The 56963-nt window shown below is 67.6% G+C and carries 58 protein-coding genes, 3 tRNA genes and 2 pseudogenes (1 of these 63 running past the window's edge); 38 read left to right on the forward strand and 25 right to left on the reverse strand.

Annotation, left to right across the window (positions count from 1 at the left end; all coding sequences use genetic code 11):
• Positions 1-86: 86 nt before the first annotated feature.
• Positions 87-578, forward strand: a pseudogene (locus LQD00_RS07885) (radical SAM family heme chaperone HemW); the annotation flags it as partial.
• An 8-nt stretch (positions 579-586) separates the two neighbouring features.
• On the opposite strand, the gene LQD00_RS07890 reads toward LQD00_RS07885, so the two are convergent.
• Complete coding sequence (locus tag LQD00_RS07890; RefSeq protein WP_232716623.1) at positions 587-1090, reverse strand: type II toxin-antitoxin system VapB family antitoxin; 504 nt, start codon at positions 1088-1090, stop codon at positions 587-589.
• A gap of 106 nt (positions 1091-1196) precedes the next feature.
• On the opposite strand from LQD00_RS07890, the gene hrcA reads away from it, so the two are divergent.
• The 15 genes from hrcA (at position 1197) to LQD00_RS07965 (ending at position 16012) form a co-directional block, all read left to right on the forward strand.
• On the forward strand, positions 1197-2231 hold the full coding sequence (hrcA, locus tag LQD00_RS07895; RefSeq protein ID WP_119033802.1) for a heat-inducible transcriptional repressor HrcA: 1035 nt from the start codon (positions 1197-1199) through the stop codon (positions 2229-2231).
• 170 nt (positions 2232-2401) lie between these two features.
• Positions 2402-3568: a molecular chaperone DnaJ gene (gene dnaJ, locus LQD00_RS07900; RefSeq protein WP_119032750.1), complete on the forward strand. Its 1167-nt coding sequence runs from the start codon at positions 2402-2404 to the stop codon at positions 3566-3568.
• A complete protein-coding gene (locus LQD00_RS07905) occupies positions 3565-4314 on the forward strand; it encodes a 16S rRNA (uracil(1498)-N(3))-methyltransferase (RefSeq protein WP_232716624.1) in 750 nt (249 codons plus the stop codon). The genes dnaJ and LQD00_RS07905 overlap by 4 nt, the downstream gene beginning before the upstream one ends.
• Positions 4311-5105, forward strand: a complete 795-nt coding sequence (locus tag LQD00_RS07910) for an alpha/beta hydrolase family protein (RefSeq protein WP_232716626.1) — start codon at positions 4311-4313, stop codon at positions 5103-5105. Before LQD00_RS07905 ends, LQD00_RS07910 begins: the two co-directional genes overlap by 4 nt.
• 458 nt (positions 5106-5563) lie before the next feature.
• On the forward strand, positions 5564-6031 hold the full coding sequence (locus LQD00_RS07915; RefSeq protein ID WP_232716627.1) for a hypothetical protein: 468 nt from the start codon (positions 5564-5566) through the stop codon (positions 6029-6031).
• 144 nt (positions 6032-6175) lie between these two features.
• Positions 6176-7264, forward strand: coding sequence for a PhoH family protein (locus tag LQD00_RS07920; RefSeq protein ID WP_232716629.1), 1089 nt, complete (start codon positions 6176-6178; stop codon positions 7262-7264).
• Complete coding sequence (ybeY, locus tag LQD00_RS07925; RefSeq protein WP_006865780.1) at positions 7261-7842, forward strand: rRNA maturation RNase YbeY; 582 nt, start codon at positions 7261-7263, stop codon at positions 7840-7842. Before LQD00_RS07920 ends, ybeY begins: the two co-directional genes overlap by 4 nt.
• 2 nt (positions 7843-7844) lie before the next feature.
• Entirely contained in the window at positions 7845-9272 is a 1428-nt protein-coding gene (locus LQD00_RS07930) for a hemolysin family protein (protein WP_119032748.1), read from the forward strand.
• Positions 9269-9613 carry a cytidine/deoxycytidylate deaminase family protein gene (locus tag LQD00_RS07935; protein WP_006865782.1) on the forward strand — a complete coding sequence of 115 codons (345 nt, stop codon included), beginning with the start codon at positions 9269-9271 and terminating at the stop codon, positions 9611-9613. The genes LQD00_RS07930 and LQD00_RS07935 overlap by 4 nt, the downstream gene beginning before the upstream one ends.
• Positions 9606-10529: a GTPase Era gene (gene era / locus LQD00_RS07940; RefSeq protein ID WP_119032747.1), complete on the forward strand. Its 924-nt coding sequence runs from the start codon at positions 9606-9608 to the stop codon at positions 10527-10529. Before LQD00_RS07935 ends, era begins: the two co-directional genes overlap by 8 nt.
• Before the next feature lie 56 nt (positions 10530-10585).
• Positions 10586-11992: a YhgE/Pip domain-containing protein gene (locus LQD00_RS07945; protein WP_232716631.1), complete on the forward strand. Its 1407-nt coding sequence runs from the start codon at positions 10586-10588 to the stop codon at positions 11990-11992.
• Positions 11993-12043: 51 nt separating this feature from the next.
• The gene (locus tag LQD00_RS07950; RefSeq protein ID WP_232716633.1) at positions 12044-13900 is read left to right on the forward strand and encodes a pyruvate kinase; all 1857 of its coding nucleotides are present in this window, start codon (positions 12044-12046) and stop codon (positions 13898-13900) included.
• A 96-nt stretch (positions 13901-13996) separates the two neighbouring features.
• Positions 13997-14812 carry a DNA repair protein RecO gene (gene recO, locus LQD00_RS07955; protein ID WP_035751313.1) on the forward strand — a complete coding sequence of 272 codons (816 nt, stop codon included), beginning with the start codon at positions 13997-13999 and terminating at the stop codon, positions 14810-14812.
• Positions 14793-15614, forward strand: a complete 822-nt coding sequence (locus LQD00_RS07960) for an isoprenyl transferase (protein ID WP_119032743.1) — start codon at positions 14793-14795, stop codon at positions 15612-15614. Before recO ends, LQD00_RS07960 begins: the two co-directional genes overlap by 20 nt.
• A complete protein-coding gene (locus LQD00_RS07965; RefSeq protein ID WP_006865788.1) occupies positions 15611-16012 on the forward strand; it encodes a hypothetical protein in 402 nt (133 codons plus the stop codon). The genes LQD00_RS07960 and LQD00_RS07965 overlap by 4 nt, the downstream gene beginning before the upstream one ends.
• A gap of 130 nt (positions 16013-16142) precedes the next feature.
• Here the strand turns inward: LQD00_RS07965 and LQD00_RS07970 are convergent, their stop codons facing one another.
• The 3 genes from LQD00_RS07970 to LQD00_RS07980 all read right to left on the reverse strand — a co-directional run bounded on the left by LQD00_RS07970 (position 16143) and on the right by LQD00_RS07980 (position 18512).
• A complete protein-coding gene (locus tag LQD00_RS07970) occupies positions 16143-16574 on the reverse strand; it encodes a Fur family transcriptional regulator (RefSeq protein WP_006867916.1) in 432 nt (143 codons plus the stop codon).
• Positions 16571-16942 (reverse strand): ArsR/SmtB family transcription factor, encoded by a 372-nt coding sequence (locus LQD00_RS07975; protein WP_232716635.1) that lies wholly within the window; start codon positions 16940-16942, stop codon positions 16571-16573. The genes LQD00_RS07970 and LQD00_RS07975 overlap by 4 nt, the downstream gene beginning before the upstream one ends.
• Before the next feature lie 73 nt (positions 16943-17015).
• Complete coding sequence (locus tag LQD00_RS07980) at positions 17016-18512, reverse strand: M28 family peptidase (protein WP_232716636.1); 1497 nt, start codon at positions 18510-18512, stop codon at positions 17016-17018.
• Between the two features lie 201 nt (positions 18513-18713).
• On the opposite strand from LQD00_RS07980, the gene LQD00_RS07985 reads away from it, so the two are divergent.
• From LQD00_RS07985 to LQD00_RS08010, 6 genes are all read left to right on the forward strand, one after another.
• Positions 18714-20099, forward strand: coding sequence for a glycine--tRNA ligase (locus tag LQD00_RS07985; protein ID WP_119032741.1), 1386 nt, complete (start codon positions 18714-18716; stop codon positions 20097-20099).
• A gap of 148 nt (positions 20100-20247) precedes the next feature.
• Positions 20248-20742, forward strand: a complete 495-nt coding sequence (locus tag LQD00_RS07990) for a cold-shock protein (protein WP_232716637.1) — start codon at positions 20248-20250, stop codon at positions 20740-20742.
• Entirely contained in the window at positions 20735-22051 is a 1317-nt protein-coding gene (locus LQD00_RS07995) for a deoxyguanosinetriphosphate triphosphohydrolase (RefSeq protein WP_232716639.1), read from the forward strand. The genes LQD00_RS07990 and LQD00_RS07995 overlap by 8 nt, the downstream gene beginning before the upstream one ends.
• Before the next feature lie 208 nt (positions 22052-22259).
• Positions 22260-24185, forward strand: a complete 1926-nt coding sequence (dnaG, locus tag LQD00_RS08000) for a DNA primase (RefSeq protein ID WP_232716641.1) — start codon at positions 22260-22262, stop codon at positions 24183-24185.
• Positions 24186-24257: 72 nt separating this feature from the next.
• Positions 24258-24803, forward strand: coding sequence for a dihydrofolate reductase family protein (locus LQD00_RS08005; RefSeq protein ID WP_119032737.1), 546 nt, complete (start codon positions 24258-24260; stop codon positions 24801-24803).
• A gap of 38 nt (positions 24804-24841) precedes the next feature.
• Positions 24842-25642 carry an alpha/beta fold hydrolase gene (locus LQD00_RS08010; protein WP_232716642.1) on the forward strand — a complete coding sequence of 267 codons (801 nt, stop codon included), beginning with the start codon at positions 24842-24844 and terminating at the stop codon, positions 25640-25642.
• 29 nt (positions 25643-25671) lie between these two features.
• On the opposite strand, the gene LQD00_RS08015 is transcribed toward LQD00_RS08010, so the two are convergent.
• Positions 25672-25745, reverse strand: a tRNA-Ile gene (locus tag LQD00_RS08015).
• A 355-nt stretch (positions 25746-26100) separates the two neighbouring features.
• On the opposite strand from LQD00_RS08015, the gene LQD00_RS08020 reads away from it, so the two are divergent.
• Positions 26101-26173: transfer RNA gene (locus LQD00_RS08020), tRNA-Asn, on the forward strand.
• A gap of 134 nt (positions 26174-26307) precedes the next feature.
• Here the strand turns inward: LQD00_RS08020 and LQD00_RS08025 are convergent.
• On the reverse strand, positions 26308-26700 hold the full coding sequence (locus LQD00_RS08025; RefSeq protein ID WP_232716644.1) for a winged helix-turn-helix transcriptional regulator: 393 nt from the start codon (positions 26698-26700) through the stop codon (positions 26308-26310).
• A 113-nt stretch (positions 26701-26813) separates the two neighbouring features.
• On the opposite strand from LQD00_RS08025, the gene LQD00_RS08030 reads away from it, so the two are divergent.
• The 5 genes from LQD00_RS08030 (at position 26814) to LQD00_RS08050 (ending at position 30682) form a co-directional block, all read left to right on the forward strand.
• The gene (locus LQD00_RS08030; protein ID WP_232716646.1) at positions 26814-27674 is read left to right on the forward strand and encodes an SDR family oxidoreductase; all 861 of its coding nucleotides are present in this window, start codon (positions 26814-26816) and stop codon (positions 27672-27674) included.
• An 80-nt stretch (positions 27675-27754) separates the two neighbouring features.
• Positions 27755-28402: a dihydrofolate reductase family protein gene (locus LQD00_RS08035; RefSeq protein ID WP_232716647.1), complete on the forward strand. Its 648-nt coding sequence runs from the start codon at positions 27755-27757 to the stop codon at positions 28400-28402.
• Between the two features lie 52 nt (positions 28403-28454).
• A complete protein-coding gene (locus LQD00_RS08040; protein ID WP_232716649.1) occupies positions 28455-29207 on the forward strand; it encodes an isocitrate lyase/PEP mutase family protein in 753 nt (250 codons plus the stop codon).
• A gap of 132 nt (positions 29208-29339) precedes the next feature.
• A complete protein-coding gene (locus tag LQD00_RS08045) occupies positions 29340-29765 on the forward strand; it encodes a pyridoxamine 5'-phosphate oxidase family protein (RefSeq protein WP_232716651.1) in 426 nt (141 codons plus the stop codon).
• Positions 29766-29824: 59 nt separating this feature from the next.
• Entirely contained in the window at positions 29825-30682 is an 858-nt protein-coding gene (locus LQD00_RS08050; protein ID WP_232716653.1) for a hypothetical protein, read from the forward strand.
• Positions 30683-30795: 113 nt separating this feature from the next.
• Here the strand turns inward: LQD00_RS08050 and LQD00_RS08055 are convergent, their stop codons facing one another.
• Positions 30796-32007, reverse strand: a complete 1212-nt coding sequence (locus LQD00_RS08055; protein ID WP_232716654.1) for a TetR/AcrR family transcriptional regulator — start codon at positions 32005-32007, stop codon at positions 30796-30798.
• Between the two features lie 199 nt (positions 32008-32206).
• Between LQD00_RS08055 and LQD00_RS08060 the strand changes: the two genes are divergently transcribed.
• The 5 genes from LQD00_RS08060 to LQD00_RS08080 all read left to right on the forward strand — a co-directional run bounded on the left by LQD00_RS08060 (position 32207) and on the right by LQD00_RS08080 (position 37524).
• Positions 32207-33007 carry an enoyl-CoA hydratase-related protein gene (locus LQD00_RS08060; protein ID WP_119032728.1) on the forward strand — a complete coding sequence of 267 codons (801 nt, stop codon included), beginning with the start codon at positions 32207-32209 and terminating at the stop codon, positions 33005-33007.
• Between the two features lie 90 nt (positions 33008-33097).
• Positions 33098-34702, forward strand: coding sequence for a fatty-acid--CoA ligase FadD5 (gene fadD5, locus LQD00_RS08065; RefSeq protein WP_119032727.1), 1605 nt, complete (start codon positions 33098-33100; stop codon positions 34700-34702).
• A gap of 178 nt (positions 34703-34880) precedes the next feature.
• Entirely contained in the window at positions 34881-36011 is a 1131-nt protein-coding gene (locus LQD00_RS08070; RefSeq protein ID WP_232716655.1) for an NDMA-dependent alcohol dehydrogenase, read from the forward strand.
• Positions 36012-36059: 48 nt separating this feature from the next.
• On the forward strand, positions 36060-36878 hold the full coding sequence (locus LQD00_RS08075) for a serine hydrolase domain-containing protein (RefSeq protein ID WP_232716656.1): 819 nt from the start codon (positions 36060-36062) through the stop codon (positions 36876-36878).
• A 127-nt stretch (positions 36879-37005) separates the two neighbouring features.
• The gene (locus LQD00_RS08080; protein WP_005200180.1) at positions 37006-37524 is read left to right on the forward strand and encodes a DUF3145 domain-containing protein; all 519 of its coding nucleotides are present in this window, start codon (positions 37006-37008) and stop codon (positions 37522-37524) included.
• A gap of 229 nt (positions 37525-37753) precedes the next feature.
• On the opposite strand, the gene LQD00_RS08085 is transcribed toward LQD00_RS08080, so the two are convergent.
• The 6 genes from LQD00_RS08085 to aceE all read right to left on the reverse strand — a co-directional run bounded on the left by LQD00_RS08085 (position 37754) and on the right by aceE (position 46256).
• Positions 37754-39205 carry an acyl-CoA carboxylase subunit beta gene (locus LQD00_RS08085; protein ID WP_006867895.1) on the reverse strand — a complete coding sequence of 484 codons (1452 nt, stop codon included), beginning with the start codon at positions 39203-39205 and terminating at the stop codon, positions 37754-37756.
• 71 nt (positions 39206-39276) lie between these two features.
• Positions 39277-40545: a KasA/KasB family beta-ketoacyl-ACP synthase gene (locus tag LQD00_RS08090; RefSeq protein ID WP_119032718.1), complete on the reverse strand. Its 1269-nt coding sequence runs from the start codon at positions 40543-40545 to the stop codon at positions 39277-39279.
• The gene (acpM, locus tag LQD00_RS08095; protein ID WP_006434904.1) at positions 40545-40847 is read right to left on the reverse strand and encodes a meromycolate extension acyl carrier protein AcpM; all 303 of its coding nucleotides are present in this window, start codon (positions 40845-40847) and stop codon (positions 40545-40547) included. The genes LQD00_RS08090 and acpM overlap by 1 nt, the downstream gene beginning before the upstream one ends.
• A gap of 127 nt (positions 40848-40974) precedes the next feature.
• A complete protein-coding gene (locus LQD00_RS08100) occupies positions 40975-41883 on the reverse strand; it encodes an ACP S-malonyltransferase (RefSeq protein WP_119032717.1) in 909 nt (302 codons plus the stop codon).
• 195 nt (positions 41884-42078) lie between these two features.
• Positions 42079-43353: a PucR family transcriptional regulator gene (locus LQD00_RS08105; RefSeq protein WP_119032716.1), complete on the reverse strand. Its 1275-nt coding sequence runs from the start codon at positions 43351-43353 to the stop codon at positions 42079-42081.
• A 74-nt stretch (positions 43354-43427) separates the two neighbouring features.
• Complete coding sequence (aceE, locus tag LQD00_RS08110; RefSeq protein WP_406566984.1) at positions 43428-46256, reverse strand: pyruvate dehydrogenase (acetyl-transferring), homodimeric type; 2829 nt, start codon at positions 46254-46256, stop codon at positions 43428-43430.
• A 210-nt stretch (positions 46257-46466) separates the two neighbouring features.
• Between aceE and LQD00_RS08115 the strand changes: the two genes are divergently transcribed.
• The 3 genes from LQD00_RS08115 (at position 46467) to LQD00_RS08125 (ending at position 48169) form a co-directional block, all read left to right on the forward strand.
• Entirely contained in the window at positions 46467-47087 is a 621-nt protein-coding gene (locus LQD00_RS08115; protein WP_119032715.1) for a hypothetical protein, read from the forward strand.
• A gap of 174 nt (positions 47088-47261) precedes the next feature.
• On the forward strand, positions 47262-47690 hold the full coding sequence (locus tag LQD00_RS08120; protein WP_119032714.1) for a DUF3052 domain-containing protein: 429 nt from the start codon (positions 47262-47264) through the stop codon (positions 47688-47690).
• Complete coding sequence (locus tag LQD00_RS08125) at positions 47687-48169, forward strand: peroxiredoxin (RefSeq protein WP_232716657.1); 483 nt, start codon at positions 47687-47689, stop codon at positions 48167-48169. Before LQD00_RS08120 ends, LQD00_RS08125 begins: the two co-directional genes overlap by 4 nt.
• A 92-nt stretch (positions 48170-48261) precedes the next feature.
• On the opposite strand, the gene LQD00_RS08130 is transcribed toward LQD00_RS08125, so the two are convergent.
• From LQD00_RS08130 to LQD00_RS08160, 7 genes are all read right to left on the reverse strand, one after another.
• Positions 48262-48459 (reverse strand): CsbD family protein, encoded by a 198-nt coding sequence (locus LQD00_RS08130; RefSeq protein ID WP_232716658.1) that lies wholly within the window; start codon positions 48457-48459, stop codon positions 48262-48264.
• A 32-nt stretch (positions 48460-48491) separates the two neighbouring features.
• On the reverse strand, positions 48492-49040 hold the full coding sequence (locus LQD00_RS08135; protein ID WP_232716659.1) for a hypothetical protein: 549 nt from the start codon (positions 49038-49040) through the stop codon (positions 48492-48494).
• On the reverse strand, positions 49037-49621 hold the full coding sequence (locus LQD00_RS22835; protein WP_232716660.1) for an Asp23/Gls24 family envelope stress response protein: 585 nt from the start codon (positions 49619-49621) through the stop codon (positions 49037-49039). The genes LQD00_RS08135 and LQD00_RS22835 overlap by 4 nt, the downstream gene beginning before the upstream one ends.
• A complete protein-coding gene (locus tag LQD00_RS08145; RefSeq protein WP_232716661.1) occupies positions 49618-50067 on the reverse strand; it encodes an Asp23/Gls24 family envelope stress response protein in 450 nt (149 codons plus the stop codon). Before LQD00_RS08145 ends, LQD00_RS22835 begins: the two co-directional genes overlap by 4 nt.
• Entirely contained in the window at positions 50060-50239 is a 180-nt protein-coding gene (locus LQD00_RS08150; protein ID WP_232716662.1) for a DUF2273 domain-containing protein, read from the reverse strand. Before LQD00_RS08150 ends, LQD00_RS08145 begins: the two co-directional genes overlap by 8 nt.
• Positions 50236-50487 (reverse strand): Asp23/Gls24 family envelope stress response protein, encoded by a 252-nt coding sequence (locus tag LQD00_RS08155; RefSeq protein WP_232716701.1) that lies wholly within the window; start codon positions 50485-50487, stop codon positions 50236-50238. The genes LQD00_RS08150 and LQD00_RS08155 overlap by 4 nt, the downstream gene beginning before the upstream one ends.
• A 92-nt stretch (positions 50488-50579) precedes the next feature.
• Entirely contained in the window at positions 50580-51089 is a 510-nt protein-coding gene (locus LQD00_RS08160; RefSeq protein ID WP_232716663.1) for an Asp23/Gls24 family envelope stress response protein, read from the reverse strand.
• Positions 51090-51205: 116 nt separating this feature from the next.
• Between LQD00_RS08160 and LQD00_RS08165 the strand changes: the two are divergent.
• Positions 51206-51843 (forward strand): annotated as a pseudogene (locus tag LQD00_RS08165) (RNA polymerase sigma factor).
• On the forward strand, positions 51836-52288 hold the full coding sequence (locus LQD00_RS08170; protein WP_232716664.1) for a hypothetical protein: 453 nt from the start codon (positions 51836-51838) through the stop codon (positions 52286-52288). The pseudogene LQD00_RS08165 and the gene LQD00_RS08170 overlap by 8 nt, the downstream one beginning before the upstream one ends.
• Before the next feature lie 57 nt (positions 52289-52345).
• Here the strand turns inward: LQD00_RS08170 and LQD00_RS08175 are convergent.
• The 5 genes from LQD00_RS08175 to LQD00_RS08195 all read right to left on the reverse strand — a co-directional run.
• Positions 52346-52420: transfer RNA gene (locus tag LQD00_RS08175), tRNA-Val, on the reverse strand.
• Positions 52421-52706: 286 nt separating this feature from the next.
• On the reverse strand, positions 52707-53414 hold the full coding sequence (locus LQD00_RS08180) for a CPBP family intramembrane glutamic endopeptidase (protein ID WP_232716702.1): 708 nt from the start codon (positions 53412-53414) through the stop codon (positions 52707-52709).
• Positions 53415-53454: 40 nt separating this feature from the next.
• Positions 53455-54531, reverse strand: a complete 1077-nt coding sequence (locus LQD00_RS08185) for an NAD(P)H-binding protein (RefSeq protein WP_232716665.1) — start codon at positions 54529-54531, stop codon at positions 53455-53457.
• A gap of 54 nt (positions 54532-54585) precedes the next feature.
• Positions 54586-55569 carry a helix-turn-helix transcriptional regulator gene (locus LQD00_RS08190; protein ID WP_232716666.1) on the reverse strand — a complete coding sequence of 328 codons (984 nt, stop codon included), beginning with the start codon at positions 55567-55569 and terminating at the stop codon, positions 54586-54588.
• A gap of 81 nt (positions 55570-55650) precedes the next feature.
• A protein-coding gene (locus LQD00_RS08195) for a serine/threonine-protein kinase (RefSeq protein ID WP_232716667.1) crosses the window boundary here: on the reverse strand, positions 55651-56963 show its 3' portion. The gene runs 247 nt beyond the window's last position; only the last 1313 of its 1560 coding nucleotides appear in the window; its start codon lies off the right edge, out of view — the gene reads right to left on this strand; it ends in the stop codon at positions 55651-55653.

Here is a 56963-nt window from a genome sequence, read left to right on the forward strand (position 1 = left end):
GCTACGCCAACTGCACGTGGTGATCACCACCGCCACTCCCTGGGACCCGACCCTGGCGGGACCAACCCAGACTGCGGAGGTGAGCGCCGCCTGAACCCGACGACGTGCTCGCCGACCGCTACAAGATCCTCGATGATCGGTTGAGCGCCAACGGGTTCGGTTGGTACGAGGTGTCGAACTGGGCCCTCGACGACGCGGGCGCGTGTCGCCACAACCTCGCCTACTGGAACAGCTCGGACTGGTGGGGGATCGGCCCGGGCGCGCACTCCCACGTGAATGGCGTGCGCTGGTGGAACGTGAAGCATCCGGCGCGCTACGCGCAGACCCTCGGTGAGGGTGTGCTGCCCGCGGCGTCGTCGGAGCAGCTCACCGCCGAGGACCGCCACATGGAGGCGGTCATGCTCACCACGCGACTCCGGACCGGGCTCCCGACCGAACTCCTCGACGACGCCGAACGCGCGAACGCCGAAAATCTCTGTGCCGACGGCCTGCTCGCCGCGACGGGCGATGCCTACGTCCTCACCGACGCCGGCCGACTGCTCGCCGACGGCGTCATCCGCCGCGTGCTCTGGGATTAGGTCCGGGACTACCAGGGTCGTTCGGGGCGCGGCGGGCTCGTCCAGCCGGTGGACTGGCGTCCCCGACGATGCGCGCCACCGCCCCCGGGGGATTCGGGCGCACCCCGCGGCGGCCGGACCGGTTCGGGCGGGACGTCGACGACACGGGGGCGCGCCGGGATCTCGGCGGTGTCGTCGAGCTGCTCATCGAGAGGGCGTGCCCCCTCGGAGAGGTCGAGGGCGTCGAGGTCGAGGGTGCGTGCGTGGATGATGTTGCGGTTCCGCAGCGCAGAGCGCACCGCACGGTGGAGTCCGTCCTCGAGGTAGAGATCGCCCTCCCAGCGGACGACGTGTGCGAACAGGTCGCCGTAGAACGTCGAATCCTCGCTGAGCAGCTTGTCCAGGGCCAGCACCTTGGTGAGCGTGATCAGCTGATCGAGTCGCAGCTGTCGCGGCGGGATCTTGGCCCAGCCGCGCGTCGACAGCTTGTGGTCGGGATAGGGCCTGCCCTCCCGCACCCCCTTGAAGATCATGGAACCCCGCGCCGGTTTCGTAGTATGGAACGTACCCAGTATGGGACGTACCCCAACTCTATGGCCCAACCCCATGGACCGGGACTCGGATCAGGAGGTGTACCGCGTGTCCACAACGGATGACCGTCGATTCGAGATCCTCCGCGCGATCGTGACCGACTACGTCGAATCGCAGGAGCCCATCGGATCGAAGGCACTCGTCGAGCGGCATCAGCTCGGGGTGTCGAGCGCAACCGTCCGCAACGACATGGCGGTACTCGAGGCCGAGGGATACATCACCCAGCCGCACACCAGCTCGGGTCGTGTCCCCACGGACAAGGGCTACCGGATGTTCGTCGACCGCATCAGCGAGATCAAGCCGCTGTCCTCGGCGGAACGACGCGCCATCCTGTCGGTGCTCGACTCCGGCGTCGACCTCGACGACGTGCTGCGACGCTCGGTCAAGCTCCTCGCCCAGCTGACCCGCCAGGTGGCCGTCATCCAGTACCCGGTGCTGTCGGCGGCACGTGTCCGGCACCTCGAGGTCGTGTCGCTCTCGCCGTCGCGGCTGCTGCTCGTGGTGATCGTCGACAACGGTCGCGTCGAACAGCGCATGGTCGCGCTGAACGAGGACCACGACGAAGAGGACATCAGCCGTCTGCGTGACATGTTCTCCACGGCGCTGCACGGCAAACGCCTTGCCGAGGCGTCGGCGGCGGTGGCCGAACTCGCCAACTCCGCACCCGACGACATCCGGGGCGCGGTTCTGAACATCGCGACGGTTCTCGTCGAGACCCTCGTCGAACGCGGCGACGACCGCCTGGTGCTCGGCGGCACCTCGAACCTGGCACGGTCGGCCGCCGACTTCACGCCGGTCGTCGGCGGTATGGACACCGTCCTCGAAGCACTCGAGGAGCAGGTCGTCGTGCTCAAGATCCTCGCCACGACACAGGACATGGGCCAGGTCACAGTGCAGATCGGAGAGGAGACGCAGACCGAGAACCTGCGTGGGACCTCGGTGGTGTCCACAGGGTACGGTGCATCGGGAACCGTGTTCGGCGGCGTCGGTGTGCTCGGCCCCACACGGATGGACTATCCGGGAACCATCGCCTCGGTCGCAGCCGTTGCCAAATACATCGGTGAGGTGCTCGCCGAACGATGACCGCCGCCCCGGCGACGGACGTCAGGTGAGGGCCCCGAACCGGTCGGCGGCAGAATCGAGTGGTTCCACTGCGTACCGCGCGGACGTGCGTCCACACCGATGGCGCGCACCGCGTGGGCACCAACTGAGACCGCTTGGGTACCAATTGAGATTTAAGGATCACTACAACCGTGGCACGTGACTATTACGCAATCCTGGGTGTGGCGAAAGGTGCCAGCGACCAGGAGCTCAAGCGCGCCTACCGCAAGAAGGCACGCGAACTGCATCCCGACGTCAACCCCGGTCGGGAGGACGAGTTCAAAGAGGTCAGCACCGCCTACGAGGTGCTGACCGATCCGGAGAAGCGGCGCATCGTCGACGCCGGTGGCGACCCCCTCGCGGGTGCGGGCGCCGGAGGTTTCGGCGGATTCGGCGGTGGTGGCGGCGGCTTCGGCGACGTCTTCGAGGCCTTCTTCGGCAACGGCGGCGCCTTCGGCGGTGGCGGCGGTTTCGGGTCGGGGCGTGGACCCCGCTCGCGCGTCCAGCCGGGTGAGCCCGCACTCGTCAACCTCAAGCTCGATCTCGCCGAGTGCGCCAAGGGCGTCAACAAGGAGATCACCGTCGACACCGCGATCTTGTGCGATGTGTGCACCGGCTCGGGCACCAACGGCGACAGCAAGCCGATCGCCTGCGACACCTGCCACGGCGCCGGCGAGATCCAGTCGGTGCAGCGTTCGTTCCTCGGTCAGGTCATGACCGTCCGCGAGTGCCCGACCTGTCACGGCGTCGGCGAGGTCATCCCCGATCCCTGCCACAAGTGCGGTGGCGACGGTCGCGTGCGTTCGCGACGCACCATGACCGTCCGCATCCCGGCCGGCATCGAGAGCGGCATGCGCGTCCGGCTCAGCGGCCAGGGCGAGGTCGGCCCGGGCGGCGGTCCGGCCGGCGACCTCTATGTCGAGGTCACCGAACGTCCGCACGAGGTCTTCCTGCGCGACAAGGACGACCTGCACTGCACTTTGAAGGTCCCGATGGTCGACGCCGCGCTCGGCGCCGAGTTCGACGTCGAGACCATCCTCGGCGACCCGGTCACCGTCAAGATCGACCCGGGTACGCAGCCCGGCCAGGTGGTCAAGCTGCGCGGTCAGGGCATGCCGCACGTCAGCTCGGGTGTCCGCGGCACCCTGCACGTGCACCTCGACGTGGTCGTCCCGACCAAGCTCGACAACGCCCAGACCGACGCCCTCAAGAAGCTCAAGAAGGTGGCGCAGGACGAGATCGAGGTGGTCAACACCTCGGCGGCGGCCGCTCCGGGCGGGCTCTTCTCACGGCTGCGCAACGCGTTCGCAGGCAAGTGAGCCCACCGCTTTTCTGGGCGGACTCCGTCCCCGCCCCGGGTGCCGACCTGATCCTCAGCGGGCCGGAAGGCCGGCATGCGGTGACGGTTGCGCGCCTCGGGGTGGGGGAGCGCATCCTCGTCGGCGACGGCGCGGGATCGGTGGCCAGATGCGAGATCTGGGAGATCACCGGGAAAGACACGCTCGTCGCGTCGGTGCGTGAGCTCTCCTTCGAGGCGCGGCCCACCCCGCAGGTGACCCTCGTGCAGGCGTTGCCGAAGTCCGAACGATCCGAATTGGCCGTCGATCTCGCGACCGAGGCCGGTATCGACGTGATCGTGCCGTGGCAGGCGATGCGCTGTGTCGCACGGTGGACGGGCAAGGCGGAGAAGGGCGTTGCCAAGTGGCGGACCGCGGCGTCGGTTGCCGCGAAACAGAGCCGACGACCCTGGATTCCCGAGGTCACCGACCTCGCCACCACCATCGACGTCCGCGCGCGGTGCGCCGACGCGGTCGCGGCCGGCGGTGTGGTCGCGGTACTGCACGAGGAGGCCGCGCGGCCCCTCGCCGAACTTCCGCTCGCCGATGCGAGCGAGATCGTGCTCGTCGTCGGCCCCGAAGGCGGACTCGACGACGCCGAGGTCGCCGACCTGACCGCGCTCGGCGCCCATTCGGTGGTCCTCGGCCCGGAGGTGCTGCGTACCTCGACCGCGGCCGCGGTGGCACTGGGTGCGATCGGCGTGCTGACCGGACGGTGGTCGCGATGAGTGGTGTCCGACGCTGCGCCGTACGACGCACCAAGATCGAATACGGCACCGAGCCTTCACAATTCGGCCATCTCTACCTGCCTCGGGATGGTCTCGACCCCGCAACTCCGGCTCGGGTCGTCGTGCTCGTCCACGGCGGCTCGTGGGCGGTGGAGTACGGCTCGACGATCCAGACCGCGGTCGCGCGCACGATGGCCGAACGCGGTGCCGTTGTGTGGAACATCGAGTACCGCCGTGTCGGAGAGCCGGGCGGCGGGTGGCCGAACACCGGCCGCGACGTCGTCGACGCGATCCGCGCCCTCGACGGCCCGGTGCGGGATGCGCTGCAGGAGCAGGACATCGACCTCCGGGCGATCGACTTCTCGTCGGTCGGCGTCGTCGGACACTCGGCCGGTGGGCAGCTCGCGGTGTGGGCGGTCGGCAAACTCGGCGCGCGTACCGCATCGACCACCATCACCACCGTCGTCGCGCAGGCAGCGGTCCTCGACACCGTCTCCGCGGCGGACAAGGAGTCTCTGCGCGAACTGATGGGCCGGCCGTACAGCGAGTCGCCGCGCCGCTACGAAGAGGCGTCGCCCATGCTGGCGCCGGTCTTCGACGCGCACGTCGTCGCGATCACCGGTGACGAGGACGATCTCGTGCCCGACATCGTCAGCCGTCGCTACGTCGACGACGCCATCGCCCGCGGACAGTCGGCCGAACTGGTCGTCGTGCCGGGTGAGGGACATCAGGCGTTCGTCGACCCGCGCACGGGCTGTGCGCGGCAGACGATCCGGGTGCTGGGGATCTAGGATCTCGGCTCTCGTGGCTCGGCCCTTCGTGACTCGGCCTCTCGTGACCACAGGCAGGGTCGTCTGCCATGACTGACCGCTTCACACCGGTGCCCGAATGGGCGAGGCTCCGCGTCCGGACCCGCTGGACATATGTGGCCTTGGCCCTTTTCGGGGCTCTCGCACTCTTCTGGCTGTGGCAGCTGGGGCGAGCGCTGTCTGACGGCCGCTTCATGGATGCAGCCTTCTATGTGTGCGCGTCCGCGGCTTGCGTAGCGGTCGTCTGGGCGTCTGGGCTCGTGCTGAGGAACCGGGCGCGGTCCACCGCGGCTCCGGGGGCTGCCGAGGCGGTACCGGGCGGGATTCGGTTCGCGACATCACGTCGACTGCGGATGGCATATCGAGTGTCTCTGACGCTGATCGCGGTCTCCTCCGGTTTGTTCGCGATCGGGATGTGGTTGGGGCAGTTCGATTTTCCGATGAGTCCCGGACAGGCGACGGTCTTCCCCTGGATCGCAGCCGCGATCGCCGCATACTCCGCCATCGCCCTCGCCTGGTTCGCGACGGGACTCCTGCGATACCCGAGCATCGAGGTTTCGACTGACGGTGTGGACGTCACCGGGTTTCGGCTGAAGCAAACGGTCGAGTGGGACGACATCGCAGACATCGTTCCGCTCGCCGACGGCAAGAATCCGGAGATCGGCATCGTCCTGAGAGATCGGGCACGAGCCGACGTGGAGATCTTCTACCGGGGACCCTTCGCCCCGGGGTACATGCAGGCTCAGCGATCCGTCCGGATCACCGCCGATCTCTTCGCCGTCGGTGCCGCGCCACTTCTCGACTTCCTCGACTACTACGCATTCAGTCCGGAGGATCGCGTCGAGTTGGCGGATGGTCGAGCACTGCGCCGGTTGGCTGCGATGGGCCAACCGACACTCGACGGTTGACGGTCAGGAAATATTGCCTGCTGATCGGCCGTTGCATAGCGATACACTGGCCAGACAACTGTGCGTTTCCTTCAGTGAATCCTCACTGTGATTCAGCGGACGCGCGCAGGCCACAACCGCAGACCACCAGGAGTGATTTCATACGTGAGTGACGACAATCCCGACCCGAGCGGGCAATCCAGCCGAACGCAGCCGCGCCGGTCTGGGGTCACATCCACCGTCGAAGTCTCTCCCGGAGTGGTGTTCGGGCTGCTCGGTGCCAGTGACGTCAACCTTCGGACGCTCGAGCAGCTGCTTCCCGCCGACATCCATGTGCGCGGCAACCAGGTGACGCTGACCGGCGAGCCCGCCGATGTCGCCGCCTCCGAACGCGTCATCGCCGAACTCACCGACCTCGTCGGACGTGGCACCCCGCTGACCCCGGACCTCGTCCGGCACAGCGTGTCGATGCTCTCCGGCGGCGGCCAGGAGTCGCCCGCCGAGGTGCTGTCGCTGGACATCCTCTCGCGCCGCGGCAAGACGATCCGGCCCAAGACGCTGAACCAGAAGCACTATGTCGACGCCATCGACGACAACACCATCGTGTTCGGGCTGGGTCCGGCCGGTACCGGCAAGACCTATCTCGCGATGGCCAAGGCCGTGCAGGCGCTGCAGTCGAAGTCGGTCAACCGCATCATCCTCACCCGTCCGGCCGTCGAGGCCGGCGAACGCCTGGGCTTCCTGCCGGGCACGCTGAGCGAGAAGATCGACCCGTATCTGCGCCCGCTGTACGACGCCCTGCACGACATGATGGATCCCGAGGCGATTCCGAAGCTGATGGCCGCCGGGGTCATCGAGGTGGCCCCGCTGGCCTACATGCGCGGCCGCACCCTGAACGACGCCTTCATCATCCTCGACGAGGCGCAGAACACGACGAGCGAGCAGATGAAGATGTTCCTGACGCGCCTGGGCTTCGGCTCCAAGGTGGTCGTCACCGGTGACGTGACCCAGGTCGACCTGCCGGGCGGTGCGAAGAGCGGCCTGATGGCGGCGACCGCGATCCTCGAGGGCATCGACGACATCCACTTCTCCCGGCTCACCAGCCAGGACGTCGTGCGGCACCGCCTGGTCGCCGACATCGTCGACGCGTACGGTCGTGCGGAGGAATCCCAGCGCACCGGTGCACGGATCGACGCCGCGATCGGCGGCAACCGCGCGGCGCGTCGCGCGGCTTCTCATGGGCGTCGCTCATGAGCATCGAACTGGCCAACGAGTCGGGGGTCGAGGTCCCGGCCGAGCTGATCGTCGACGCCGCACGGTTCGCGGTGAATGCGATGGACGTGAACCCCGCCGCGCTGCTGTCGGTCCTGTGTGTCGACGAGGACACCATGGCCGACATGCACGTGCAGTGGATGGACCTGCCCGGACCCACCGACGTGATGAGCTTCCCGATGGACGAACTCGTCCCGGGCGGCCGTCCCGACGCCACCGATCTCGGTCCGGCGATCCTCGGCGACATCGTGCTGTGCCCCGAGTTCGCCCAGAAGCAGGCCCGCGAGGCGCGTCGCTCCTTCGAGCACGAGCTCGCGATGCTGACCATCCACGGTGTCCTCCACCTTCTCGGCTACGACCACGCCGAACCCGAGGAAGAGCGCGAGATGTTCGGGCTGCAGAACGAGATCCTCGACGCCTTCTACGCCGAACGGCACCGGCGCGCGCAGGAACAACGCCAGACCGACCGTGACTCGCGGTTGCTGTCGAACATCGGATTCACCGGGACCGAACAAGGGACCGGAGACGCGGGGACGACCGGACGGTCCGAGGAAGACTGAAAGTGTCCCACGACTATTGGTTCATAGTGGCCGCAGTCGTCCTGATCGCGCTCGGCGGACTGTTCGCCGCGGTCGACACCGCGGTGTCCACGGTCTCCAACGCGCGTGTCGACGACATGGTCCGCGAGGGCCGCGCCGGCGCCCGACGCCTCGCCATCATCCTTGACGCCCGCGCCACCTATGTGGGCCTGGTGGTCCTGCTTCGTGTGGTCTGCGAGACCGCGGCCGCCGCGCTCATCGCTCTGTCCGCGACCGAATGGCTCGGTGTCGGCTGGGGACTCGTCGTCGCCATCACCGCGATGACGGTCATCTCCTACGTCGCCATGGGCGTCGGGCCGCGCACCCTCGGCCGCCAGCACGCGTACACCATCGCGCTGTCGATGTCGTATCTGTTGTCGGCGCTGGGCATCCTGCTCAAGCCGGTGACCCGGCTCCTCATTCTCATCGGTAACGCGCTGACCCCGGGTCGCGGTTACCGAAACGGCCCGTTCGCCACCGAGATCGAGCTGCGCGAGGTCGTCGACCTCGCCGAGGCGCGGGGTGTGGTGGCCGCCGACGAACGCCGGATGATCCACTCGGTCTTCGATCTCGGCGACACCAGCGCCCGCGAGGTCATGGTGCCGCGGCCGGAGATGGTCTGGATCGAGGCCGACAAGAACGTTCTGCAGGCCACCAATCTCGCGACACGGTCGGGACATTCGCGTATCCCGGTCATCGGCGAGAACACCGACGACGTGCTCGGCATCGTCTACCTCAAGGACATGGTGCAGCGGACGGTCGCCAAACGCCTCGACCCGACCACGCTGCGCGTCTCCGACATCATGCGCGAGGCCGAGTTCATCCCGGACTCCAAGCCGCTCGACAAGGTCCTCGCCGATATGCAGCTCACGCGCAACCACATGGCGATCCTCGTCGACGAATACGGCGGCATCGCCGGGCTGGTGACGATCGAGGACGTCCTCGAGGAGATCGTCGGCGAGATCACCGACGAATACGACACCGACGAACTCGCGCCCGTCGAGGACCTCGGCGACGGCTCGTACCGGGTGTCGGCACGGCTTCCCGTCGAGGATCTCGGCGAGCTGTTCGACGTCGAGATCGAGGAGGAAGAGGTCGAGACGGTCGGTGGCCTCGTCGCCCTGGAACTCGGTCGCGTCCCGCTGCCCGGGGCCAGGGTCAAGTCCCACGGCCTGCAGCTCGTGGCCGAGGGCGGTCCCAACCGCAAGGGACGTCAACGCATCATCACGGTCCTCGTCACGCGCGTTCCCGGAACCGACGACGACGGCCGGGACTCGCACCGGCACGAATCGGCGAGCGGTCGAGGGCATTCCGGCCGGCAGGGTCGTCATGACCGCACCGCGGCCCGCGAACACGAGGACGAGGGCCATCGCAACAACCACGAGCAACCGACAGCAAGGATGAATCAGTGACCGAGACCCTCGCCGACGAGGATCAGAAGCTCGTGGTGCTCGCACGCGGAGCACTCGCACGCGCCGAGGCGCGTTCCGGAGCGGCCGTTCGTGACGGCGACGGCCGCACCTACGCGGGCGCCGAGGTCCGCACCAAGACCCTGACGCTCAGTGGCCTGCAGGTCGCCGTCGCCTCGGCGATCTCGAGTGGCGCCACCGCCTTCGAGGCCGCGGTGCTGGTCAACGGGGACGCCGACGATCCCGGTCTCGCGACCCTCCACGAACTGAGCCCACAGGCCTACGCCTACGTCACCGACGCCGCCGGCCGGCCGCAGCAACGACTCGGCGGCGCCGATGTCTGAGTCCGCCCCCGAATTCCGTTCCGGCTTCGTGTGTTTCGTCGGCCGCCCCAACACGGGCAAGTCGACGCTCACCAACGCGCTGGTGGGGGAGAAGATCGCGATCACCTCCAACCGGCCGCAGACCACGCGCCACACCATCCGCGGCATCGTCAACCGACCCGACGCGCAGCTGATCCTCGTCGACACCCCGGGACTGCACCGGCCGCGCACGCTGCTCGGCAAGCGGCTCAACGAACTGGTGCGCGACACCTACTCCGAGGTCGACGTGATCGGCGTCTGCATCCCGGCCGACGAGGCGATCGGCCCCGGCGACCGCTGGATCATCTCGCAGGTCCGCGAGATGGCGCCACGCACCACGCTTCTCGGTGTCGTCACCAAGATCGACCGGGTCGGCCCCGAACAGGTGGCCAAACAGCTCATGGCGCTGTCCGCACTCCTCGGCCCCGACGCCGAGGTTGTCCCCGTGTCGGCGAAGTCGGGCAAGCAGCTCGACGTCCTGAGCGACGTGCTCGTCAGCCTCATGGAAGAGGGCCCGGCGTTCTATCCCGACGGTGAGCTCACCGACGAACCCGAACAGGTCCTCATGGCCGAGTTCATCCGCGAGGCCGCCCTCGAAGGCGTCCACGACGAACTTCCGCATTCACTCGCCGTGGTGATCGAGGAGGTCATCGACCGCGAGGACCGGCGCCCGGACCAGCCGCCGATGGTCGACGTCCACGCGGTGCTCTTCGTCGAGCGGGACAGCCAGAAGGGCATCATCATCGGGCGCAAGGGAGCACGCCTGAAAGAGGTCGGTACAGTTGCGCGCGCACAGATCGAGCGGTTGCTGGGGACGAAGGTCTACCTGGATCTGCACGTGAAGGTCGCCAAGGACTGGCAGCGCGACCCCAAGCAGCTCCGCCGGCTGGGCTTCTAGACGAGAAGATTGACGGCACCGTCCTCGCGGACACGGGCCGCGGGGGAGGTACGTCGATGGGAACGCACGAGTCGCAGGAGGCCTCCGAGACAGGTCACGGAGCGCACGAGGCGCCGGAGATCGAGGAACCGACCGGGCGGACCATCGCCGGGGTGCTCGGATCGCCCCGGTTCTGGCTCGCTCCGCTGATCCTCGTCGCGGTGCTGTTCTCGCTCATGGCCGCGCTGTACATGTCGGCCGTCGTCGACCCGCAGCGCCACCTCCACGACTTCCCGATCGCCCTCGTCAACGAGGACTCCGGCGGCGAGGTGACCGGCGCCGACGGCAAGGCCACCAAGCAGAACATCGGCGACCAGGTCGCCGACGGCATCATCTCCTCGGCCGCCGACAACGGCATCGTCGTCCGGCGCACCGATCGGTCGACCGCCCTCGGCGAACTGAACAGCGGCAAGGTGTACGGCGTCGTCATCATCGGCTCGAACTTCACCAATCGCGCAGTCGCGCTGGGACGTTCGACGGTGCTCCCGGCGCAGCCGACGCGCCCCGCCATCGACATCTTCATCAACCGCGGGTCCGGCGCCTTCGCGTCGTCGATAACCTCGACCTTCGCCGAGCAGGTGACCACGCGGGTCAACGCCGAGGTCGGTCAGCAGCTGACCGCGCAGGTGCGCGATCAGCTCGACCGCAACGACGTCACGTTCACCGGTGCCGCCCAGCTCGCGCTCGCCAGTCCGGTGGCGGTCTCGGTGACGGAGCCGACGCCGCTGCCACAGGGCGCCGGAAACGGATTGTCAGCGTTCTACCTCACACTGCTGCTGGTGCTGGCCGGCTTCACCGGCGCGATGATGGTGAGCATCGTCGTCGACGGCATGCTGGGCCAGACGCCCATCGAGTACGGCCCGTTCTACCAACTCCGCGAACGCCTCGCGATCAGCCGCTGGGCGACGCTCGCCGCCAAGTGGACCATCATGTTCCTCGTCTCGGTGGTGCTCTCGACCCTGTTCATCGCGGTCGGCTCCTGGGTGGGTACGTCCCTGCCGAACGCCTTCGTGCTGTGGCTGATCTCGATCCTCGCGATCTTCGCGGTCGGGGTGAGCGCGAGCGCGATGATGGCCGTCTTCGGCAACGCCGGCCTGCTGTTCAACCTCGTGTTCTTCGTCGTGTTCGGCCTGCCGTCGTCGGGCGGCACCCTGCCGCTCGAGGCGAGTCCGCGGTTCTTCGAGTGGATCGCCGCGATCGAGCCGATGCACGTCATCTACCTCGGCGTGCGCTCGGTCCTGTACTTCGACGCCGACCTGTCCGCCGGGCTCGCGCGGTCGGTCATCCAGTGCTTCATCGGCCTTCTCCTCGGCGTGCTGCTGGGCATGCTCGGCACCAAGTACTACGACCGCAAGGGCTGGCACCGCTACCCGGGTGGCATGACGCTTCCGCCGAAGCTGGACAAGATCGTCAACGCGGGCTGAGCGGGTTTCGCGCTCCGCCCCCTTTCCGCGGAAACCTGGCACGGTGGATGCATGGGTACGTCGGTGGAGATGTCGATCGCGGAGATGTCGGCCGCTCTGCACGACCTGCGGGACGAGCTCGACCGTGCGGAGGAGCTCGCGGGGCCGCTGATCTCCGCGGTGGCCGAACAGCATCGGGAGAGTGCGCGCAACCTCGTGCACTACGTCACGGTGCGCCGCCGCGATCTGCGTCCGCTGCAGTCGTCGATGGCCGCCCACGGGTTGTCGAGTCTCGGCCGGATGGAATCGATCGTCTACTCCTGGATCGAGACGGTCATCGAGACCGTCGACGCCCTCGCCGAAGGCCGACGCAGACACCCGATCTGGGGCGACCTGTCCGGCGGCGTGCGCATTCTCGGCGCCAACCGAGACCAGTTGTTGGGCAGCGTGCACCCGGGTGGGGCCGACGACCTGACCGCCGACCGGCCGGGTGACGAGCACGGTGAACGAGCAAGTCGGGTGATGGTCACGATGCCCACCCAGGCCGCCGACGACCCGGATCTGGTGCGACGCATGGGCGAGGCCGGGATGGACGTGGCACGGGTGAACTGCGCCCACGACGGACCCGCCGAATGGGCGCGGATGATCGAGTCGGTGCGCGGACTTCCCGGGCGTGTGCGCGTCGCGATGGATCTGGCCGGACCCAAACTCCGCACCGGACCGCTCGAACCGGGACCGAAGGTCGTGAAGGTGAAACCCGTGCGAGCCGACGACGGGACCGTCGAACGCCGATCACGGGTGCGGATGACCACGACCCCGCCCGATCCCGATCAGGCCCTGCCCGACGGCATCGATGCGATCATCCCGGTCGACGACCTCGGCGCGGTGTCCGAGGGCGACCGACTCCGGCTTCGCGACGCACGCGGTCGCCGTCGCCGCCTGGACGTCGTCGAGGTGTCCGAAGCCGGGATCGACGCCGAATGCGACCGCACCGTCTACTACCGGACCGGGTCGTCGATCACGGCGAAACACGTCCGCGGTAAGGCTCTCGTGGTCGGGGACCTGCCGGAGAAGCGCCAGCATCTGCTGATCCGTACCGGCGACGAGATCCGACTCCAGCGTGACCTCGCGCCCACATCCGCGACCAGGGTCGGACCCCATCGCATCGGATGCGAACTCGGGGACGCCTTCGACGACGTCGAACCGGGGCACCGGGTGTTGTTCGACGACGGCAAGATCGCCGGACGCGTGCGCGAGAGACTCGACGACGAGATCGTCGTCGACGTCGAACGCGCGGGCCCGAAGGGTTCCAAGCTGCGAGCCGAGAAAGGCGTCAACCTCCCGGACACGACGCTGCACATCCCGGCGCTGACGCCCGACGATCGTGCGGCGCTCGAGTTCGTGGCGACTCACGCGGACATCGTCAACTACTCGTTCGTCCGGTCGCCGGGCGACGTCGCCGACCTCATCTCCGAACTCGAACGCCTCGACGCGCGCAACGTCGGGATCGTGCTCAAGGTCGAGACCCGCGCCGCCTTCGAATCGCTGCCGCAGATGCTGCTCGAGGCGATGCGATGGGATGCGGTCGGGGTGATGATCGCGCGGGGCGATCTCGCCGTGGAGGTCGGGTTCGGCCGGCTGGCCGAGGTGCAGGAGGAGATCCTGTGGCTCTGCGAGGCCGCGCACATTCCGGTCATCTGGGCCACTCAGGTTCTCGACGGCCTGGCGAAGAAGGGCGTTCCGTCGCGTGCCGAGGTCACCGACGCCGCGATGAGCCGCCGTGCCGAGGGGGTCATGCTGAACAAGGGCCCGTACATCGTCGAGGCCATCGAGGCGCTCACCTCGATCCTCGACCGGATGGGCGGCCACGTCGAGAAGAAGCGGTCGCTGCTGCGTCCCCTAACCTCGTTCGACATCGGCCCGCACTGACCCACTGCGCCTCGAGTGGCCCCGGGCTGGCGAAGGGGCGTGTCGAAAGGGCATGTCGGGGGCGGCGGTGTCGGTGGACGGTGGGACAATCGGCGGGTGAGGTTCTACCGGGATGAGGCCGTCGTGCTCCGCCAGCACAAGCTGGGCGAAGCCGACCGCATCATCACCCTGCTGACCGCGGAGCACGGGCTCGTGCGCGCGGTCGCCAAGGGGGTGCGCCGGACACGGTCGAAGTTCGGCGCCCGTCTCGAACCCTTCGCCCACATCGACGTGCACCTGTACCCGGGACGCAGCCTCGACGTCGTCACCCAGGTGCACAGCCTGCACGCTCTCACCGACGCGATCGTCGCCGACTACGGGCGCTACACGACGGCCTGCGCGGTCCTGGAGACCGCCGAGCGGCTGGCGGGTGAGGAACGCGCACCCACCCGCCAGCTGCACCGACTCACGGTGGGTGCGCTGCAGGCGCTGGCCGAGGACCGTCGGCCGCGGGAATTGATCCTCGACGCCTATCTGCTGCGCGCCATGTACAGCGCGGGCTGGATGCCCGCGCTGGAGGAATGCGCGCGCTGCGCCAACCCCGGTCCGCACCGGGCCTTCCACGTCGCCGCCGGCGGGGCGGTGTGCCTGCACTGCCGGCCACCCGGCTCGGCCACCCCGTCGCCCGGCGTGCTCGACCTCATGGACGCGCTGTTCCGGGGCCAGTGGGAACACGTGGAGGAGTCGTCGAACTCGCTGCGCCGCCAGGCCAGCGGCCTCACCGCCGCACATCTGCAATGGCATCTCGAACGTCAGCTCCGAACCCTGCCGCTCATCGAACGCACCGCGCCTCATAGGCTGATGGAAACGGGTGTCGAGCCAGTTGTGGATGACGGGGTGAGGAGAGTCGACGATGGCGTTGCGGCCGGGTAGTTCGTCGAAGGGGCGCAAGCCGACGAGCTCACGGACAGAGGTTCGTCCCCCGGATCCTCATCCCAGCGGAGCGCGACCCCCGGCCATTCCCGCCCAGTTCGTGCCCAAGCATGTGGCTCTGGTGATGGACGGCAACGGCCGCTGGGCCACCGATCGCGGACTGCCGCGCACCGAAGGGCACAAGCGGGGCGAGGCCGTCCTGATGGACACCGTCTGCGGCTGCATCGAATTGGGCGTCGGCTGGCTGTCGGCGTACGCCTTCTCGACCGAGAACTGGTCGCGCAGCCCCGAAGAGGTCCGCTTCCTGATGGGCTTCAACCGCGACGTCATCCGCCGACGCCGCGACGAGATGCACGAGATGGGTGTTCGTGTCCGCTGGGCGGGCCGCCGACCCCGCTTGTGGCGCAGCGTCATCCGTGAACTCGAGATCGCCGAGGAACTGACCAAGGACAACACCGTGATGACGCTGACGATGTGCGTCAACTACGGTGGCCGCGCCGAGATCGCCGACGCCGCCCGTGAGATCGCCCGTCGCGCCGCGCGTGGCGAGATCGATCCCGAGCGCATCACCGAGTCGACCTTCGCGCGCTACCTCGACGAGCCCGACATGCCCGACGTCGACCTCTTCCTGCGGCCGTCGGGGGAGCAGCGCATCTCGAACTTCCTGCTGTGGCAGTCGGCCTACGCTGAGATGGTCTACCAGGAGAAGCTGTTCCCCGACTTCGACCGCCGCGACCTGTGGGATGCCTGCCTGGAGTACGCCTCCCGCGACCGTCGCTTCGGTGGGGTGAAGCCGTCGTGACCGATGCCGCCGCATTGCTCGAACGTGCCGCCGTCATCGTGGCCGAGCTCGGACCCACCGACCGCCCCGACGCGGAATCCGTTGTGGTGCAGGTCGGTCCGACGCGCGCGTCGATCCGGGTGCTCACCCTTTCGGACGGCCTCGACGTTCTCGCCGTGACCCAGATGGTCGCCATGGACCTGCCCAACACCCCGACCCTGCGTGACGACGTCGAAGCCTTCGGCGCCCAGATGAGCTTCGGCAGCCTCCGCCGCTCGGATCCGGCCGGTGTCACCACGGATGTGTTGCAGTACTACACATTTCCCGCCGGACGACTCGACGACCTGCCGCTGCTGACGGTCCTGCACATCGTGCTCGCCGCCGGGGTCGACGCCGCCGAACGCCTGGTCGCGAAGTAGCTTTCCGGGCGCACGTCCCGAATCCGCCCCTGAGAAAGACCCTCCACAGGGCGCTCGTTGACATATCGTCGTCGGTTGCGCTGTAGAGGGCGGATTTCGGGGGCGGTTTTCGTCGCGTGGCGTCGCGACGTCAGTTGTGCTGGCAGCCCTGGCAATCCGCGCACAGGCCGAACACCTCGACCGTGTGGTTGATGTCGGTGAAGCCGTGTTCGGCAGCGATGGTCGCGGCCCACTTCTCGACCGGGTCGGCCTGCACCTCGACGGTGGTTCCGCAGTTGCGGCACACCAGGTGATGGTGGTGTCCCGACGAGCAGTGGCGGTACCGGGTCTCACCGGACCCGTCCCACAGGACGTCGATCTGGCCGGCCTGGCTCAGGGCCTGCAGGTTGCGGTACACGGTGGTCAGGCCGATGGACTCGCCTCGGCCCTTGAGGATCTCGTGGAGTTCCTGGGCCGAGCAGAAGTCGTCGGTGCCGGCCAGGGCATCGGCAATGGCCGCGCGCTGGCGCGTCGAACGGACTCCGGTGACCGGCTGCGGACCGGACGCCTCGACGCCGGTCATCCGGACGCCACCGACGGGCCGCGGTTGGTCTCGTTGGCATGGACCAGGGCGTCGACGACGATGTGGGCGACGTGGTCGTCGAGCAGTTCGTAGGTGATCTCGCGGCCGTTGCGGTGGCCGCGGACGACGCCGGCGTCCTTGAGGACGCGGAGATGCTGACTGACCAGGGGTTGGCTCAGGCCGAGGTGTCCGACGAGTTCGTGCACGCACTGCCCGCGTTCACGCAGCGAGAGCACGATCGCGACGCGGGTGGGGGAGGCGAGGGCGCGCAACAGGTCGGCCGCGGCCTCCCGTGCGGCGGCGTCGGAGTCGTCGGCCGGTCCGGATGCGCCGAACCGACCGGACCCCTCGATGGGTTCAGCCGACATGTCACTCCTCCCGGACCGCTCACAACACTGCCGCCATTCTAACGGAAATGGTTTTCAATCAGCGACGGCGGAGTCAGCCCTCCTCCCGCTGCCGCCGATCGATCGCCGGAACGCCGTCGGGACCGTTCGTCGCCAGCGCGTAGGTGGCCACCGCGTGGGCGACCGCGGCGGCGTTGACGCCCAGCAGTTCGGTGTCGACGTTGTCGATGGTGTCGCGCGGGCTGTGATAGTTCGGGTCGAAGGCTTCGCCGGCCTTGCCGCCCCACATCTCGGCCTCTTTCTCGGTCTTCCGCCGTTCGGCACCGGTCGCCACGCCGCCGGCGGGGATGCCGACCGCGATGAACGGGCCGTAGTCGGATCGGCCGTCGAAATCGACCGGACCCAGCGGGATTCCGCGGTCGGCGTAGAACTTCGCGAAGACGCGTTCGATGCCGTCGGAACCGGCGGGACCCGCCGGAGCGCCCTTGCGTTCGGAGTCGTCTCCGTCGTAGGTGAAGTACCCGCCGTTGGGTGAGGCGAGCATGTCGAAGTTCAGGTACAGCGCGAGGGCACGACGCCCGGCGGCATCGAGGCCGCCGACGTACTCGGTGGACCCGAGGAGGCCGTCCTCCTCGCCGCCCCAGAACGCGAAGCGCACCCGCTGGGGCACGCGGGGTGACGACCCGAGGCGCAACGCCGTCTCGAGGACCGCCGAACTGCCGCTCGCGTTGTCGTTCATGCCGGGGCCTTCGGTGACGCTGTCGAGGTGGGCGCCGGCCATCACGACGTCGTCGGGCGTCCCGGTGCGGGTCTCGGCGATGACGTTGCGGGTCGTGACCGGGGTGGTCTCCGCGTCGACGGACAGGCGCAGTTGCTCGGCCTCGCGCACCTGGGCGGCGTCGTCGCGGGCCACGCCGAGAACGGGTATGTCCGGCACGTCGTCGGTGTCGAGGGTCAACCCGAACGGCGGTCCGTCCTCGTTGTTCACGATGACGACCCCGACCGCACCCGCCGACTCTGCGTGGCGCGCCTTGTCGGTGAAGGTGCAGGTGCCGCGGGTGATCACTGCGAAGGACCCGCGCACCTCGGCCGGGAAGTCGGCGGGTGCGCATCCCGTCGCTGCCACTGTCACCGGCTTCGCGGTGACCGGCTCACGGGTTCCGACCGAGTACTCGAGCACGTGGCCTTTCACGTCGCGGCCGTCGGCGGAGAATTTCACCGGCCCGAGGTCGAAGCGCTTGTAGCCGAACTCCGGCGTGGTGACCTCGAACCCGGCCTCACGCAGCTGTCCCGCGACATAGTCGACCGAGGCGTCGTAACCGGGGGTCCCCGACGCGCGTGTCCCGTCGTGGTTGTCCGCGATCTGCTGAAAGGCCCGAACGTGCCCCATGACGCGGTCGAGGGTGACCGCGTCGGCCAGCCCGGCCGAGGTGACCTCGCCGACCGGCGGTTCGACGGCCGGCGTCGACACCGGCGCCGAGGTGGCGCTGCGCACCGGGCTCTCGGTGCGGTCGGCGGAACAGCCGGCGAGAAGGGTCACCGTCGCCGCGGTGGCGGCGACGACGGGCAGCAAGCGTGCTCGAGAAATCACCCTGCCACTGTGACAGTTCCGACGGGACGGCATCGTGGGTGGCGGTGGACGGCCGGCCGAACCGACTGGTTTCGTCGAACGGATGCCCCGCTCGGTAGTCTGTAGGGGTTGCCGTGCGCTCGCCCGACCCCACCCGGTCGCCCGCGCACGAGCAGGACAGTACGAAGCCGAACACCTTCAACCCGTGGAGAGCAGTTAACCGTGGCCGCCCAGTCCAAAGTGGAATCCGTCGTCAACCTCGCCAAGCGCCGGGGTCTGGTCTACCAGTGCGGTGAGATCTACGGCGGCACCAAATCTGCCTGGGACTACGGCCCGCTCGGCGTCGAGCTCAAGGACAACATCAAGCGGCAGTGGTGGCGGAACATGGTCATCAGCCGCGAGGACGTCGTCGGTCTCGACTCGTCGGTCATCCTGCCGCGCCAGGTCTGGGAGGCCTCGGGCCACGTCGAGGTGTTCTCCGACCCGCTCGTCGAGTCGCTGCACACCCACAAGCGCTACCGCGCCGATCACCTGATCGAGGCCTATGAGGCCAAGCACGGCCACCCGCCGGAGAACGGCCTCGCCGACATCAACGACCCGGAGACCGGCCAGCCCGGCAACTGGACCGAGCCCAAGGCCTTCAGCGGTCTGATGAAGACCTTCCTCGGCCCCGTCGACGACGAAGAGGGCCTGCACTACCTCCGCCCGGAGACCGCCCAGGGCATCTTCGTGAACTTCAAGAACGTGATGACCACCGCGCGCAAGAAGCCGCCGTTCGGCATCGCGCAGATCGGCAAGAGCTTCCGCAACGAGATCACGCCGGGCAACTTCATCTTCCGCACCCGCGAGTTCGAACAGATGGAGATGGAGTTCTTCGTCAAGCCGGGCGAGGACGAACAGTGGCACCAGTACTGGATCGACCAGCGCTTCGACTGGTACGTCAACCTGGGCATCGATCCGGAGAACCTGCGACTCTACGACCACCCCAAGGAGAAGCTGTCGCACTACTCCAAGCGGACCGTCGACGTCGAGTACAAGTTCGGTTTCGCCGGCAACCCCTGGGGTGAGCTCGAGGGCGTGGCCAACCGCACCGACTACGACCTCTCCACCCACAGCAAGCATTCCGGCGAGGACCTGTCGTTCTTCGACCAGGCCACCGGCGAGCGCTACACCCCGTACGTCATCGAGCCGGCAGCCGGTCTGACCCGTTCGCTGATGGCGTTCCTGTGCGACGCCTACACCGAGGAAGAGGTGCCGAACGCCAAGGGCGGCACCGACACCCGTACCGTGCTGCGCCTCGATCGTCGCCTCGCGCCGATCAAGGTCGCGGTGCTGCCGCTGTCGCGCAACGAGAAGCTGTCGCCGAAGGCGCGCGACCTCGCCGCCGAGCTGCGCAAGCACTGGAACGTCGAGTTCGACGACGCGCAGGGCATCGGCAAGCGCTACCGCCGCCAGGACGAGATCGGTACGCCGTTCTGCGTGACCGTCGACTTCGACACCCTCGACGACCAGGCTGTGACCGTGCGTGAGCGCGACACCATGAGCCAGGAGCGCGTCGCCCTCGACAAGGTCGCCGAATACCTCGGCGGCAAGCTGCTCGGCGCCTGATCGGACGCCGCCACACCCGGCATCCGGGTGTGGCGGAACGGTCACGATTCCGCCTGACCTGCGGATGTCTGTCACAATTGATGGCGAGTTGTCGCGCGGAGTAGGGCATGGGGTCCGTCGTGCGCGCGACGAGAGAGTGAGTGGAGTCGTGTCTGTCAGCGGGAAAGTCGTTCATTACGACGCAAATCGGGGATTCGGGTTCTTGGCGCCGGAGTCGGGCGGTGCCGATGTGTTCCTTCACATCAACGACATCGACATCGACGAGAACTCGCTGAAGCCCGGTGCGAAGGTGACGTTCGACGTCGAGGAGACCGATCGCGGTTCCAAGGCGATCAACGTCGCCGTGACCGAGGCGGCTCCGGCCGACGATGCGGCAGGTGCGCGTGCGCATCGTCGCGACGAGCACCACGGTCGGAACGACCGCGGGGACCGGGGCGACCGGGGCCACCGTCGTGACGACCGTGACGACCGCGGCAGCCGACGTCCGCGCGGCGGCAGCGGATCGCTCGACTCCGGTGCATTCACCGAGGAGCTGACCGAACTGCTCCTCGACGCCGACGACGACCTCACCGCACGCCAGATCGTGGCCATCCGCCAGCGGGTCACCGATTTCGCGGTCGGCCGGGGCTGGGTGCTTGACTAGCACCCAATCCGGTTCCGGCGCCGCCGGCCATGTCCTCCCGGCCGTGGCCGCCTACGGCGACGAGGCCGTCGAACGTTATGTCCCCGAAGGTGCCAAGGTCGCGAGTCTCCCCGGCACCCGAACGGATCATCGCAGTGATTTCGCGCGCGACCGTGCGCGCGTGCTGCACTCGGCCGCGTTGCGTCGGCTGGCCGACAAGACCCAGGTCGTCGGCCCACGCGAAGGCGACACCCCGCGTACCCGGCTGACCCATTCACTTGAGGTGGGTCAGATCGGGCGCGGTATCGCCATTGGTCTGGGTGCCGAGCCCGACCTCGTCGAGCTAGCCGGCCTCGCCCATGACATCGGGCATCCCCCGTACGGGCACAACGGGGAACGGGCGCTCGACGAGGTCGCCGTCGACTGTGGTGGCTTCGAGGGCAACGCGCAGAACCTCCGCATCCTGACGCGGCTGGAACCGAAGCTGCTCGACGCCGACGGCGTCAGTGCGGGCCTCAACCTGACGCGCGCGTCGCTCGACGCAACGCTGAAGTACCCGTGGACTCGTCGCAGTCCGGGCGGCAAGTTCGGCGCCTATGACGACGACGCCGCGACGCTCGACTGGGTTCGTCGAGGTGCTCCCGGGACCCGGAAGTGCATCGAGGCCCAGATCATGGACTGGTCCGACGACGTCGCCTACTCCGTGCACGACCTCGAGGACGGCGTCATCGGCGGTCGCATCGACCTCCGCAGCCTCGGCGACCCGCAGGATCGTCGGGAGATGGCCGAGATCGGCGCCAAGGAGTTCCCGGGTCTCGACCCGGAGGCGCTCGTCGACGCGGCTCAGCGACTCTACGAGATGGACATCGTGCGGGCGGTCGGCGTCTTCGACGGCACGCTCGACTCCTATGTCGCCCTCAAGAGACTGACCAGTGAGCTGATCGGTCGGTTCGCGTCGGCGGCCATCACCGGCACCCGTGCGGTGGTCGGGGACCGGCCGGTGTCGCGCTACGACGCCGACCTCGAGGTGCCCCCGCTCATCGCCGCAGAGGTCCCGATGCTCAAGACCATGGCGCTGCGGTTCATCTTCTCCAACGAACGCCACAAGTCGACCCAGCAGCGGCAGCGGGAACGTATCCACCGTGTCGCCAACTGGTTCGTCGAGGCCGCTCCCGGCGGACTCGACCCGATCTTCGTGCCGTGGTGGAACGCCGCGACCGACGACGCCGGCAGGATGCGGGTCATCGTCGACCAGATCGCGTCGATGACCGAGGGTCGGCTGGAGCGCACCGACAAACAGAACTCCGGGGCGCAAGCGCACCTGGGGTGAGGACGGTTTCGGCCCGGCGTCGAAAAGCGCCCCCGAGATACGCCCTCCACAGGGGCGCCGACGACATAGTGCGATCGGCGCGGCGCTGGAGGGCGGTTTTCGGGGGCGGATTTCAGTCCGACGACCCGATGCGGCGTCGTAGTGCCCGGACGCGGGTGCGTGTTGAGTGCCCGGGCGGCCCGGCTGCGGGTGTCACTACACTGGACACGTGGCAGGCCGAATTCCCGATCGTGACATCACGGCGATCCGTGAGCAGACGAGGATCGAGGACATCGTCGGCGACTACGTCGCACTGCGCCGCGCCGGTGCCGACAGCCTCAAGGGACTGTGCCCGTTCCACGACGAGAAGTCACCGTCATTCCACGTCCGCCCCAATCACGGCCACTTCCACTGCTTCGGCTGCGGTGAGGGAGGCGACGTCTACAGCTTCCTGCAGAAGCAGGAGCACATCAGCTTCGTCGAGGCGGTAGAGCAGCTCGCCGATCGCCTCGGCTACCAGATCAACTACGAGGGTGGCGGGACCGCGATCAAGCGGGACCGTGGCACGCGCGCCCGGCTGGTCGCCGCCAACGCCGCCGCCGCGAAGTTCTACCAGGAGAAGCTGCAGACCCCGGAGGCGCAGGCCGCGCGGGACTACCTGTCAGAGCGCGACTTCGACGCCGCGGCCGCGATCCAGTTCGGCTGCGGATACGCGCCCGCCGGGTGGGACACGATGACCAAGGCCTTGCTGTCGCAGGGATTCGAGTTCAGTGAGCTCGAGGCGGCCGGGTTGTCGAAGCAGGGCCGCAAGGGTCCCATCGACCGATTCCATCGCCGGCTGCTCTGGCCCATCCGCAATCTCGGCGGCGACATCATCGGCTTCGGTGCCCGCAAGCTCTACGACGACGACAACCTCGGCAAGTACATGAACACGCCGGAGACCATGCTGTACAAGAAGTCTCAGGTGTTGTTCGGTCTCGACCACGCGAAGAAGAGCATCGCCAAGGGGCATCAGGTGGTCGTGGTCGAGGGTTACACCGACGTCATGGCCATGCATCTCGCCGGCGTCACCACTGCCGTCGCCTCGTGTGGCACCGCCTTCGGTGAGGACCACCTCGCGCTGATCCGTCGTCTGATGATGGACGACTCGTACTTCCGCGGCGAGGTCATCTACACCTTCGACGGAGACGACGCCGGAAAGGCCGCCGCGCTCAAGGCTTTCGAGGGTGAGCAGTCCATCTCGGGCCAGACCTTCGTGGCGATCGCCCCCGAGGGCATGGACCCGTGCGAGCTCCGGCAGGCCCGGGGTGACGCCGCGGTCCGCGACCTCATCGCGCGCCGGGTTCCGATGTTCGAGTTCGCGATCAAGACGCTGCTGACCGAACACGACCTGGACACCGCCGAGGGGCGCGTGCACGCCCTGCGCGACACGGTCCCGGTGGTCGCTCGCATCAAGGACATCGCGCTGCGCGACGAGTACGCCCGACAGCTCGCAGGCTGGGTCGGCTGGGAGGAAGTGAGCCAGGTCCTCGGTCGGGTGCGCGAAGAGGGCGCGAGGATCCGGAAGGCGAAGGGCGGCGGGGATTCCGGGCGCGGTGGTCGGCGCGGTGCTCCCGCACGCAACCGGCCGGAGGCGGAGGCCGCACCGACGTCGGCACGCCCCCAGCCCAACGACCCGCGGCTGTGGCCCCAGCGCGAAGCACTCAAGGCTGCGCTGCAGTACCCGGCGATCGCCGGCACCGTCTTCGACTCGCTGCCCGTCGAATGCTTCGACGAACCGGCTTATGCCATTGTGCGCCAGGCGATGATCAGCATCGGTGGCACGTCGTCGGGCCTGGGTGGGGCCGCCTGGGTCGACTCCGTGCGCAACGCCGTCGACGACCCGGTCATCGATCCGCTGGTCACCGAACTCGCCGTCGAGTCGATGCCCGTCGACGAGGACAACATCGCCCGCTACATCACCAGCGTCCTCGCCCGCCTGCAGGAGGTGTGGGTCGGTTCCCAGATCGCCGACATCAAGTCGCGTCTCCGCCGGATGGCCCCGAGTGACGACCCCGACGGCTACAACGCCGTATTCGGCGATCTCGTGGCCCTGGAGGCCTACCGCCGCAGCCTCCTCGAGCAGGCTCTCGACCCGACGGTCGACGTCGGCTGAGCCACTCGTCGCGATGAGTTCTCGTCGTTCGCCCGGTCTGTACATCGACCGCATCTGAACGGAGAACACGACATGGCGACGACGATCTACTCGGCAGCGGCATCGCTCGACGGCTTCATCGCCGGTCCCGGCGGCGACATGTCCTGGCTGACCCGGTTCTTCGGCGAGGACGCCGCCGAGAGCGGCGACAGCACGGCCGCTCTGCGTCTGCGGGAGGGCACCGGCTCCCTGCTGGTAGGCAATCGGAGTTTCCGCGGCGACGACCCGAACAAGGGGACGGACCGCGAGGGCGCTTTCGAGGGTGAATTTTCGGGACCCACAGTGGTTCTGACGCACAACCCACCCGTGGAACCGGAGGCGGGCGTCACGTTCGTCTCCGACCTGCACCGCGCCGTCGAGGAGGCCAAGCGCCTGGCGGGCGATGGGTACGTCACGGTTATCGGCGCCGACGTCGCGCGTCAGATGATCGACGCCGGACTACTCGACGAGGTCCTGCTCTTCCACGTCCCGGTATTCCTGGGCGACGGGGTCCGGGTCTTCGACCGTCCCGGCGGCGGGGAGGTACGCCTGACGCGTATCCCGGGCGAGACCGAGTTCTGGTGCCGCGTCGAGAGGTGAGCGGGATCGGGTGTCGCGCGGTGTGAGAGCCTGGATTCATGACGACGGTGTCGATCGGCGATCTCACGGTGAACTACTCGGAACAGGGGAGCGGCGAAAGTTCCTCGACGCCAATTGTTCTGGTGCACGGACTGGGCGAGGACAGTCGTAGCTGGGCGCACACGCAGCGCGACCTCGCCGACCTGCACACCTACGCCTACGACCTCCGCGGCTTCGGCTCGACGACGGTCGGGGAGGCCGACGGAACCCTGGACCAGCTCGGACGAGATCTCGTCGGGTTTCTCGAGACGGTGACCGGTCCCGCGATCGTGGTCGGCTTCTCCGCCGGCGGGACTATCGTGCTGTGGGCCGCTGCCGAACGGCCTGACCTGGTGAGCCGCGCCGTCGTCCTCGGCACCTCGTCGGTGGTGGGACGGGCCGCGGCCGAGTTCTACACCCAGCGCGCCGATCAGGCCGCTGACACCGCCACCGACGAGTTTCGCGGCGCGATGCGCGACGACACCGTCGCCGGACTGGTCTCCGCTCACGATCGCGTCGACGAGGTCACGGCCAGGAGGCTCGAGGCAGTCGGGGAGGGCGCAGGCTATGCGAACGCAGCACGCGCGATGGCCGGGGTGCGCGAACAGCCCCTGACCCCACGGCTTTCCGATATCCGGCAGCACGTCGACGTCGTCGCTGCCGATCGTGACGCGCTGTGTCCGGAGAAGGCCGCGAAGATGATCGTCGACGGCCTGGCGGACGTGACCTACCGCGTGATCCCGGACGCCGGGCACCTGATGAACGTCGACAACCCGGCCGCCGTGACCGCCGCATTGCGCGAGGCGATCGTCGGCGCCTAGGCGTCGGCGAAAGATCTCGTCACCGTTTGTGGGGAGTGCGGGGCTCGAACCCGCGACCTACGGATTATGAGTCCGCGGCTCTAACCGACTGAGCTAACTCCCCATGCGGGCACCTGGCCCGCGGGAGGAGATTACCGCACGGTCTCCCGGCGGCTGCAGCCTGCTGCGGTGCGAAACCGCGCGCAGCCGATGGGCGTGGTTCGGGAGGGGTGGATCGACGCGGAGCGGCGGTCCTGCGTGGAGAGAGGGGCGCCGCCCAGTCCGATGGTGCTCGTGCCCGGCAGCATCGACGTAACGGTCGGCATCCCCAGACGCCATTCCGAGTGCGAGGCATCGCCGCGAACTGCCACGGCCGTCTCGTCGCTGACCTGCCGTTTTGTTGTAGGGCGGCGGCATGCGCTAGAGTCTGTCCTCGGTTCGAGTGAAGCGCTTTCGGCGCCGAACGAGGGCCAGAGCAATCCCCCATAGCTCAATTGGCAGAGCATTCGACTGTTAATCGAACGGTTACTGGTTCGAGTCCAGTTGGGGGAGCAGAACGAGGAGCCCGCCCCTGCGAACGCAGGCGGCGGGCTTTTTCGTTGGCGTCTCACAAACCCACCTTTTTTCGGCAGGATCACCACTTGCGCGGGGGTGGGTTTGCCGAAAAGGGGTGGGTTTGCGGACGGTCAGGCCTTCGCCGCGTTCCGTTCGTCGTACTCCGCCTGCGCCTCGCGCACCGTCGGCATGCTGTCCTGCACCAGGTCGATGAGCCCCTGCAGCCGATCTGCGACCTGCCGGCCGAGGGGAGTGAGGTGATACTCGACCTTCGGCGGGATCGCCTCGAGGACAGTTCGCACGACCATGCCGTCGCGTTCGAGGTTCTGGAGCGTCTGCGACAACATCCGCTCACTCACACCGTCGACGCGGCGTCGTAGCGCACTGAACCGGTAGTTGCTCTCGCCCAACGCGATCAGGACCAGGCTGCCCCAGCGGCCGGTGACCGTCTGCAGCGTAGACCTCGACGAGCAGTCGCGCGCGAAGACGTCCGCTTCGAGGGACTGGTCGTCGTGATCGGGCATGGCCTCAGATTAGCGAAGGTCACACCTACGCGCTAACCAACCGTATTGCACTTACGAAAAGTAAGTGGGTAGGGTCTCCGGGAACAGGCCATCAGTACGAGGAGGAGACAACGATGACGATTGCAGTGACGGGTGCGACGGGACAACTCGGTGGACTGGTGATCGACGAGCTGCTCGGGCGGGGAGTTCCGGCCACGGACATCGTGGCGATCGTGCGGGTCGAGGCGAAGGCCGCCGACCTGGCATCGAACGGTGTTCAGATCCGGGTCGCCTCCTACGAGGAACCGGAGGCGCTGCGACGAGCACTCAACGGCGTCGACAAACTGCTGCTCATCTCCGGGTCGGAGGTCGGACGGCGAGTTCCGCAGCACACCAACGTGATCGAGGCTGCGGAAGCTACCGGGGTGAAGCTCATCGCCTACACGAGCCTCCTCAACGCCGCTACGAGCGGACTCGGCTTGGCGCCCGAACACGTGGCCACCGAGAAGCGTCAGGCGGAATCGTCGATCCCGGAGGTGTTCCTGCGCAACGGCTGGTACTGGGAGAACTACCTGCAGGCCATCGGTCAGGCGGTCTCGTCCGGTGCGCTGTTCGGTGCGGCGGGCGAGGGCAAGGTCGCCGGTGCGGCGCGCGCCGACTACGCGGCGGCTGCCGCGGCGGTCCTCACCTCCGACGCCGACCAGGGCGGCAAGATCTACGAACTCGGCGGCGACGAACGACTCACCTACGCCGATCTCGCGAAGATCATCGGCGAGGTCGCCGGCAGGCCCGTCGAGTACCGCAACCTGCCGGAGGCCGACTACGCGAAGGTCCTCGCCGAGGGCGGTGTTCCGGAGCAGTTCGCCGCCGTGCTGGCGGGCTCCGACGCCAGCATCGCCCGCGGTGAGCTCGACACCACCTCCGGCGACCTGCAGGCGCTGATCGGCCGGTCGTCGACGCCGGTCGCCGAGATCGTCAGAGCCGCCATCGCCTGAGCTGCGCCGACCGATGAGTTTCGCTGCGGTGCCGAGTCTGTCCTGGTTGGATTGCCCGACGACGACAGGAGCGGAACATCATGCCGCAGCTACTCAGAGTGCAGAACTTCTCGGTCTCGCAGGACGGGATCGGTGCCGGTGAGAACCAGACCTTCGAGCGGCCGTTCGGCGACACCGTCGAACCCTGGGAGCTGATGTCCTGGGCAGGGGCCACCGCGAGCTGGCCCAACCGCACCGATCCCGGCGGCACCCGCGGCCTCGACGACTATTTCACCCGCGACTTCACCCACAACATCGGCGCGGAGATCATGGGCCGCAACAAGTTCGGGCACAAGCGCGGCCCGTGGGCCGACCATGAATGGCAGGGGTGGTGGGGCGACGAGCCGCCGTTCCACACCCCGGTCTTCGTCCTCACCCATCACCTCCGGCCGTCGTTCACGTTGGGTGAGACCACCTTCCACTTCCTCGACGCCACGCCGGCCGAGGCGGCGGAGAAGGCGAAGACCGCAGCCGACGGCAAGGACGTCCGGATCGGCGGGGGAGTCAGCACCGTCCGGGAGTTCCTCGACGCCGATCTCATCGACACGCTGCACATCGCGGTCGCACCCGTCACCTACGGAAACGGCCTGCGGCTGTGGAACTCGCCCACCGAGTTGGAGGACCGTTTCGAGCACGAAGTCGTCCCGAGTCCCAGTGGGGTCACCCACCACTTGTTCTGGCGGAAGTAGTTTTTCGCCAACCCCCGGAATGTGCGCGTCGCCCGGCGTAGTTGTAGGGGTCATGACGGAACTCGCCGACAAGGCCAAGACCCTGCTCGAACTCCACAAGCCCGGAGACCCGGTGATCCTGCCGACGGTGTGGGACGCGTGGTCGGCGAATCTGGCGGTCTCCGCCGGGTTCACCGCCCTCACCGTCGGCAGTCACCCGGTGTCGGACTCGATCGGCAAACCCGACAACGAGGGCATCACCTTCGGGGAACTCACCACCCGGATCAAACAGATCACCGCAGCGGTCGACGCCCCGATCTCCGTCGACATCGAATCCGGCTACGGCGAAGACCCCAAAACGCTGATCGACGGCCTCATCGACGCCGGTGCCGTCGGCCTCAACATCGAGGACACCGTGCACAGCGAAGGCGGGCGACTCCGCGAGGCGCAGGAGCACGCCGACTTCGTGGCTGCCCTGCGTGCCGCGTCGGACGCCACCGATGTCCACGTCGTCGTCAACGCCCGCACCGACCTGTTCCTCAAGCAGGTCGGCGACGAATCCGACCGCGTCGACCGCGCGATCGCACGGATGAAGCTCTGCGCGGAGGCCGGTGCCGACGTGCTCTATCCCGTCGGATTCCACGATGACGTGACCCAGAAGCGGCTCACCGAAGAACTCCCGCTCCCGGTCAACGCCATCGGGCACCCGACCAAGAACAACAAGGCGGCACTCGCCGCGCTCGGCGTCGGACGCGTGAGCTTCGGCCCGCTGTTCCAGATGGTGCTCGCCGAACGTGCCGCCGAGGTGCTCGCTCCCTGGAAGTAGGCATACCCCCGGTATGGCCCGTCAGTAGACGTCGCGGATCGTGACGGTCGACGCCACGTTCCGCTACATCTGCAGGCCCGGTGCCTCGTGAATCGGGCACGAATTGTCGGAGGCCGGGTCTACCGTCGGAGCATGGCACTCACCAAGAACGAAAGAGAAGCGTTTCTGGCAGAACCACACGTCGCGGCGTTGGCCGTCGAGGCCGAACCCGGGCGGGCGCCGTTGACGGTGCCGATCTGGTATCAGTACGAGCCCGGCGGCCGACCATGGCTGCTCACCGGCACCGAGTCGCGGAAGCTGAACCTCATCCGGGCCGCGGGGCGGTTCACTCTCATGGTCGACGAGGTGTCGCCGCGACTCATGTACGTCTCGGTGTCGGGCGATGCCGTGGACATGGTCGCCGGAACCCGAGACGACCTGCGCGAGATGGCATCTCGGTATCTGCCACCCCAGGCCGTCGAACCGTACATCGAGATGGCCGAGAAGGAACACGGTCCGCAGACCAAGGTGTACCTCGACCCGCAGCAGTGGGTGTCGCTGGACCTCGGCGGCCTCTGACATCCGTGCCGGTATGACGCCGGACACAGTGCCCGAGGCGGCATCGCTACATTGAACCCATGCCGAAGCCTCGTCAGACCTCCGACGCCCCCGACGCAACCTCGGTGACGCCCGACGTCGAAGACGGCGTGACCCCGCTCGACGGCGACGAATTCCTGCAGGCCAACCGCACGAACCGGGAAAAGTACCGGGCCGAGGCGGAGGCCAAGGCGGCGAAAGCGGCTCGCAAGGCGGCCCGTCGCGGGGAAGCGGACGATGCCGACGTCTCGACGAGCGACGCCACCCCCGAGGACACGACCGACTCGGACGAGACGGTCGCCGCGGAGTCCGCCGAGGATCGGACGCCGCGCAAGCTCGACCCGGCCGCGGCGTCGGGCAAGCGAAACCGCTGGACCGGGTGGGCGACGAGTCTCGGGAAGAAGACCTGGGCGGTCGTCGCGCTGGTGGCGGTCGCAGTCGTTCTCGCGGCGTCGACCGCGGCGCTGGCCGTCGCCTACATCGATGCCGACCGTCGGGCCGACACAGTAGCCGGCGGGATCGACACGACGATCCTCGACACCGCACGCAAGTACGCCGCCGAGATCACCACCTACAACTCGAGCGACTACTCCGACCTCGACCGTCGAATCCGCGAGATCTCGACTCCCGCGTTCACCCAGACCTACATCGAGTCCTCGCAGGACGCCCGAAAAGGCTCCACCGAGGCGGAGGCCGTGTCGACCGCGAAGGCCGAGAACGCCGGCATGATGTCGCTCGACGACGGGAAGGCCGTCGTCCTCGTGACACTCGACCAGACCATCAAGTCGCCGCAGACCGCGCAGGAATTCCCTGAGGGATTCCCTTACCAGACGCGCGTTAAAGTGACCCTGGTGCAACAGGACGGCCGCTGGCTGATGGACGACTTCGCGGTGCTGTAGGGGCTGATTTCGATACGGCTCCTCGCTGCGCTCGTCGCCTACTCAATCAGCCGGGGGCGACTACTTTTGCCGGCCGAGTAGGTCCGAGGCGCCAGCCGAGGACCTTATCGAGGTCAGGCGTTCCCGCCCAACAGGATTCGTACCGACAGTGCCTCGATGCGTTCAGGGGAGGGTTGCGGTCGTAGTCGGGACAGGTCGGTGACGACGTTGAGTGCGGCGTGAACGAGGAACCGTGCGTGGGTGATCGGCAGGTTCGCTCGTTCGCGGCTCATCCAGGTCGCCCATTCCTCGACGGTGATGCGTTGCTGATTGCGCAACGCATCCCGGGCCTCGGGTGTGGCGTGTCCGATCTCGGTTTCGTACACGCTGATCAGATCGGTTGAGCTGCAGGTCAATCGGACGTACCGGTGCACCATGCCGACGAGTGCCTCGTGTGGCGTCGTCGCATCGGCCAGGGCGTCGGAGATGGCGGTCGTGACGCGGTCGGTCGCCCGCCAGAACGCGGCCTCGAGGATCGCGACCTTGCTCGGGAAATGGCGGTACACGCCGGACGCCGGAAGGCCCGCGGCATGGGCGATGTCCTCGATGGTCACATCACGGAAACCGCGTGCGGCGAACAGATTGATCGCCTCGGTCAGGATGACCTCGCGCTTCGCCGCCGGTGCGAGCCCGTGCACGGCGGGAGCGGGCGGTTCCACCGAATCGGGGAGGTCGGCGTCGAGCAGGTCGATCGCGGCCTCGGAGATGAGCGCGGTGACCTCCCGCGCCGGGAGCGAGGAGCGATGGGTCGTCGGGCTGGCCGCGACGCTGGTCATCGCGGCGACGATCAGATTGGCGTCGGCATCACCGAGGTCGGGACGCAGGCGTCGAGCCGCCGCACGGATGCGCCGGTGCTGGTGCACGACGACATCGCGGACGATGTCCCGGTCGGCCGACTCGAGGTACCGGGACTCCCATCGGTACAGACCACCCGTGCGGCGGTTCTCGAACGAGGCTGCGGTGATCGCCACGAGCAGGTCGCGCAGTTCGTCGTCGCCGTCGTTGTCCACCGCATCGAGCGCCGACCGGAGCGACCGGGCCAGGACGGCGGTGGTCTCGGCGAACAGTGCGTATTTGTTGGGGAAATGCCGGTAGAGGGCGGGTGCGGAGATCCCGACCGCGTCGGCGATGTCGTCGAGGCGAACCGCGTGGTAACCGCCGTCGCTGAACGCCTTCGCCGCAGCGTCGACGATGAGCCGCCTGCGGTCGGCCGGACGGCGGCGTCGGGCGCCCGGCGCAACGCTCTGAGGCGTGTCGGGAGTCGACGTCCCCGGGCGCACGGTCATGGCGACAGACTCTAGCCGGATACGACGTTCACGAGACATTTTCGGGGCTATCGGGCGAAAAGACCAGCAAGGGGTCTCGAGTGACGAGTATAAGTTAACCAAGATTCTCGTGATCTGCGTCGCACTGTGGTAGTACTCTAGGCGATGGCACAGATCCGACGATCTGTGTCTATCTGTCCGGTCACGAGTGGGGAGTGCAGTGAGCGACGAGACCAGCCAGGCAATCGTGACCTCGGTCGACGACCGAGGAGTCGCGCGGCTGACCATTTCCCGCCCGGAGAAGATGAACGCTCTCGACACCGAGGCGAACTACGGCATCAAGGCTGCGATGGAGGAGTGGTCGAAGAGCGACGACGTCCGCGTCATCGTTCTCGACGGCGCCGGCGGGAGCTTCAGCGCCGGAGCCGACGTGGTCTCCATCAACTCGCAGTCGACCGCCGACGGGGCGTCGGGTCTCGACCCCGACCAGGCCCGGGGGATCATCTCCGCCGGTTCGGAACTCGCGCGCGCTGTGCGATCGGTCCAGGTGCCGGTCATCGCCTCCGTCGACGGACCGGCTGCGGGCATCGGTGCCTCGCTGGCCCTGGCCGCCGACCTCATCTACACGACGAAGCGGTCGTACTTCCTGCTCGCCTTCATCAACATCGGCCTGATGCCCGACGGCGGCGCGTCGATGCTGTTCACCTCCGCGGTGGGCCGTGTCCGCGCCAACGAACTCGCCCTCCTCGGCGAGAAGCTGCGCGCCCCCGAGGCTCTCGCGGCGGGACTGGTCAACGGCGTCTACGACGACCGTCCCGCGCTCGACGAAGCCGTCGACAAGGTCGCCGCGAAGCTCGCCGGCAAGAGCCGTTCCGCGTTGCGCCTGACGAAATCGGCGCTCGACGCCCACACCATGTCGGGCTTCGAAGCCGCCATCGAGCGAGAACTCGAGGGGCAGACCGAACTGTTGCAGTCGCCCGAGTTCCAGGCTGCCATCGCCGCCTTCGCCGGCAAGAAGTGAGCTCGGGCGCCGACGCCCGAACCCTCACTCCCACAGACGTATTCACCACTCACGTTCGTCACGAAGACAGACAACAAGGAGACCGATCGTATGACCGCGACCGTCGACACCGTCACCGACCTCGCCACCGAGCCGCTGCGCTCGCGCCGTAACCACTGGAACAACCAGATCAAGCGCCACGCCTTCATGAACCCCGAGGGCGCGGCCTTGAAGTTCCAGGGCGAGGTCACCACCTGGAAGGAACTCGACGAGCGGACCCGTGCCTTCGCCGCCGCCCTGACCCGTCGCGGCGTCGAGTTCGGTGACCGCATCCTGGTGGTCCTGCTGAACCGCAGCGAGTACGTCGAAGCGGTGTTGGGCGCCAACCTCATCGGCGCCATCCCGGTGCCGGTGAACATCCGCATGAGCCCCGCCGAGATCGCCTTCCTGGTCAACGACAGCGGCGCGAAGGTCGTCGTCACCGAGACCCTGCTCGCCCCGCTCGTCGACGCCGTCGCCGCGTCGACCAACGCGATCGACCACATCGTGGTCGTCGGTGGATCGGACAAGGACAACCACCTCGACTACGAGGCGCTCGTCGGCGAGGACTCCTCGGACCTGCCCGAGCTCGACGTCCCCGAAGAGACCGTCGCACTGATCATGTACACCTCGGGCACCACCGGAAAGCCCAAGGGCGCCATGCTCACCCACACCAACCTGCAGGCGCAGGCCGCCACCTGCATGCAGGCGCTGCACACCCGGTCCGACGACATCGGCTCGTGCGTCGCGCCGATGTTCCACATCGCCGGCCTCGGTGCGATGGCGCCGCTGTTCTACATGGGTGCGCTGTCGGTCATCCACCCGCTCGGTGCCTTCGATCCGAACGACATGCTCGACACCATCGAGAAGGAGGGCACCACCTCGATCTTCCTGGTGCCCGCCCAGTGGCAGGCCGTCTGCGCCGCCCAGCAGGCCAAGCCGCGGGACCTGAAGCTGCGCGTCATCAGCTGGGGTGCCGCGCCCGCGTCGGACACCGTGCTGCGTGCGATGAACGAGACCTTCCCCGACGCGCTGAACGTCGCCGTCTTCGGTCAGACCGAGATGTCGCCGATCACCTGCGTGCTCGAGGGCAAGGACGCGCTGAACAAGATCGGTTCCATCGGCAAGGTCGTGCCCGCGGTGACCGCGCGCATCATCGACCCCGAGGGCAACGACGTGAAGCAGGGCGAGGTCGGCGAGATCGTTTACCGCGGACCCAACATGATGAAGGGTTACTGGCAGAACGAGCAGGGCACCGCCGACGCGTTCGCCGGCGGCTGGTTCCACTCGGGCGACCTCGTACGCGAGGACGAGGACGGTTTCCTCTACGTCGTCGACCGTGCCAAGGACATGATCATCTCCGGCGGCGAGAACATCTACTGCGCCGAGGTCGAGAACGCGCTGTTCGGACACCCGAGCATCAGCGAGGCCGCCATCATCGGACGTGCGCACGAGAAGTGGGGCGAGGTCCCGGTCGCGGTCGTCGTCCTCGCCGAGGGGGTCGCCGACCTGACCCTGGCCGACCTCGAGCCGTACCTGAACGAGAATCTGGCCCGCTTCAAGCACCCCAAGGACCTGGTCATCGTCGACGAGCTGCCGCGCAACGCCGGCGGCAAGGTCGTCAAGCCGACCCTGCGGGCGAGCTACGGCTCCAAGGACGCCGGTCTGGCCGACTGACCCGGTCGCGGTGTCGCGGCGCCGGATTCGGAGATGCGCCGTGTGAGCCGACCGATGGAACACAGACTAGAACACGTTTCACTTTTGTGATTGAGTGACTACAGTCACAAGCGGCGGCGACGTCGCTCGATGGACTTCCCGGGGCGAGATTGTTGCCGGGTTCGAACGGAGGAGACCAGTGAAGACAAAGGGCGCGCTACTGCGCGAGCACAACAAGCCGTGGGCGATCGAGGAGATCGAGATCGGCGACCCCAAGGCGCACGAGATCAAGATCAAGATGGAAGCGGCGGGCATGTGCCACTCCGACCATCACTTGATGACCGGCGGCATCCCGATGGCCGGCTTCCCGATCCTGGGTGGCCACGAGGGCGCGGGTGTCGTGGCCGAGGTCGGCGAGGGCGTCACCGACTTCGAGGTCGGCGACCACGTTGTGCTGTCGTTCATCCCGTCGTGCGGCAAGTGTCCGTCGTGCCAGTCGGGCATGGCCAACCTGTGCGACTTCGGCGCCATGCTGCTGCAGGGCGAAGCGGTGTCGGACAACACCTTCCGCATCCACACCGCAGCCGGTGAGAACGTCTACCCGATGACCCTGCTGGGCACCTTCGCGCCCTACATGGTCGTCCACGAGGCGTCGGCGGTGAAGATCGACAAGGACATCCCGTTCGAGATCGCGGCCCTGTGCGGTTGCGGCATCCCCACCGGTTACGGCTCGTCGACCCGCAGCGGTGACGTCCGTCCCGGCGAGGACGTGGCGATCGTCGGCGTCGGTGGCGTCGGTACGGCAGCCCTCCAGGGTGCCGTCATCTCGGGTGCCCGCAACGTGTTCGCCATCGATCCGGTGGAGTGGAAGCGCGAGCAGGCGCTGAAGTTCGGTGCCACCGCGGCATTCGCGTCGATCGAAGAGGCCGCCATGGCCATCGCGGAGACCACCCACGGCGGTATGTGCCAGAAGGTGGTCGTCACCGTCGGTGAGGTCCACGGCAAGGACGTCGACTCGTGGATGGGCATCACCGCCAAGGGCGGCACCTGCGTGCTGACCGGTATGGGCAACATGCTCGAGAGTGACGTGACGCTGAACCTCGCGATGCTGACGTTGCTGCAGAAGAACCTGCAGGGCTCCATCTTCGGCGGCGCCAACCCGAAGCTCGACATCCCGCAGCTGCTGTCGATGTACAAGATCGGCAAGCTCAACATCGCCGACATGATCACCCGCCAGTACCGCCTGGACCAGATCAACGAGGGCTACCAGGACATGCTGGACGGCCGCAACATCCGTGGCGTCATCCGCTACACCGAAGAGGATTGGTGAGCCCTGTGCCCACCGGCCGGCGCGCGTGCACGGGTAACGTGACCCGATGTGTCGGTCCTTGAATCTCTGACGGAATGGCCCGTCGACAATGTGTCGGCGGCGATCATCACCCGCGACGGGGTCGCCGAGGAATTCGGCGACCCCGTTCGCGTCTACGAACTCGCCTCGGTCACCAAACTCCTGGTCGCCGAGGCGATTCTGGTGGCCGTCGAGGAGGGGGCCGTCGAACTCGACGATCCGGCCGGGCCTCCCGGGGCGACCATCCGGCATCTTCTCGCCCACGCGTCTGGACTCGCCTTCGACTCGCGGGACATCGAGGCCGGGGTGGGGGAGAAGCGCATCTATTCGAGCGCGGGTTTCGAGATCCTGGCCGAGACGGTAGAACAGGCCGCGGGCATCGGCTTCGCGGAGTACCTGGCCGACGCCGTCTGCGCGCCGCTCGGAATGGAGTCCACCGAGCTGTACGGGCCCGCCGGCCATGGGGCGCGGTCCACTGCCGCCGATCTGGCGCGTTTCGCACAGGACCTGCTCGAGCCCCGACTGCTTGCAGCGGAGACCCTCGCCGATGCGACATCGGTCCAGTTCCCGGGACTCGACGGCTTTGTGCCGGGCTACGGCAGGCACCGCCCCAACGATTGGGGACTCGGATTCGAGATCCGAGCCGAGAAGTCCCCGCACTGGACCGGTACGGCGAACTCGCCCCTGACCTTCGGCCATTTCGGTCAGGCCGGCACCTTCCTCTGGGTCGATCCGGAACTGCAGGCAGCATGCGTCGTCCTCACCGACCGTGCTTTCGGACCGTGGGCGAAACCGCTGTGGACCGAGTTCAATGACCGAGTCGTCAGTGAACTTTCGTCACAGAAATGAACCTTTCTCGCACGAGAAACTAGCGCAACACGCGCATCATGGGGCACAATGAATCCCACGAGTGTGATATCCGAAGTCGCGAGGTGTGTTGGGGAAGACGTTCCTCGTCGACAACGGAGGTGAAAAGGTGCGCAATCTGAACCAGTTTGCGGACATGACAACAGGAGTGGTCTACATCCACTCGGCGCCGGTGGCGCTGTGCCCGCATGTGGAGTGGGCTCTGTCGTCGACCCTGAATGCACGCGCGAACCTGAAATGGTCGGCACAGGACGCCGAACCGGGTATGCAGCGTGCGACTGTCGACTGGGCAGGGCCGGTCGGGACGGCGGCACGTCTGGTGACCGCTCTGCGTGAATGGTCGGCGCTGCGTTTCGAGGTCACCGAGAACCCGAGCGAGGGCGTCGACGGTGAGCGCTACAGCTACGTGCCGGGTCTGGGACTCTGGCGCGGATCGACCAGCGCCAACGGCGATGTCATCATCGGCGAGAACCAGCTGCGTTCGATGATCGAATCCCAGCCCGACAGCGCCGGTCTCGCCGGCGAACTCGAAGCCGCTCTCGGCACGGCCTGGGATGACGCCCTCGAGCAGTACCGCATGGGCGGTGCCGGGGCCGAGGTCACCTGGCTGCAGCAGCGCGTCGGTTAGTGCTCCGGTCGCTCCTCGGGGAGCGTGATGACGTTACCGAGGAGTGAGGAGCGACACGCTCGGCAGGCGCGCGACGCGGTTTGGCCGAGGCCAGAAGTGGGAATCCTCCTGACGCTGCGGAGAATACAGACTTCCCAGGGAGCGCGGTGAACAGTCCCGCGAGCTCAGGGACACACGAGAAACGCCACCGGTGAGAACCGGTGGCGTTCTTCGTCTGGACGTCCGCTGATCAGAGCGGGATGTTCTTGTGGCGGCCGCGTCGGGCGGGTGCGGCCGCAAGTGCTTCGGCGATGATGCTGCGTGTGCGGGCCGGGTCGATGATCTCGTCGACGACGCCGATCGACTGGGCGCGTCCCACACCGCCGGCGATGGCCTCGTGTTCGGCGGCCAGTCGGTCGTGGAGGGCTTCGCGCTCGTCGTCGGGAGCGGCGGCGAGGGCCTTCTTGTGCAGGATGCCGACGGCGGCCTTGGCGCCCATGACGGCGACTTCGGAACCGGGCCAGGCGAACACGGCGGTGGCGCCGAGCGCCCGCGAGTTCATGGCGATGTAGGCGCCGCCGTAGATCTTCCGGGTCACCAGGGTGACGCGGGGGACCGAGCACTCGGCGAAGGCGTGGAGGAGCTTGGCGCCGCGTCGGACGACACCGTTCCACTCCTGTCCGACGCCCGGCAGGTAACCGGGGACGTCGGTGAGGACGATGAGGGGGATGCCGAAGGCGTCGCAGAGGCGGACGAACCGGGAGGCCTTCTCAGCGCTCTCCGAGTTGAGGCAGCCGCCCATGCGCAGTGGGTTGTTGGCGATCACGCCGACACTGCGACCGGACAACCGGCCGAACCCGATGACGATGTTCGGCGCCCACTTGGCCTGCAGCTCTTCGAAACTGGAGATCTCGGTCTCGCCGTCGGCGGCAAGAGCGGTGTCGAGCAGCTTCTCGACGACCGGGTGGACGTCGTAGGCGCGGCGGGCGGATTCGGGCAGCAGGGCCTTGAGGTCGGTGTCGCCGGCGGCGGCCAGCTCACGGTTGAAGTGGCCCTGCCGGCTGAACGTCGAGACGAGGCGTCGTGCGCGCCACAGGGCGTCGGGCTCGGAGTCGGCCACGATGTGGCAGACACCGGACTTCTTGCCGTGGGTGGTGGGGCCGCCGAGCGACTCCATGTCGACGTCCTCGCCGGTGACGCTGCGGACCACATCGGGTCCGGTGACGAAGACGCGACCGGCCGGAGCCATGATCACGATGTCGGTGAGGGCGGGCCCGTAGGCCGCGCCGCCGGCGGCGAAGCCGACGACCACGGAGATCTGCGGGATGTATCCGGAGGCCCGGACCATCGCCTCGAAGACCTGACCCACGGCGTGCAACGCCTCGACACCCTCGGCGAGGCGGGCGCCACCCGAGTGCCAGATGCCGATGACCGGCGCCTGCTCGGAGATGGCGGTGTCGATGGCGTTGACGATGTGAGCACACCCGACGACACCCATGGCACCACCCATGACGGTGCCATCGGTGCAGTAGGAGACCGTGCGAACGCCGTTCACCAGGCCGACAGCGGCCTGGACACCGGACTTGTCGCGAGGATGCAGCAACGACATGGTGCCTTCGTCGAAGAAGTTCGTCAGCCGCAACAGTGGGTCGCGGGGATCGGCGGCTTCTTCGTGGCCGGCCATGGGGGCCAAGGTCGTCATCGCAGTCTCCTACCAGGGTGTCGGGGCGTGGTTCGTCTCAGGCACTACCGAGATCGGCGAAAAGCCGACGCTCAGTAGCGACCGAAGGCGAGCGCCACGTTGTGCCCACCGAAACCGAACGAGTTGTTGATCGCGTAGTCGATCTGTCCGTAACGGGGTTCACCGTGGACGACGTCGATGTCGCATTCCGGGTCCTGGTTCTCGAGGTTGAGGGTCGGCGGGATGACGCCTTCCTCGACGCTCTTGATGGTCAGGACCGACTCGAGCGCACCCACCGCACCGATCGAGTGTCCGAGAGCGGACTTCGGCGCATAGATCGCGGCGTGCTGACCGATGGCGGCGGTGATGCCCGCTGCCTCGGCGGTGTCGCCGATCGGGGTCGACGTCGCATGCGCGTTGATGTGGGTGATGTCGGACTTCTGGAGACCGGCGGTCTGCAGGGCCCGCGTCATCGCGCGAGCGTTGCCCTGACCGCTGGGGTCCGGGGCAACCAGGTGGAAGCCGTCGGAGGTGATGCCGGAACCGAGCAGGCGTGCGTGGATGTGCGCACCGCGGGCCCGAGCGTGCTCCTCGCGTTCGAGGATGAGCATCGCGGCACCTTCGCCGAAGACGAAGCCGTCGCGGTCCTTGTCGAACGGACGAGAGGCGGCAGCGGGGTCCTCGTTGCGGGTGCTCATGGCACGCATCATCGAGAACGCCGCGATCGGCACTGCGTCGATGTGTCCCTCGACGCCACCGGTGACGACCATGTCGGCGTCACCCATGACGATGTGGCGCCATGCGTGTGCGATCGCCTCGGCACCCGACGAGCACGCCGAGACCGGGGTGATGACGCCGGCGCGGGCGCCGATGTTCAGGCCGACGACGGCAGCCGGGCCGTTGGGCATGGCCATCGAGACGGCCAGCGGGGACACCTTGCGGTAGTTGCCGGTGCCTTCCATGGCCTTGACGGCGTCGATCATCGCGTCGCCGCCACCCTGGCCGGTGCCGATGACGACGGCCAGACGGTCGGGATCGACCTCGGGCTCGCCGGCCTGCGTCCAGAGACGCTTGCTCAGCACGTGGGCGATGCGCTCGACGTAGGCCATCCGACGAGATTCGACTCGCGTGACCTCTTCGGACGGATCCTTGAGCAGTCGACCGCCGATGCGCACCGGCAGGTTGTACTTGGTGATGAACTCGTCGGTCAGCTCGCGGATGCCCGACTCACCCGCCAGCAGGTTTTTCCACGTCGAGTCGAGATCCTCGCCGAGCGAGGTGGTCGCCACCATGGAGGTGACGACCACGCTCGGGAAGTTCCCACCCAGCGTCGAGTAGTCGCGGAGGGAGGGGGAGCTCATCAGTTCTGGTCTGCCTCGACCTGGGCCTTGATGGCAGCCGCAGCCTCGGGGTTCTCGCTCTCGAGCTTCTGGATGTACGAGACGGCGTCGCCGACGGTGCGCAGACCGGCGAGGTCCTCATCGGGGATCTTCACGCCGTACTTGTCCTCGGTCTGGACGGCGATCTCGACCATGGACAGCGAATCGATGTCGAGGTCGTCGACGAACGACTTCTCGAGGGTCACCTCGGACGGCTCGATGCCGGTGACTTCCTCGATGATCTCGGCGATGCCGGCAATGAGTTGTTCCTGGGTGGCAGCCACTGTGTGGTTCCCTTTCGTGTTCGGGTTGATGAATTCCGGAGCGTCTGACGGACCGGGTCGGTCCGCGCGCTTGGACAGATCGGCGTCGGGCACCGATCTTCCGGGGGTCGCGGACTAACCGCGACCGCTATCCAAGTTCTGCGATCTTCGCGATGTCGCCGGGCTCCTTGAGAGCCAGCGATGGGGTGCCCTTCAGCTCACGCTTGGCGATCCCCACGAGCGTGCCCGCCGGCGGCAGTTCCACGACGGCGGTGGCCGAGTTGTCCCGCAGGTACGCCGAGCAGAGATCCCAGCGGACCGGCCTGGTGACCTGGCCTACCAGTTTTGTCAGTGCATCGGCGCCATTCGTTACAGGCTGACCGTCCGAATTGGACAGCAGCGTGCGATTCGGGTCGGCCGGCGTGATCTTCGCGGCCGCGGCGGCGACCGAGTCCTGCGCCGGGGCCATGAAGTGGGTGTGGAAGGCGCCGGCGACCGCGAGCTTGCGGATACGGGCCTTCTCCGGCGGGTTGGCGATGAGCTCGTCGATCTTCTCGACGGCGCCCGCCGCCACGATCTGGCCGACCGCGTTGCGGTTGGCGGGGACGAGTTCGAGTTCCTCGAGGCGTGCGAGCACGGCGGCTTCGTCGCCACCGAGGACGGCGGCCATGGTGGTCGGCACGAGCGCGCAGGCCTTGGCCATCTCCGCGCCGCGGATGGCGGCGAGGGTGACGGCCTCGTCGGCCGAGATGACGCCGGTGATGGCGGCGGCGGCGAGCTCACCGACCGAGTGGCCGGCGACGACCGCGTCGGCGGGCAGTTCACCGTTCTTGCGGACCTCGTCGAAGGCGAGGAGGGCGGCGACGACGACCAGCGGCTGGGTCACCGCGGTGTCGGTGATCTCCTCTGCGGTGGCGGTGGTGCCGAGTCTTTCCAAGTCCAGTTGAGTGAGCTTGGACCACGTGGCGATCTGATCACGGTTGCCGGGCAGGTCGAGCCACGGCGTGAGCATGCCGGGTGTCTGGGAACCCTGGCCGGGAGCAAGCAACGAAAGCACGTGACCAGAGAACACCCTTTGCTCGCCCTATGTGGGTGTAGAGAAGCATGAACCTTGTCGCCGGGTTTTGTGGGGTTCCCACAAACTTGACCTCAGTGTCACCTGCTTCGTCATCAGGCTGAGATTCGTTACCGAAACGTGCTCTTAAGGCTCCTATCAGCATAAATCCCGAATCGGACATGTGGCGCGTGTGACTCATGGTGCAGGAGAGTCCGTTTTGTGCCGTAAGTGTGTCAGACGACCGACAGTCGTCGCGATCCGTAGTACATACGCATCTCGTGGATTTGTCGGATCGCGTCGTGTGATTTCCGCAATTTTCTTCAGTCTGTACCGGACAGTATTTGGATGTATGTACAGAACGCGCGCGCAGGATTCGACCGATCCGCCAGAGTCGAGGTAGGCCTCGAGCGTCGTGGTCAGCGTGGTGCCCCCTGCGGAGAGCGGACGGACCACCGATTCGACCAGTGCAGCGACCGCCGATTCGTCACCGTTGAGGGCTCGTTCGGGTAGCAGTTCGAGGCTGTGGACCGGGCGGGGTGCACTCGGCCAGCCCACCACCGCCTCGATTGCCGCCATGGCCTCGGCCGCGCTGGCATGGGCGCTCCCGAGGTTCGGCATGGTCGGTCCGATGACCACCGGGCCGTCGGCGAAGTGGGAGAGAAGAGCCGAGACGAACTTCTCCGTGGGGCGGGCGGGACCGCTGACGATGGCGACGAGCACCGAACCCTGGACCACGGAAAGAGCCGACCGGTCGAACTGACGGGCCGTGTTGTGGATGGCCAGCGGCACCGACACGTTCTGCTCGGGCGGCGGGGTTCCGACGATCACGGTCGCCGGGGCGTCGGAGTCCCAGTTCAGGGCTGCTGCACGGGAGAGGAGCTGAGGGCCGGTGTCGCCGCGGACCACGGCGTCGACGACCAGGGCCTCGAGTCGGGAGTCCCAGGCGCCGCGGGATTCCGCGGCCGATGCGTAGATCGCGGCGGCCGCGAAACCGATCTCTCGTCCGTAGCGCAGGACCGACTCGGTGAGCGCTCGGAGCTGGGCGTCGTTGCGTGCGAGCAGCGGCAGCCACTTCTCGAAGAACTCCATCGCCACGCGGACCATCTCGACGGTCTGCAACAGCGTGATGCGTCGGGCGAGGTCCTGAGGCACCACCTGGAAGGCCTGGACCGTGAACTTCACGTTGCCCTCGGGATCCTGGATCCACTCGACGAAGTTCACCACCGCCGTCTGCACGACGAGCTGAACACTCGCGCGCTGCGCGGCGTCGAGGTCGCCGAAGTAGGGCAGCTGATCCTGCATGGAGTGGACCGCCTCGGTGGCGAGGCGGCCGCTGTACTGCTTGACCCGACGCAGGAGCGTGTCCGGTAGCGCGTCGTGCACGGTGGCGGGGGCCGGTACATGGGCACCCCGCTCACCGAACACGTCAGCCGGTGGTGTTGTGGGCTGATTCACTCGCGCGTCGGACACGCTCTCAATCTAGTCCCCGGAAACCGCCGCGCCGGGATCGTGGGTCTCCCCGGGTGCGGCGGTTCGGTGTCGGACTAGGCCACGCCGGGATCGCCGGTCTGCTCCGGAGCGGCAGCGACGTCGTCGATCTTGTACTTGTCCGCGGCCTGCTTGGCCACCGACATGTCGATGTGACCGTCGCGGGCGAGTGCGACCAGCACCGCGACCGCGATCGACTCGGCGTCGACGTTGAAGAAGCGGCGTGCCGCCGGCCGGGTGTCGGAGAAACCGAATCCGTCGGTGCCCAGCGTCAGGTACGTGCCGGGCAGGTAGGCGCGGATCTGCTCCTGGACGCCGCGCATGTAGTCGCTGACGCCGACGAACGGTCCGGCCGCGTCGGCCATCAGCTCGGTCAGGTAGGCGGGCGCGGGCTCGCTACCCGGATCGCGCAGTGCCTGCCGGTCGGCCCGGATACCGTCGCGGGCCAGCTCGCTCCACGACGTCACCGAGTACACGTTGGCGCCGACGTTCCACTCCTCGGCGAGCAGCTCGGACGCACGCAGCGCGTCGGGCATCGTGATGCCGGAGACCAAGATGTTGGCCGGGTACTCCTTGTTCTCCGGTGCCTTCTGGAACAGGTATCCGCCCTTGACGATGCCCTCGTGGTCGGCGCCCTCGGGCTTCGCCGGCTGGCTGATCGGCTCGTTGTAGACGGTGATGTAGTAGAAGACGTTCTCCGGGTCCTCGCCGTACATGCGCGTCAGGCCGTCGTCGACGATGTGGCCGAGTTCGTAGGCGAACGCCGGGTCGTAGGCGACGACGGCCGGGTTGGTGGCGGCGAGCAGCGGCGAGTGGCCGTCCGCATGCTGCAGACCCTCACCGGTGAGCGTCGTACGTCCGGCGGTGGCGCCGATGACGAAGCCGCGCGCCATCTGGTCGGCGGCCGCCCAGAAGCTGTCGCCGGTGCGCTGGAAGCCGAACATCGAATAGAAGATGTACAGCGGGATCATCGGCTCGTCGTGCGTCGAATACGACGTGCCGACGGCGGCGAAACTGGCTGCCGAGCCGGCCTCGTTGATGCCCTCGTGCAGGATCTGGCCCTCGGAGCTCTCCTTGTAGGCGAGCATCAGCTCGGCGTCGACCGAGGTGTAGAGCTGTCCGTTGCGGTTGTAGATCTTCAGGGTCGGGAACCACGAGTCCATACCGAAGGTGCGGGCCTCGTCGGGGATGATCGGCACGATGCGCTTGCCGATCTCCTTGTCGCGCAACAGATCCTTGAAGACGCGGACCAGTGCCATGGTGGTCGCGACCTGCTGCTTGCCCGAACCCTTCGCGGTGGCCTTCAGCGCCGAGGAGGTGTCGGCCTTGAGCACCTTGGACTCGGTGCGCCGGCTCGGCAGGAAGCCGCCGAGGGTCTTGCGGCGGTCCAGCATGTACTGGAGCTCCGGAGAATCCTTGCCGGGGTGGTAGTACGGCGGCAGGTACGGATCCTTCTCGAGCTGCTCGTCGCTGATCGGGATGCGCGTGCTGTCGCGGAAGGCCTTGAGGTCGTCGAGCGTCAGCTTCTTCATCTGGTGGGTCGCGTTGCGGCCCTCGAAGTGCTTGCCGAGCGTGTAGCCCTTGATCGTGTGCGCCAGGATGACCGTCGGCTGGCCCTTGTGGGTCATCGCGGCGGCGTAGGCGGCGTGGATCTTGCGGTAGTCGTGGCCACCGCGCTTGAGGTTCCAGATCTCGGCGTCGGAGAGGTCTTTGACGAGTTCCTTGGTCCGCGGGTCGCGGTTGAAGAAGTGTTCGCGGACGAACGCGCCGTCGTTGGCCTTGTAGGTCTGGTAGTCGCCGTCGGGCGTCGTGTTCATCAGGTTGACCAGGGCGCCGTCACGGTCGGCGTGCAGCAGTGCATCCCACTCGCGGCCCCAGATGACCTTGATGACATTCCAGCCGGCACCGCGGAAGAACGACTCCAGCTCCTGGATGATCTTGCCGTTGCCGCGCACCGGACCGTCGAGGCGCTGCAGGTTGCAGTTGATGACGAAGGTCAGGTTGTCGAGGCCCTCGGTGGCCGCGAAGCTGGCGAAGCCGCGCGATTCCGGCTCGTCCATCTCGCCGTCGCCGAGGAACGCCCACACGTGCTGGTCGGAGGTGTCCTTGATGCCGCGGTCGTGCAGGTAGTGGTTGAAGCGCGCCTGGTAGATCGCGTTCATCGGGCCGAGGCCCATCGACACGGTCGGGAACTCCCAGAAGTCGGGCATCAGGCGCGGGTGCGGGTACGACGGCAGTCCGCCGCCCTCGCCGGCGTGGCTGTGCTCCTGACGGAACCCGTCCATGCGGGCCTCGTCGATGCGGCCCTCGAGGTAGGCGCGGGCGTAGATGCCGGGGGAGGCGTGGCCCTGGATGAAGATCTGGTCGCCGCCGCCGGAGTGGTTCTTGCCGCGGAAGAAGTGGTTGAAGCCGACCTCGTACAGCGACGCCGACGACGCGTACGTCGAGATGTGGCCGCCCACACCGACTCCCGGCCGCTGGGCGCGATGCACCATGATCGCGGCGTTCCAGCGGATCATCTGACGGAAGCGGCGCTCGACCTCCTCGTCACCGGGGAACCACGGTTCCGCCTCGGTGGGGATGGTGTTCACGTAGTCAGTGGAGGTGAGTGCGGGGATCGAGACCCGCTTCTCACCGGCGCGCTCGAGCAGCCGCAACATCAGGTAGCGGGCGCGGCCGGGGCCGGCGGCGTCGAGCAGGGCGTCGAACGAGTCGAGCCACTCGGCGGTCTCGTCGGGGTCGATGTCGGGCAGATAGGACGCGACGCCTTCGCGGATGACGCGGACGCGGTGTCCGCTTCGTCCGGCAGCACGTCCGTTGGAGCCCGGGCCGGCGTGCTCGCTGGGAATCGTGTCCTGCGTCGCCTGGTCCATCTGGTCGGTCACGGTGATGCCTACTCCCTCTGACAGGCCGGACTCGGGGGTGGTGGTCCGGCTGCATGGTGTACGACACCGCAACTCCTTTTGTTGTGCGGTGTCACCCCTCATCGTGCCCCATGTGAGGTGGCTTGGCACCGGGCGGATCCGGGTAGGCTGCCGCGACCGGAAAGGTGCTGTAGCTTCCTTGCAGCGTTACTGACGAGTAGGGGGAGGGCGATGCTGGGCACAGGGGAGGCCGGGCCCGGCCGCACAGGACACAGGGGTGTCCGGACGAGCGTGATCGTCGGCATGGCATTCGGGGGAATCATGTTGTCGGCGTGTACGTCCACGGTCGGGGGTACGGGTGTCGCGGCACCCGGTGAGGTGGCGATCTATCGGTCGGAGGTGTCGGCGTCGGCAGCCGCGCAGGTGCGGACCGAGGGCGTCGAACTCTGTCGGGAGTCGATGTCGTCGATGGTCGTGATGGTGCGCGGCTACAACACCTTCATCAAGCGGCTCAACACGACGCATTCGTATCCGGAGGTCGGGGATCTCGCCGACAAGGCGCGGGCGAGCCTGATCGCCGGTGCCGATCAGATCCGTCCGAAGATCACCGAGAGTGCGCCCGTCGACGTCGCGACGCCGGCGCGGACGTTCCTCGACTCGACGGCGCGGCTCGAGAACGCGATCCGCAAGGAGCAGCGCACCGAACTCAACCCGGTGTCCGGGCAGTGGACACGTGACAAGGCGCGTCTGCTCGAGGTGTGCGGTGAGTACACGCCGGTGCCGGCGGCGTCGTCGGCGACGCCCCGTTCCTCGGTCACCACCACCCCGGCGCCGACGAGCCCCGGGCGTTGAGCGATTTCCGGTGGTGCGGTCGGTGAAAAAGAAACGCCCGAAATCGAGTGACGTAGGTCGGCTTGCAATGTGAGGCTCTAGGCTGTTGCCTATGCTGACAAGCGAGTTGGCGTACACCGATGTACACAACGGCGACGGAAAGAACGTCCCATCACCCTCAGGAGGTCACGCGCGGTGGTAGCCGCCACAGACGGTACGGGCAGCAACGCCCAAAAACTGGGCTTCAAGGCCGGCTTGGTCGTGCAGGAAGTCGGCTGGGATGAGGACACGGACGACGAGCTCCGAGCCGCCATCGAGGACGCAATCGACGCCGAGATGGTCGATGAGGATGCCGACGACGTCGTCGACGTCGTCGTCCTCTGGTGGCGCGAAGGCGACGGAGACCTCGTCGACGCGCTGATGGACGCCATCGGACCGCTTGCCGAAGACGGATACGTGTGGGTGTTCTCGCCCAAGACCGGGCAACCGGGATACGTGGATCCGAGCGAGATCGCCGAGGCGGCCCCCACTGCGGGCCTCACCCAGACATCGGCGATCAGCCTGGGGGATTGGTCGGCAGCCCGACTCGTCCAGCCCAAGGCACGCTCGGGCAAGAAAGCATGAGCGATGCTCTGCCCACCGCGCCGCTGAGCGTCGGTGACCAGGCACCTGATTTCGAACTCCGGGATCAGAACAACCAGCTCGTGTCCCTGAGCGCGTTGCGTGCCGAGCGCAACGTGCTCGTAGTCTTCTTCCCGCTCGCCTTCACCGGCACCTGCCAGGGCGAGCTGGGCTACATCCGCGACCAGCAGCCACGTTTCGAGAACGACGACGTGACCACCGTGACGATCTCGGTGGGTCCCTCCCCGACGCACAAGGTCTGGTCGGCGGCACAGGGCTTCCTGTTCCCGCTGCTGTCGGACTTCTGGCCGCACGGCGAGGTCGCCAAAGCCTATGGTGTGTTCAACTCCGATCGCGGGTACGCGAACCGCGGCACCTTCCTCGTCAACCGCGAGGGCGTCATCGTCTACGCCGACATGGTCGGGCCGGGCGAGGTGCGGGAGAACAACGTCTGGGACAAAGCTCTCGGCGCTGCCGGCTGATCTCGATTCACAGCTCCCGGTCGCGCTGGGCGCGGGTGGGGCTATGACAGTGCCGGGCCGCCCGTAGGCGACCCGGCACGGTTGCTCGGGAGTCAGTTGCCGGTCAGTTTGTCCTTGATGTTCTCGGCGGCGTCCTTCACCTTCTCGGCGCCGTCCTTGACCGCGGCCGAGAGCTGGTCCCCTTTTCCCTCGTTCTTCAGCTGATCGTCACCGGTGACGTCGCCTGCCGCCTCCTTGGCCTTGCCGCCGAGGTCCTCGACCTTGTTGCTGACCTTGTCGTTCAATCCCATTTCTCTCTCCTTCTCTTTGTTGATCGGCTTCTTCACTTCTCGAAGTGGACGAACGCCTGCACATGCACGTCCGACGTTCCGAGAGCTGTGGTGATCGAATCCACCGCCGCCTCGACCGGAGCGTTGATCTCGTCGTAGGAGCGGTTGGGCCGGGCGGTGACCACGACCCGGATGATGCTGCGGGCACGATCGTCGATCGCCGTGGCGGACACCTTGTGCAAGAGGGGGTTACCCTCCAGCTCGGCGATGACCGCGGACGCGATCAACTTCGGTGCGATGGTGAGGCCGCCGGTCTCGTCGGAGTCCGGGAGTTCGATGTCGTCGACCGCTCGCGGGGCGATGTTGGTGGAGATCAACAGCAATCCCCACCCCAGCGCGACGACCGCCACCGCGACGAGCACCCACAGCCACCACGCTTGTTCGGTGGCACGCTCGATTGCGGTCTCGTCGACCCGGTCGATCCACTCGTGCACCGGGTCGATGTCCGTGCGCCAGGCGATCGCGCCGCCGCCGACAGCGATCATGGTCAGCGCGACGAGCGCCACCGACAGACGGTGTAGAGAAGCCGGTAGCCGGTTCATCGGACCTTCCTCCCGTCCCGAAATCGAAGGCGTACAACGACACGAGGTGGCGACTCGAGGACGGACACGACGTCTTCGAGTGTCGAGCCGATCAGGTCCCGGTCGGCGACCGAGGAGCGTCCCTGAACGAGGGCCTTCACCTTGCGACGGGTGACGATCGTGTCGGCGTCGTAGACGCCGGGTAGTTCGGTCACCGCCGCACTGCATCGGCGGGCCAGGTCGCTCGGGCGGGTCCACAAGCCGGGAGCGGTCAGGCGCAGATGCGATCGTTGCCGTGGCTTGACGGCGATCCAGACCAGTGCCAGTCCGACGACGAGAAGACCTGCCGCCGCCGGCCACATCCAGTCCTGCCAGCTCAGCTCGGCGATCCAGTCCGCTGCGGTGCGCGACCACTGCTGCCCGTCGAGCAGTTCGGCTTGCACCGCGATGTCGCGGATCGCGGTGACGCCCACTCCGATGAGTGCGAGTCCGAGGACGGCGCCGGCGATTGCCGCGCCGGGATGCCGTGCGGGAGTAAACGGGCGCGTCGCGGTCTCGGATTCGGCCCGATGCGATTCGGTCTGTGTGCTGGTCTGGGTCACGACGGCACCGCCCCTTCGCTCACGGGTTGTTCAGGTGGTGCGGGTAGGTCTATGAACCCGCTCTTGCGGCGTTGCACCTCGCCGCGAGGGACCAGCTGACACACGGTGACGTCCACCCGTACCGGCCTTGTGCCGGTGAGCCTTTCGACCTCGTCGATGACATGGTCGCGAGTACGGCGGCTCACGTCGGCGACCGCGCATGGCCATACGAGGGCGATGTCCAGGGAGATCCGCAGCGCGGTACCGGAGGACCGTAGTGTCGTGCGCGGAAGATCGGTGCCGAGGATCGAGCGACCGGCCGTCGAGCCGAGCAGCGAGCCGACGGTGCCCTGATGCCTTGTGGCACCGGGGATGTCGAGGACCGCGCGGGTGGCGATCCGCTCGATGACCCGGTCCTCGATCGTGAGGGTGCCGGCCGGGCCCGCGGGCGCCGTCAACTCAGCCACGTCCTCGGCTCCGCAGCAGCGCACCCAGGTCGATGGTGCCGTCGCGGTTGAGTCCGAGGACGAGTCCCAACGCACCGAGCGCGAGGGCGAGGAGGAACCCGGCGAGGCCGCCGGCGACCGCCGCGAGTGCGAGCAGTAGTCCGACGAACATCCCGATGATCGCGTTGTTCACTGTGCGTCACCTTCTTTCGGTGTTGGAGTGGGGCCGGTCGCGATGTCTTCGACAACGACGGCAAAGGTGCGTCCGGCGATGCGTTCGGCGGTGTCTCGCACAGTGGCGGCCACGGTCTGCAGATCGGAAGACATGTCGGCGACGATGTGCACCTCGCCGATGTCGGCGTCGAGCACGATCCCGGCGACGCGTCGCCCGGGCAGATAGGTGGCCACTTCGCCGAGCAACCCGCCGTGCAGTGCTGCCACCCCGGGGACGGCAAGGACCGCATCGGCGAGGTCGTCGACGGGGTCTCGTGGCCTCGAGTTCTCCGCGCGTGCCTCGGGGAGATCCCCGGTTGTCACTGGACCCGGGGGGCGTCGTCGGTCTGTTCGTCGTCGCCGAACGCGATGTCGTGGACGGTGACGTTGACCTCGGTCACCTCGAGACCGGTCATCTGCTCGATCGCGGAGATGACATTGCGGCGGATCGCGGCGGCCAACTGGTGGATGGCGACGCCGTACTTGGCGACGATCGAGACGTCGACCGCGGCCTGACGTTCCCCGACCTCGACCTCGATGCCCTGAGTGGTGCTCACCGAGGTGCCGGGCAGGACGTCGCGCACCTTGCCCACCACGCGCTCGGTGGTCCCACCCAGGTCGTGGACGCCGTCGATCTCACGTGCGGCGATCCCGGCGACCTTGGCGACGACGACGTCGGCGATCGAGGTGCGGCCGCGGTCGCCGGTGGTGTCGCGTCGGGCCAGGGCGCGGCCCGTCGCGGTGTCGGCGTCTGCGGACACCGTGGCCTCGCGTGCGTCGCCGTCGGTCGGGGCGTCCTTGGTGACCGTTCCGGTCGAGTTCGCAGCCATGTCGTTCTCCTTCGGTCGAGGTTCTCGTGAGCGGACCGCACCGATGCGCTATCGCAAAGGTTCTGTGCAATCCGTCTGTAGGGTGAGTCGGGTGGGACGGGGGGGGAGTTGCACGCATGAACTGGAGTGATTCGGCTCACAGAGAGTCGATCGACCTGGACGACCTGGGCGACGACGAGCTGGCCGGGGCGGCTGCGGTCGGGGACACCGAGGCATTCGCGGTGCTCGTTCGCCGAGTGACGCCGCCACTGGTCCGGTACCTGGGGCGAATGGTCGACGACCCGCAGACCGCGGAGGACCTCACGCAGGAAGCGCTGCTTCACGCGTGGAAGGGCCTGCCGAACTTCGCCTTCCGCAGTACTTTCCGGACCTGGGTCTTCACCATCGGACACCGGAAGGCGGCCGACCATCACCGGCGTCGCCGGGATACGCCGTTCGACGACGAGCGATTCGCCGATCTCGAGGCCGCGGGCCCGCTTCCGGTAGAGGAGGCCGAGCGGCAGGAGTTGATCGACGCGCTACGCGCCGAACTCGACCACCTGCCGTCCAATTCGAGAGCCGCCTGGTGGCTCAAGGAAGTGGAGGGCCTTACCCTCGAGGAGATAGCCCAGGTACTGCGCATCAGCACAGGATCGGTTCGCGGGCACCTGCAACGGAGCCGCAAATTCCTCCACACCGCCTGGCGCCGTGGGACCCTGGAAAAAGATCATCGACGCCGAGTTCGGACGAGCGGGAAGGAGAGGTTCATGCCTGACGCACACGACCTCACCGATGCCTGGCTCGTCGACGCCACCCGGCAACTCGCCGATCCGCCCGGCGACGTCGACAGGTTGATCTCGTCGATCTCCGCCGGACTCAGCCGAATTCGACGCCCCGCCCGCGCGTTGGCGTCGGATGGTCGACGCATCAAGATCACCGACGCGGTCGTCAAACAGATGATCGCGATCCGGACCCGGCGGCTGCTCGGACGCCTCGTCGTGTTCGCGGCCGTCGACGGCGCCGACGACACCGTCACCGGAATCCGCGTCGGGTTGATCGCGCGCTACGCCGACGACCTCATCGCCCTGTCCGACCGGGTGCGCGACATCGTCGAGGACGTCCTCCTCGAGACGATCGGACCCGAAAGCAGCGCCGAGGCGCGACGTAACATCGCGGTTCGCTGGCAGGACGTCTACACGCGGGAATGGCTGAGCAACTGAGCGTTTTACAGCTCGAAACCGCGCTGAGCGCGGGTTGGGGCCATGGATCGGCTGATGTGGTGCGCGCAAAGGGATTCGAACCCCTGACCGCTGGTGTGTAAGACCAGAGCTCTACCGCTGAGCTATACGCGCGTGCGCCGTCACGTTCGGCACCTGCGAGAACGAATCTAGCGGGTCGGCGTCGATCGCCCAAAACTGCCCTTCGATACGCCCCTCCGCAGGCTCCGGGGCTACTCAGGGAGCGAGGGGGGTACGCCCACCTGCAGGCTCCGGGGCTACTCAGGGAGCGGAGGGGGTACGCCCACCTGCAGGCTCCGGGGCTACTCAGGGAGCGAACGCGGTGACCGGCGAACCTCACTTCGACCTGCAGACTTCGGTCGACGTCTGCAGGTCGAGATGAGGTTCGCCGGTCGAGGACTCAGGCGAAGATCGGCGGGAGCGCAAGCACCATGATCGCGCCCCAGATCACGTGGGTGATCGCGGGCGCGAGGACGCCTGCGGTGCTGCGACGCAGAATCGCGCAGACGGTGCCCAGGACGGCGCCGGCGAAGCCGAGCATCACGTTGCCGCTGGCCATGGTGACCAACACGTAGATGACCGTCGACACCAGGACCGGATTGTGGGGGCGGGCCGCCGAGTAGACCGACCCGCGGAAGAACAGCTCCTCGGCGAGGCCGTTGACCACGGTGATCACGGTGACGATGGCGAGGCTGCCGTAGTCGGCGAAGGCGAGCACCTGGTTCGCCAGGTCGCTGACGCCGGGGATCATCCGGGCGATCAGACCACCGACGACGAACGCCGCACCGACCGCGAGACCGACGACGGTGCCCAGGCCGATGGCCCCGAGACGGTCCGGGGGACGCGAGGCGACCGGGCTATAGGCACCGAGCCGCAGCGGACCGGAGACAAAGGCGCCGACAATCCACACCACGGCCATGCCGACCGTCAGCGGGTAGAAGGCGGTGTCGCCGGGCTCCACGCGCAGCGAGATGCCGAGCATGACGGCCCCGATGACGAGGAAGGCACCGACCAGCCAGCGGCGTCGTACGTAGTGGGAACCCGGATCGGGATCACGATCCAGTGCTATCGAGTTGTAGAGGTCGCGAGCCAGTGCAGTCACCAGCAGTCGTCACCACCTAGGTCGGTCGTCAGCGGACACAGGTCGGTCAGGGACGGGTCGGCAGAAGAGCTCCGGCGATCTTCGCCGACACACGCAGCGTGCCACCGATCGTCCCGACGGCGCGGCGTTTGACGCGCAACCAGTCGCCGCCGGCCCACGCGGGATCGGTGTCGGCGAGATGGTGCAGGTCGTGCAGATCGCAGACGGACCGGGGATACGGGGATTCGACGGACGCGCGCACGGCGTCGCGCATCGGTGTCAGGCCACCTTCGGGTGGTGGCACCAGCTCGCGGATGCTGTGCTCCGACGCCGTCATCGAGTGGTTCAACGACGTCACGAGTTCCTCGGTGAGTGACGCCGGGACCGGCACGAACATGCCGCCGAGGCGGCCGGCGAGACGGGTGCTCACCCCGAAGACGGGGAGCCGCAACCGCGGGAAGCGGACCGCGGAGATGTACTCGTGGAGGATCGAGATGTAGCGCGCGTGGTCGGGTCCGGAGATGTCGTATTCGCCTGGCGGAAGCGATGACTCACACGCGGCGACGAGGTAGTGGATGGCGTCGCGGATGGAGATCGGGTCCATCTCGTTGGTGATCCAGTCGGGTTCGGGGATCACCGGCAGGCGGTCGGCCATGTAGCGGATGATCTCGAACGACGTCGATCCGGCGCCGATGATCACCGCCGCGCGCAACCACACGAGTTCTGGACCGTCCTCGACGACGAGCCCCTCGGCGACGTCGGCGCGGCTCTGCAGATGCGACGAGAGTTTGTCGTCGCCCGGCACGAAGCCGCCGAGGTAGATGATCCGGCCGACGCCGGCATCTCGCGCGGCCTCGGCGACGTTGCGTGCCGCGTCGCGATCGCCGTTGGCGAAGTCCGCCTGCCCAATCGCGTGGACCAGGTAGTAGATCGCGTCGACGCGACCGGCGTCGGATATGGCCTTCTTTACCGAGATCGGGTCGTCGGCGTCCATGGCCACCTTGGTGACGTCCGACGACCAGCCGAACCGGTCCAGTTTGCGGGTGTCTCTGGACGTGACCACGACCTCGTGACCCTGCCTGAGCAATGCGCATACGAGCCGGGAACCCACATACCCGGTCGCCCCCGTGATGAGTAGCCTCATGCCTTCGACCGTAGAGAATATTCGACGATCCGGTCGGAACCGCAGGTCAGCGGGTCAAGGACGAGTGGACATCGCGCGTCGATAACGTTCGGCGACCTGGTCGTGATACTCCGCGACGGCGCCCAGTTCGACACGTAATTCGTCGGGTTCGATGACGGTGAAGTCGGCGTCGAAGGCGTGCATCCAGCGTGCGATCGATGTCAGCGAGGTGCTGTAGACGGTCACCTCGCAGCTGTTCTCGTCGCCGGATTCCAGGGCGCCCCAATAGTGGTGGATCATCGGCGCGACCTCGTCGAGGGGCAGGTGGATGCGGACCCGCGCGATCGCCTGTTGCTGCAGTGCGCCGAGGCCACGGGCGACGAAGGCCGCCGCGCCGCCCTCCGGTGGCTCGCGCGGGGTGAAACGGGGACCGGTGGGGATCTTCGGTTCCATGCGGTCCACGCGGAAGGAGCGCCAGTCGTCGCGGGCGAGGTCGAAGCCCACGAGGTACCAGCGGTTCCCGTTGCGTACCAGGCGGAACGGCTCGACCTCGCGTCGACTCTCCTCGCCGTCGTTGCGCCGGTAGTCGAATCGCAGGCGTTCGTGGCGATGGCAGGCCGTCGCGACGTCGGTGAGGCGTTCGGCCGGGACCGCACTCGTCGGAGCCTCGCGCGGGACGGCCTCGATCCGCAGCGCGTCGAGACGGTGCTGGAGTCGCGAAGGCATGACCTGACGCAGTTTTGCGAGCGCCCCGGCCGAGGCCTCGGCCATGTCGGCGACCGCGCCCGTCGTCACCGCGTCGAGCCCGAGCGCGACAGCGAGAACCTCCTGATCGTCGAGGAGCAGAGGCGGCATCTCCGCGCCGGCGCCGAGCCGATACCCGCCGCGCGCACCGACATTCGCGTCGACGGGGTAACCGAGCTCGCGGAGCTTGTCGATGTCGCGCCGAACTGTGCGGGTCGTGATGTCGAGGCGTTCCGCGAGCTCTCGGCCCGACCATTCCCGCCGTGTCTGCAGCAGCGACAGCAGAGCCAGCAGCCGGGCCGAGGTTTCCAACATGCAGCCATCTTGCCGCAGGATGCGGACAGGTTCTGTCCTTGTTCGGCAGACGGTGACTTCGTCCCGGACCAGCCAGGCGAATTAGCACGGGATCTGAATGCTCGGGTCAGTGGTGTAGTCGAGCCACTTGCCGTACCCGCCGACCTGCCCCTTGAGGGTGCAGACATCCGCCTGGGTGCGCCCCGCAACGTAGTAGACCGCGTAGATTGCGCTGCCGTCGTCGTACTGCTGCCGCAGCGAAGGACAGGACTGGTCGGTCCGCAGGTAGCTGGCCCCGGGGTACTGGTTCAGATAGTTCTGCACCTCGGACTCGTAGGAGCCGGGCGCGGTCGCGTTGGCGACCACGACGATGCCGGTTCCATCGCAGGCCGGTCGTGTGATCGGTACAGACAGGCCGAGATCGCCGGCACCCCGGACGACTGGAGGGGGAGTCGGTGGCGTCGCGGTTGTCTCACGTGTCGGCGGCGGGGACGATGCGGGCTTCGAAGTTTCCGTCATCGACCTGACAGTCGGCAGTAGTGAGGTCTCAGGTGCGCTGGTGCTCGGCGCGTCGGAGTCCCTGTTGAGCAACGCCCATCCAACAACGCCGAGGCAGATCACTAGCACGGCGATGATTGCCAGTGCGATGGGAATCGCGGGCGATCGACGCCGTGACGGGGTCGGCGGCTGCCACGGCGCTGCCTGCGTCGGGTCCCACTGCGCGTGCGTACTCGCGAAGCCCTGCGGGCCGGTGACTGTCGGTGTTGCTGCTGCGCCGGCTGTGATGCCCGCCGGCGGAACAACCGTCTGAGGTGCGACAGGGACCACGGTTGGCGGGCGGCGGAGCGGATCGGCGCGAAGTGCGGAAGTTGCATCGGCCACGAGTGCACCAGCCGATGGATACCGGTGTGCGGGGTCCTTGGCCATGCCCCGGGCGATCACCTCGTCTATCGCCGAACCCATCCGCGGCGGCGAAGTGGTGAGGTGTGCGGCGATGAGGCGCTCGATGGTGGTCGCCGAAGCGAACGGGTGCGCACCGGCGAGGCATTCGAAGAGTACGCAAGCGAGTGCGTAGATGTCTGACGGTGCGCCGACCGCGCCGTCACCGAAGCGTTCGGGCGCCATGTATCCGAAGGAGCCGATGGCAGTGCCGGTACTGGTGAACCGTGTGTCCGTATCTGCTTGTGCGAGGCCGAAATCCACCAGGTAGGCGAAGTCGCGATTGTCGACGAGGATGTTGTCCGGCTTCACATCCCGGTGATACAGGCCGCTGCCGTGCGCGGCATCGAGCGCGTCGGCGATCTGGCCGACAATCTTCACCGCACGCTCTGGGGCGAGAGGGCCGTTCGCGAGGAGGAGAGCGCGCAGGTCGCGTCCGTCGACCAGTCGCATGTCGATGAACAGCCGACCGTCGA

The organism is Gordonia metallireducens, from assembly GCF_021245825.1.
Classification (GTDB): Bacteria; Actinomycetota; Actinomycetes; order Mycobacteriales; family Mycobacteriaceae; genus Gordonia; species Gordonia namibiensis.

Excerpts from the sequence above, each read along its gene's own strand:
- LQD00_RS07890 (WP_232716623.1), bottom strand. The coding sequence starts at position 1,090 with ATGATCTTCAAGGGGGTGCGGGAGGGCAGGCCCTATCCCGACCACAAG.
- LQD00_RS07910 (WP_232716626.1), top strand. The coding sequence starts at position 4,311 with ATGAGTGGTGTCCGACGCTGCGCCGTACGACGCACCAAGATCGAATAC.
- LQD00_RS07915 (WP_232716627.1), top strand. The coding sequence starts at position 5,564 with ATGAGTCCCGGACAGGCGACGGTCTTCCCCTGGATCGCAGCCGCGATC.
- ybeY (WP_006865780.1), top strand. The coding sequence starts at position 7,261 with ATGAGCATCGAACTGGCCAACGAGTCGGGGGTCGAGGTCCCGGCCGAG.
- era (WP_119032747.1), top strand. The coding sequence starts at position 9,606 with ATGTCTGAGTCCGCCCCCGAATTCCGTTCCGGCTTCGTGTGTTTCGTC.
- LQD00_RS07945 (WP_232716631.1), top strand. The coding sequence starts at position 10,586 with ATGGGAACGCACGAGTCGCAGGAGGCCTCCGAGACAGGTCACGGAGCG.
- LQD00_RS07950 (WP_232716633.1), top strand. The coding sequence starts at position 12,044 with ATGGGTACGTCGGTGGAGATGTCGATCGCGGAGATGTCGGCCGCTCTG.
- LQD00_RS07960 (WP_119032743.1), top strand. The coding sequence starts at position 14,793 with ATGGCGTTGCGGCCGGGTAGTTCGTCGAAGGGGCGCAAGCCGACGAGC.
- LQD00_RS07970 (WP_006867916.1), bottom strand. The coding sequence starts at position 16,574 with ATGACCGGCGTCGAGGCGTCCGGTCCGCAGCCGGTCACCGGAGTCCGT.
- LQD00_RS07975 (WP_232716635.1), bottom strand. The coding sequence starts at position 16,942 with ATGTCGGCTGAACCCATCGAGGGGTCCGGTCGGTTCGGCGCATCCGGA.
- LQD00_RS08005 (WP_119032737.1), top strand. The coding sequence starts at position 24,258 with ATGGCGACGACGATCTACTCGGCAGCGGCATCGCTCGACGGCTTCATC.
- LQD00_RS08010 (WP_232716642.1), top strand. The coding sequence starts at position 24,842 with ATGACGACGGTGTCGATCGGCGATCTCACGGTGAACTACTCGGAACAG.
- LQD00_RS08025 (WP_232716644.1), bottom strand. The coding sequence starts at position 26,700 with ATGCCCGATCACGACGACCAGTCCCTCGAAGCGGACGTCTTCGCGCGC.
- LQD00_RS08030 (WP_232716646.1), top strand. The coding sequence starts at position 26,814 with ATGACGATTGCAGTGACGGGTGCGACGGGACAACTCGGTGGACTGGTG.
- LQD00_RS08035 (WP_232716647.1), top strand. The coding sequence starts at position 27,755 with ATGCCGCAGCTACTCAGAGTGCAGAACTTCTCGGTCTCGCAGGACGGG.
- LQD00_RS08040 (WP_232716649.1), top strand. The coding sequence starts at position 28,455 with ATGACGGAACTCGCCGACAAGGCCAAGACCCTGCTCGAACTCCACAAG.
- LQD00_RS08045 (WP_232716651.1), top strand. The coding sequence starts at position 29,340 with ATGGCACTCACCAAGAACGAAAGAGAAGCGTTTCTGGCAGAACCACAC.
- LQD00_RS08050 (WP_232716653.1), top strand. The coding sequence starts at position 29,825 with ATGCCGAAGCCTCGTCAGACCTCCGACGCCCCCGACGCAACCTCGGTG.
- LQD00_RS08055 (WP_232716654.1), bottom strand. The coding sequence starts at position 32,007 with ATGACCGTGCGCCCGGGGACGTCGACTCCCGACACGCCTCAGAGCGTT.
- fadD5 (WP_119032727.1), top strand. The coding sequence starts at position 33,098 with ATGACCGCGACCGTCGACACCGTCACCGACCTCGCCACCGAGCCGCTG.
- LQD00_RS08085 (WP_006867895.1), bottom strand. The coding sequence starts at position 39,205 with ATGACGACCTTGGCCCCCATGGCCGGCCACGAAGAAGCCGCCGATCCC.
- LQD00_RS08090 (WP_119032718.1), bottom strand. The coding sequence starts at position 40,545 with ATGAGCTCCCCCTCCCTCCGCGACTACTCGACGCTGGGTGGGAACTTC.
- LQD00_RS08115 (WP_119032715.1), top strand. The coding sequence starts at position 46,467 with ATGCTGGGCACAGGGGAGGCCGGGCCCGGCCGCACAGGACACAGGGGT.
- LQD00_RS08125 (WP_232716657.1), top strand. The coding sequence starts at position 47,687 with ATGAGCGATGCTCTGCCCACCGCGCCGCTGAGCGTCGGTGACCAGGCA.
- LQD00_RS08130 (WP_232716658.1), bottom strand. The coding sequence starts at position 48,459 with ATGGGATTGAACGACAAGGTCAGCAACAAGGTCGAGGACCTCGGCGGC.
- LQD00_RS08135 (WP_232716659.1), bottom strand. The coding sequence starts at position 49,040 with ATGAACCGGCTACCGGCTTCTCTACACCGTCTGTCGGTGGCGCTCGTC.
- LQD00_RS08160 (WP_232716663.1), bottom strand. The coding sequence starts at position 51,089 with ATGGCTGCGAACTCGACCGGAACGGTCACCAAGGACGCCCCGACCGAC.
- LQD00_RS08170 (WP_232716664.1), top strand. The coding sequence starts at position 51,836 with ATGCCTGACGCACACGACCTCACCGATGCCTGGCTCGTCGACGCCACC.
- LQD00_RS08185 (WP_232716665.1), bottom strand. The coding sequence starts at position 54,531 with ATGAGGCTACTCATCACGGGGGCGACCGGGTATGTGGGTTCCCGGCTC.
- LQD00_RS08190 (WP_232716666.1), bottom strand. The coding sequence starts at position 55,569 with ATGTTGGAAACCTCGGCCCGGCTGCTGGCTCTGCTGTCGCTGCTGCAG.